General features: G+C 61.4%; 46 protein-coding genes and 1 rRNA gene. 23 read left to right on the top strand and 24 right to left on the bottom strand.

The genetic code is table 11. The features are described 5' to 3' along the window. Positions 1 to 202 (bottom strand): 16S ribosomal RNA (locus ACRQEG_RS06365); the annotation flags it as partial. Positions 203 to 857: 655 nt separating this feature from the next. On the opposite strand from ACRQEG_RS06365, the gene ACRQEG_RS06360 reads away from it, so the two are divergent. Continuing rightward, complete coding sequence (locus ACRQEG_RS06360; protein WP_320753039.1) at positions 858 to 2,312, top strand: MFS transporter; 1,455 nt, start codon at positions 858 to 860, stop codon at positions 2,310 to 2,312. A gap of 130 nt (positions 2,313 to 2,442) precedes the next feature. Here the strand turns inward: ACRQEG_RS06360 and fucO are convergent, their stop codons facing one another. Beyond that, positions 2,443 to 3,594 carry a lactaldehyde reductase gene (fucO, locus tag ACRQEG_RS06355; RefSeq protein WP_435716130.1) on the bottom strand — a complete coding sequence of 384 codons (1,152 nt, stop codon included), beginning with the start codon at positions 3,592 to 3,594 and terminating at the stop codon, positions 2,443 to 2,445. A 423-nt stretch (positions 3,595 to 4,017) separates the two neighbouring features. Between fucO and rhmD the strand changes: the two genes are divergently transcribed. From rhmD to ACRQEG_RS06335, 4 genes are all read left to right on the top strand, one after another. After that, positions 4,018 to 5,226, top strand: coding sequence for an L-rhamnonate dehydratase (gene rhmD / locus ACRQEG_RS06350; protein WP_016442323.1), 1,209 nt, complete (start codon positions 4,018 to 4,020; stop codon positions 5,224 to 5,226). A 117-nt stretch (positions 5,227 to 5,343) separates the two neighbouring features. Next, a complete protein-coding gene (locus ACRQEG_RS06345; RefSeq protein ID WP_435733821.1) occupies positions 5,344 to 6,699 on the top strand; it encodes an MFS transporter in 1,356 nt (451 codons plus the stop codon). Then, complete coding sequence (locus tag ACRQEG_RS06340) at positions 6,674 to 7,444, top strand: HpcH/HpaI aldolase family protein (RefSeq protein WP_435716085.1); 771 nt, start codon at positions 6,674 to 6,676, stop codon at positions 7,442 to 7,444. The genes ACRQEG_RS06345 and ACRQEG_RS06340 overlap by 26 nt, the downstream gene beginning before the upstream one ends. Before the next feature lie 64 nt (positions 7,445 to 7,508). Beyond that, positions 7,509 to 8,273: an IclR family transcriptional regulator gene (locus ACRQEG_RS06335; RefSeq protein ID WP_435716083.1), complete on the top strand. Its 765-nt coding sequence runs from the start codon at positions 7,509 to 7,511 to the stop codon at positions 8,271 to 8,273. Positions 8,274 to 8,368: 95 nt separating this feature from the next. Here the strand turns inward: ACRQEG_RS06335 and ACRQEG_RS06330 are convergent, their stop codons facing one another. Next, positions 8,369 to 9,220, bottom strand: a complete 852-nt coding sequence (locus ACRQEG_RS06330; RefSeq protein ID WP_435716081.1) for an aldo/keto reductase — start codon at positions 9,218 to 9,220, stop codon at positions 8,369 to 8,371. A gap of 258 nt (positions 9,221 to 9,478) precedes the next feature. Between ACRQEG_RS06330 and ACRQEG_RS06325 the strand changes: the two genes are divergently transcribed. Further along, positions 9,479 to 10,159, top strand: a complete 681-nt coding sequence (locus ACRQEG_RS06325; protein WP_435733820.1) for a hypothetical protein — start codon at positions 9,479 to 9,481, stop codon at positions 10,157 to 10,159. On the opposite strand, the gene ACRQEG_RS06320 is transcribed toward ACRQEG_RS06325, so the two are convergent. The 4 genes from ACRQEG_RS06320 to ACRQEG_RS06305 all read right to left on the bottom strand — a co-directional run bounded on the left by ACRQEG_RS06320 (position 10,065) and on the right by ACRQEG_RS06305 (position 16,662). Further along, on the bottom strand, positions 10,065 to 11,036 hold the full coding sequence (locus tag ACRQEG_RS06320; protein ID WP_435716077.1) for a hypothetical protein: 972 nt from the start codon (positions 11,034 to 11,036) through the stop codon (positions 10,065 to 10,067). The genes ACRQEG_RS06325 and ACRQEG_RS06320 overlap by 95 nt on opposite strands. A 359-nt stretch (positions 11,037 to 11,395) precedes the next feature. After that, the gene (ppdK, locus tag ACRQEG_RS06315; RefSeq protein WP_435716075.1) at positions 11,396 to 14,131 is read right to left on the bottom strand and encodes a pyruvate, phosphate dikinase; all 2,736 of its coding nucleotides are present in this window, start codon (positions 14,129 to 14,131) and stop codon (positions 11,396 to 11,398) included. Positions 14,132 to 14,236: 105 nt separating this feature from the next. Then, positions 14,237 to 15,916: a formate--tetrahydrofolate ligase gene (locus tag ACRQEG_RS06310; protein WP_320755976.1), complete on the bottom strand. Its 1,680-nt coding sequence runs from the start codon at positions 15,914 to 15,916 to the stop codon at positions 14,237 to 14,239. A 32-nt stretch (positions 15,917 to 15,948) separates the two neighbouring features. Continuing rightward, positions 15,949 to 16,662 carry a sugar O-acetyltransferase gene (locus ACRQEG_RS06305; protein ID WP_320755977.1) on the bottom strand — a complete coding sequence of 238 codons (714 nt, stop codon included), beginning with the start codon at positions 16,660 to 16,662 and terminating at the stop codon, positions 15,949 to 15,951. A gap of 257 nt (positions 16,663 to 16,919) precedes the next feature. Between ACRQEG_RS06305 and ACRQEG_RS06300 the strand changes: the two genes are divergently transcribed. The 3 genes from ACRQEG_RS06300 (at position 16,920) to ACRQEG_RS06290 (ending at position 18,516) form a co-directional block, all read left to right on the top strand. Further along, positions 16,920 to 17,378 carry an NAD(P)-dependent oxidoreductase gene (locus ACRQEG_RS06300; RefSeq protein WP_320753049.1) on the top strand — a complete coding sequence of 153 codons (459 nt, stop codon included), beginning with the start codon at positions 16,920 to 16,922 and terminating at the stop codon, positions 17,376 to 17,378. A gap of 192 nt (positions 17,379 to 17,570) precedes the next feature. Then, the gene (locus ACRQEG_RS06295) at positions 17,571 to 18,029 is read left to right on the top strand and encodes a flavodoxin (RefSeq protein WP_320753050.1); all 459 of its coding nucleotides are present in this window, start codon (positions 17,571 to 17,573) and stop codon (positions 18,027 to 18,029) included. Then, positions 18,019 to 18,516: a hypothetical protein gene (locus ACRQEG_RS06290; RefSeq protein ID WP_320753051.1), complete on the top strand. Its 498-nt coding sequence runs from the start codon at positions 18,019 to 18,021 to the stop codon at positions 18,514 to 18,516. The genes ACRQEG_RS06295 and ACRQEG_RS06290 overlap by 11 nt, the downstream gene beginning before the upstream one ends. A gap of 151 nt (positions 18,517 to 18,667) precedes the next feature. Here ACRQEG_RS06290 and ACRQEG_RS06285 read toward each other — a convergent pair whose 3' ends face one another. Beyond that, positions 18,668 to 20,107 (bottom strand): MFS transporter, encoded by a 1,440-nt coding sequence (locus ACRQEG_RS06285; protein ID WP_320753052.1) that lies wholly within the window; start codon positions 20,105 to 20,107, stop codon positions 18,668 to 18,670. A gap of 250 nt (positions 20,108 to 20,357) precedes the next feature. Here ACRQEG_RS06285 and ACRQEG_RS06280 point away from each other — a divergent pair, with 250 nt between their 5' ends. Together ACRQEG_RS06280 and ACRQEG_RS06275 are read left to right on the top strand one after the other, a co-directional pair. Continuing rightward, complete coding sequence (locus ACRQEG_RS06280; RefSeq protein ID WP_320755978.1) at positions 20,358 to 21,266, top strand: helix-turn-helix transcriptional regulator; 909 nt, start codon at positions 20,358 to 20,360, stop codon at positions 21,264 to 21,266. A 128-nt stretch (positions 21,267 to 21,394) separates the two neighbouring features. Beyond that, positions 21,395 to 22,972: an alpha/beta hydrolase domain-containing protein gene (locus ACRQEG_RS06275; protein ID WP_320753054.1), complete on the top strand. Its 1,578-nt coding sequence runs from the start codon at positions 21,395 to 21,397 to the stop codon at positions 22,970 to 22,972. 49 nt (positions 22,973 to 23,021) lie between these two features. Here ACRQEG_RS06275 and ACRQEG_RS06270 read toward each other — a convergent pair whose 3' ends face one another. Further along, entirely contained in the window at positions 23,022 to 24,419 is a 1,398-nt protein-coding gene (locus ACRQEG_RS06270) for an MFS transporter (protein ID WP_320753055.1), read from the bottom strand. 124 nt (positions 24,420 to 24,543) lie between these two features. On the opposite strand from ACRQEG_RS06270, the gene ACRQEG_RS06265 reads away from it, so the two are divergent. Then, complete coding sequence (locus tag ACRQEG_RS06265; protein WP_320753056.1) at positions 24,544 to 25,215, top strand: ArsR/SmtB family transcription factor; 672 nt, start codon at positions 24,544 to 24,546, stop codon at positions 25,213 to 25,215. Here ACRQEG_RS06265 and ACRQEG_RS06260 read toward each other — a convergent pair. Next, positions 25,212 to 25,886, bottom strand: a complete 675-nt coding sequence (locus ACRQEG_RS06260) for a GntR family transcriptional regulator (RefSeq protein WP_320753057.1) — start codon at positions 25,884 to 25,886, stop codon at positions 25,212 to 25,214. The genes ACRQEG_RS06265 and ACRQEG_RS06260 overlap by 4 nt on opposite strands. Before the next feature lie 135 nt (positions 25,887 to 26,021). On the opposite strand from ACRQEG_RS06260, the gene ACRQEG_RS06255 reads away from it, so the two are divergent. The 4 genes from ACRQEG_RS06255 (at position 26,022) to ACRQEG_RS06240 (ending at position 30,297) form a co-directional block, all read left to right on the top strand. Then, positions 26,022 to 27,761 (top strand): alpha/beta hydrolase, encoded by a 1,740-nt coding sequence (locus ACRQEG_RS06255; RefSeq protein ID WP_320753058.1) that lies wholly within the window; start codon positions 26,022 to 26,024, stop codon positions 27,759 to 27,761. Further along, positions 27,754 to 29,160 (top strand): sugar porter family MFS transporter, encoded by a 1,407-nt coding sequence (locus ACRQEG_RS06250; protein WP_320753059.1) that lies wholly within the window; start codon positions 27,754 to 27,756, stop codon positions 29,158 to 29,160. The genes ACRQEG_RS06255 and ACRQEG_RS06250 overlap by 8 nt, the downstream gene beginning before the upstream one ends. Positions 29,161 to 29,622: 462 nt before the next feature. Beyond that, positions 29,623 to 29,964 (top strand): nucleotidyltransferase family protein, encoded by a 342-nt coding sequence (locus tag ACRQEG_RS06245; RefSeq protein WP_320753060.1) that lies wholly within the window; start codon positions 29,623 to 29,625, stop codon positions 29,962 to 29,964. A 30-nt stretch (positions 29,965 to 29,994) separates the two neighbouring features. Further along, entirely contained in the window at positions 29,995 to 30,297 is a 303-nt protein-coding gene (locus ACRQEG_RS06240; RefSeq protein ID WP_435706764.1) for a HepT-like ribonuclease domain-containing protein, read from the top strand. Positions 30,298 to 30,512: 215 nt separating this feature from the next. Here ACRQEG_RS06240 and ACRQEG_RS06235 read toward each other — a convergent pair whose 3' ends face one another. Continuing rightward, positions 30,513 to 31,289: an IclR family transcriptional regulator gene (locus ACRQEG_RS06235; protein WP_320753061.1), complete on the bottom strand. Its 777-nt coding sequence runs from the start codon at positions 31,287 to 31,289 to the stop codon at positions 30,513 to 30,515. Between the two features lie 136 nt (positions 31,290 to 31,425). On the opposite strand from ACRQEG_RS06235, the gene ACRQEG_RS06230 reads away from it, so the two are divergent. From ACRQEG_RS06230 to ACRQEG_RS06220, 3 genes are read left to right on the top strand one after another with little or no spacing between them, the layout of a single operon-like run. After that, positions 31,426 to 32,835 carry a GntP family permease gene (locus ACRQEG_RS06230; protein ID WP_407706606.1) on the top strand — a complete coding sequence of 470 codons (1,410 nt, stop codon included), beginning with the start codon at positions 31,426 to 31,428 and terminating at the stop codon, positions 32,833 to 32,835. An 18-nt stretch (positions 32,836 to 32,853) separates the two neighbouring features. After that, positions 32,854 to 33,807: a dihydrodipicolinate synthase family protein gene (locus tag ACRQEG_RS06225; protein WP_320753062.1), complete on the top strand. Its 954-nt coding sequence runs from the start codon at positions 32,854 to 32,856 to the stop codon at positions 33,805 to 33,807. A gap of 21 nt (positions 33,808 to 33,828) precedes the next feature. Further along, complete coding sequence (locus tag ACRQEG_RS06220; RefSeq protein WP_320755979.1) at positions 33,829 to 35,817, top strand: YjhG/YagF family D-xylonate dehydratase; 1,989 nt, start codon at positions 33,829 to 33,831, stop codon at positions 35,815 to 35,817. A gap of 184 nt (positions 35,818 to 36,001) precedes the next feature. On the opposite strand, the gene ACRQEG_RS06215 is transcribed toward ACRQEG_RS06220, so the two are convergent. The 9 genes from ACRQEG_RS06215 to ACRQEG_RS06175 all read right to left on the bottom strand — a co-directional run bounded on the left by ACRQEG_RS06215 (position 36,002) and on the right by ACRQEG_RS06175 (position 46,727). Next, positions 36,002 to 36,865 carry an HAD family hydrolase gene (locus ACRQEG_RS06215; RefSeq protein ID WP_320753064.1) on the bottom strand — a complete coding sequence of 288 codons (864 nt, stop codon included), beginning with the start codon at positions 36,863 to 36,865 and terminating at the stop codon, positions 36,002 to 36,004. 55 nt (positions 36,866 to 36,920) lie between these two features. Further along, entirely contained in the window at positions 36,921 to 37,433 is a 513-nt protein-coding gene (locus ACRQEG_RS06210) for a hypothetical protein (RefSeq protein WP_320753065.1), read from the bottom strand. A 49-nt stretch (positions 37,434 to 37,482) separates the two neighbouring features. Beyond that, positions 37,483 to 39,072, bottom strand: coding sequence for a hypothetical protein (locus ACRQEG_RS06205; protein ID WP_320753066.1), 1,590 nt, complete (start codon positions 39,070 to 39,072; stop codon positions 37,483 to 37,485). A gap of 62 nt (positions 39,073 to 39,134) precedes the next feature. Further along, on the bottom strand, positions 39,135 to 39,857 hold the full coding sequence (locus tag ACRQEG_RS06200; protein ID WP_320753067.1) for a sugar O-acetyltransferase: 723 nt from the start codon (positions 39,855 to 39,857) through the stop codon (positions 39,135 to 39,137). Positions 39,858 to 39,974: 117 nt separating this feature from the next. Further along, positions 39,975 to 41,234 carry a multiple monosaccharide ABC transporter permease gene (gene mmsB, locus ACRQEG_RS06195; protein ID WP_320753068.1) on the bottom strand — a complete coding sequence of 420 codons (1,260 nt, stop codon included), beginning with the start codon at positions 41,232 to 41,234 and terminating at the stop codon, positions 39,975 to 39,977. Further along, on the bottom strand, positions 41,231 to 42,784 hold the full coding sequence (gene mmsA / locus ACRQEG_RS06190) for a multiple monosaccharide ABC transporter ATP-binding protein (RefSeq protein ID WP_320753069.1): 1,554 nt from the start codon (positions 42,782 to 42,784) through the stop codon (positions 41,231 to 41,233). The genes mmsB and mmsA overlap by 4 nt, the downstream gene beginning before the upstream one ends. A gap of 9 nt (positions 42,785 to 42,793) precedes the next feature. Continuing rightward, positions 42,794 to 43,912, bottom strand: coding sequence for a multiple monosaccharide ABC transporter substrate-binding protein (gene chvE, locus ACRQEG_RS06185; RefSeq protein WP_320753070.1), 1,119 nt, complete (start codon positions 43,910 to 43,912; stop codon positions 42,794 to 42,796). Between the two features lie 279 nt (positions 43,913 to 44,191). Next, complete coding sequence (gene xylA / locus ACRQEG_RS06180; protein ID WP_320753071.1) at positions 44,192 to 45,355, bottom strand: xylose isomerase; 1,164 nt, start codon at positions 45,353 to 45,355, stop codon at positions 44,192 to 44,194. A gap of 214 nt (positions 45,356 to 45,569) precedes the next feature. After that, positions 45,570 to 46,727: an ROK family transcriptional regulator gene (locus tag ACRQEG_RS06175; protein WP_320753072.1), complete on the bottom strand. Its 1,158-nt coding sequence runs from the start codon at positions 46,725 to 46,727 to the stop codon at positions 45,570 to 45,572. A gap of 341 nt (positions 46,728 to 47,068) precedes the next feature. Between ACRQEG_RS06175 and xylB the strand changes: the two genes are divergently transcribed. From xylB to ACRQEG_RS06155, 4 genes are all read left to right on the top strand, one after another. Next, positions 47,069 to 48,514 (top strand): xylulokinase, encoded by a 1,446-nt coding sequence (xylB, locus tag ACRQEG_RS06170; protein ID WP_320753073.1) that lies wholly within the window; start codon positions 47,069 to 47,071, stop codon positions 48,512 to 48,514. 56 nt (positions 48,515 to 48,570) lie between these two features. Next, a complete protein-coding gene (locus tag ACRQEG_RS06165) occupies positions 48,571 to 49,626 on the top strand; it encodes an aldose 1-epimerase (RefSeq protein ID WP_320753074.1) in 1,056 nt (351 codons plus the stop codon). A gap of 92 nt (positions 49,627 to 49,718) precedes the next feature. After that, positions 49,719 to 50,393 carry a DUF6318 family protein gene (locus tag ACRQEG_RS06160; protein WP_435706343.1) on the top strand — a complete coding sequence of 225 codons (675 nt, stop codon included), beginning with the start codon at positions 49,719 to 49,721 and terminating at the stop codon, positions 50,391 to 50,393. Next, positions 50,393 to 51,316 (top strand): hypothetical protein, encoded by a 924-nt coding sequence (locus ACRQEG_RS06155; RefSeq protein ID WP_320757224.1) that lies wholly within the window; start codon positions 50,393 to 50,395, stop codon positions 51,314 to 51,316. Before ACRQEG_RS06160 ends, ACRQEG_RS06155 begins: the two co-directional genes overlap by 1 nt. 112 nt (positions 51,317 to 51,428) lie before the next feature. On the opposite strand, the gene ACRQEG_RS06150 is transcribed toward ACRQEG_RS06155, so the two are convergent. The 4 genes from ACRQEG_RS06150 to ACRQEG_RS06135 form a co-directional block, all read right to left on the bottom strand. Next, positions 51,429 to 54,032, bottom strand: coding sequence for an ATP-dependent Clp protease ATP-binding subunit (locus ACRQEG_RS06150; RefSeq protein ID WP_435733819.1), 2,604 nt, complete (start codon positions 54,030 to 54,032; stop codon positions 51,429 to 51,431). Positions 54,033 to 54,242: 210 nt separating this feature from the next. After that, positions 54,243 to 54,710 (bottom strand): D-aminoacyl-tRNA deacylase, encoded by a 468-nt coding sequence (dtd, locus tag ACRQEG_RS06145; RefSeq protein ID WP_320753076.1) that lies wholly within the window; start codon positions 54,708 to 54,710, stop codon positions 54,243 to 54,245. A gap of 62 nt (positions 54,711 to 54,772) precedes the next feature. Next, the gene (locus ACRQEG_RS06140; protein WP_126135454.1) at positions 54,773 to 55,114 is read right to left on the bottom strand and encodes a DUF2516 family protein; all 342 of its coding nucleotides are present in this window, start codon (positions 55,112 to 55,114) and stop codon (positions 54,773 to 54,775) included. 41 nt (positions 55,115 to 55,155) lie between these two features. Next, the coding region (locus ACRQEG_RS06135; RefSeq protein WP_435733818.1) for a hypothetical protein at positions 55,156 to 55,728 on the bottom strand (573 nt) is incomplete at its 5' end.

Raw genomic sequence — 55,728 nt, 5'->3', positions numbered from 1 at the left:
CCCCCATGCGAGAGCGCCAGAATATTCGGTATTAGACCCCGTTTCCAAGGCTTATCCCAAAAAGGAGGGCAGGTTACTCACGTATTACTCACCCGTTCGCCACTAATCCACCCACAACAAGTTGCAGGCATCATCGTTCGACTTGCATGTGTTAAGCACGCCGCCAGCGTTCGTCCTGAGCCAGGATCAAACTCTCCACAAAAAACCAGAGAGCAAGAAAAACAACTAGCTCCAAAAACAAAAAATAAAAAACAAGAACAACACACCACCAACAAACAAACCAAACACCACATAAAAACACGGCACCTAGTAACCATCCGCTGGAGTGCTAACTGTCCTCGCACACACCCACACAACCAACCAGGAAACCAACAACAACATCAGTCAACCCCGGAATGGCTATGTGAACAAAAAATATTTCACGTAAAAATATTAGTCAGACACGCTATTAAGCATCCAAACACCACACCCACACCCCACACCAACCAATAACCATTGACTGGTTAGTCCAGGGAGAATCATCCACGCTCAAGAAGAGCAACCCCGTTAGCCTACCACCACCCAGCCCGGTAAACAAACCGAACCATCGTGGCCTAAGCCACTCACGAGGATTTCCGTGCCGCTCTGAGCTCTTACCGGGCTCTCGGCGACGGATAACAAGCTTACAAGCCCAACCCGCCAGACGCAAACCAAACCAACGAGACACCCACCACACCTGGCTGAATAAGCGGAAAACACCCGGAAAACCACGCCCACACACACGCCTGCACACCCCTCAAGCACCGCCCCGCCGAACCCCGCGGCGCGGCACATGAGGCGCGCGGGCAAGAAGCTGCGGCGTCGTCGATAATAGAGAAGTGAGTGCACGAAAAGCTCCGGCTACTGCCGGTAACCCTCAGCAAAGCGACCCGAAGCGGCCGTCCCCCGATCCCACAACAAACCATCCGCACAGAGGAACCACGCTTCAGCCGGGCACGCAGCTCGGCCTGCTTGTCACCCTCGTCATTGCCGTGCTGTCCTATCAGCTCAACACCACGATGGTGACTCCTGCGCTTCCCGATATCGGGCGGAGTTTTGCGGTGAGCGAGGGAACGCTTGCCCTCGTCTCGAGCCTTTTCTTCCTCGCCGGTGCGGTTGCCGGGATTCTCCTTACCCGTTGGAGTGATTTTATTGGCCGCACCCGCATGCTCCTGGCGGTTCTTGTGATCCTGCTGGCGGGAACACTGGTATGCGCACTCGCGCCGAACTTCCCTATTTTCGTGGCGGGGCGCGTCCTCCAAGGTATCTCCGGGGCGGTCTTCCAACTCGCGTATATGATCCTGAGCGAATCAGTATCGCCGGTAGTTCTAGGCACCATGCTCGGCATCATCAGCGCCGCTAACGGAGGCGTGGGTGGCCTGGACGGATGGCTCGGCGGAATACTCACCGACCGCTTCGGATTTCAGGCAATTTTCTTCGTTATTGCAGGTCTCACCTCGGTGGCAATTTTCCTGACGGTTCGGCTACTCACTACCCCGGAGCGGCCCGCCGCAAGCGGAAAAATGGATTGGTGGGGCGGCGCACTTCTCTCCCTCAGCCTTATTTCCCTGACCTACTACGTCACTATTGGCGGCGTCCGCGGGTGGTTGGCCCCGGCTAGCCTCTTACTTTTCGGTGTGGCCGCGCTATTTTTCTTCGTTTTTTGCATGGTTGAGCATCGGGTTCCCTCGCCGCTTTTCGCCCTGCGTCATCTGGCATCACGCCACTGCTGGCCACTTATTGCTATCACCCTGCTATCCCTTGCTTCGGTTTTTACGGTCATTAATTTCACGGTCGCGCTTTTTGCCCAGAATTCCGACGTGGGCTATGGGCTGGAAGCTGGCCGGGCCGCGCTCCTCTACCTCACCCCGCCCGCACTTATTGGGCTGGTTGCCGCCCCGCTTTCCGGGTGGCTGGCGGGGAAAATCGGCTGGCTCACCGTGCTGCGCACCGGGCTCTTCCTCTCCCTGTGCGCGATTGGCGGGATCTGGATCTTCCTCGATCACCAACGGGTTGTTTTCGCCCTCATCGCGCTTCTTGGAATCACCTATAACGGCATGATTCTCACAACTGTCAACGGGCTTGGCGTTATCCTCGCTCCGCCCGAAGCACCCGGCTCGCTCCCCGGTCTCAACGGCGCAGCTTTCGGCGTTGGTGCGAGCCTGGGTATCGGACTGGTTGCGCCCCTCGTGGGAACGTGGGATGGCTACCGCGGGGCGCTGGCGGTTTCGGCGGGCATCGCCGCGCTAGCTTTGCTGTGCGCATGGGTCCTGAAAATGCGCACCGATTCATAACGACGACGCAGCTATCTGGCCACCGCGCACCCGTGCGCCACGAGCTCCAGTACAAAAGTGGCCGGCACCTGAGCCAGGCACCGGCCACCTCCGCCGCTTGAGCGCATGAGCTAAGCGAACACCTCAGTTTTTAGAGCAGCGAGGCGTAGAGCGCGCGGATTTCTTCCTTGGTGGCCTTGCGGGGGTTGCCCGGGGTGCACACGTCGTTGAAGGCATCCTCGGCCAGGGCGTCGAGGCCGGATTCGTCCACGCCCACCGCGGAGATCGTGGTGGGATTACCCAGGTCCTCAACCAGCTGCTTGACCGCGTCCACCGCGTAGGTACGCGCTTCTTCTAGCGCGACGTCGTACGAATCCTTCATGCCGAAGGCATGCGCAATATCGCGGTACTTTTCACCGGTGTACTCGGCGTTGAACTTCATGACAGCCGGCAGCAGGATACCGTTGGCCACGCCGTGCGGCGCGTCGTAACGCCCACCGAGCGGGTGCGCCATGCCGTGCACCAGGCCCAGGCCCACATTGGAGTAGCCCATGCCCGCGATGTAGGAGGCATAACCCATTTGCTCCACGGCGTCGGTATCGCCATCGGCAGCCTTGCGCAGGTTCTTCGCGATCATCTGGATCGCCTTGAGGTGAACCGCGTCCGAAAGCTCCCAGGCACCCGGGGTGATGTAACCTTCGATGGCGTGGGTGAGGGCATCGAGCCCGGTCGCCACCTTGAGGGAGCGCGGCATGCCGTCCATGAGATCCGGATCCACAATGGCGAGCACCGGAATATCGTGTTCGTCCACGCACACAAACTTGCGGTGCTTCTCCGTATCGGTAATCACGTAGTTAATGGTGGTTTCCGAAGCGGTACCGGCGGTGGTGGGGATACCGATAATCGGCACGGAGGGGTTCTTGGTGTCCGCCACGCCCTCGAGGGAAAGAACATCGGAGAATTCGGGGTTCGCACCGATAATGCCGATGGCCTTCGCGGTGTCCTGCGGGGACCCGCCGCCCAGGCCGATAAGCACATCCGCGCCGGATTCCTTGAGCGCCTGCACGCCGGCCTTCACATTTTCGACGGGCGGGTTCGGAACAACGTCGTCGAAAATCTCGTAAGCAAAATCGGCCTCATCCAAACGCTTCGTCACTAGGCCCACGGTCCCGGCCTGACGCACACCCTTATCGGTGATGATGAGGACTTTCTTGAAGCCGCGGCGATGCAGCTCGGGGACCAGCTGGTCGAGCGCACCGCGCCCGAAGTACGAGGTTTGGTTGAGGATCATGCGATTAACCATGACAACTCCTTATGTCGAATATTCGTAGCAACTGCGCCACTTTCCTGACATGGAACATTGTTCCATTTTTTTGACCCCCGCCCTATGACGTAAGGCCCGGCACGGATTGATCGCCGGGGCCGTGGCGATATTTTCCCGCCCAATCCGCGAGCTGCCGGGCCGGGAAGGCTTTACTCTCCCCGGCTTTCATTTTAGACTGGCCGTGTCAGAATCCCAACTATTAATATTCCGTCCCACTAAATGGGATTGGATGCGTTGCGGTGGAGATGCGCGCGGCACGTTTTCGCGCACGCGGAACAGCCGCACGGTATCGCGTACGGAACGACTGCTTGCGGTCACGCACGCGGAACGACGGCGCAGCTACCCCGCAGCAACCTCTCAACAATCACATAGCACTCACACATAGACGCAAAGGAGCATCTCATGTCATTGCCAACCATCAAGCACGTGCGCGCCTTCTTCATGGGCGGCGCCACCGCCAAGAATAAGGGCCAGGGCGGCGGCGACTATCACGACCAGGGCGGCGGGCACTGGATCGATGACCATATCGCCACCCCGATGTCCAAGTACAAGGAATACGAACAATCACGCCAGTCCTTCGGGATCAATGTGCTGGGCACCTTGGTGGTGGAAGTGGAGGCCAGCGATGGCACCACCGGCTTCGCCATCTCCACGGCCGGCGAAATCGGCTGCTTCATCGTGGAAAACCACCTCAGCCGCTTTATCGAAGGCAAGCGGGTGGATGACATCAAGCTCATCCACGACCAGATGATCAACTCCACCCACTACTACTCCGGTGGCGGCGGCGTGGTTATGAATACCATCTCCTGCGTGGACCTGGCCCTGTGGGATCTATTCGGGAAGGTGCTCGGCCAGCCGGTGTACTCGCTGCTGGGCGGCGCGGTTCGCGATGAAATCAAGTTCTACGCCACCGGTTCGCGCCCGGATCTGGCCAAGGAGATGGGCTTCATCGGCGGGAAGATGCCCACCCAGTGGGGCCCGCACGACGGCGATGCCGGCATTCGCCGCGAGGTGGAGCGCATCAAGGATATGCGCGAGAAGGTGGGCCCGGACTTCTGGCTCATGTGGGATTGCTGGATGAGTCAGGACGTCAATTACGCCGTCAAGCTCGCCCACGCTTGCGCTCCCTATAACCTCAAGTGGATCGAGGAATCCTTCCCCGCCGCGCAATACGATAATTACGCCGAGCTCAAGCGCCAGGTCCCGGCCGGCGTGATGGTCTCCACCGGCGAACACCACGGCAACCTTGCCGCTTTCCGCACCCTCTCCGAAACCGGCATCGATATTATGCAGCCGGACGTGGGCTGGTGCGGCGGCATCACCACCCTCCTCGAAATCGCGGCCATCGCGAAGTCGCGCGGCCAGCTGGTGGTTCCGCACGGCTCCTCCGTGTACTCGCACCACGCCGTTATTACCTTCACGAATACGCCGTTTAGCGAGTTCCTTATGACCAGCCCGAAGGCGGATACCATCCGCCCGCAATTCGACCCCATCCTTCTGGGCGAGCCGGTCCCCGAAAATGGCCGCATTTCCAAGGAGACCCTGACGAAGCCCGGATTCGGCGTCGAACTCAATCGCGATATCGCGCTGGAACGCCCCTATACGCACTAAATCCGGCCACCGGTCACGCCATCCGCGCCGGTCACGCGACCGGCGCGGGTGCCGCACTCTTCGCGCAGCCGCTAGTCACGCGGACTCGCGCATCCACGCATACGAAAAGGAGAAATTATGACAGCCTCTTCGCCATCTCCAGGATCGCCCGCGGCTAAGTCCGGGGCCTCCGCCGCCCGCGAAGCAACCCTGAATATCGCGGTGCGCAAGGCGCGTCGTCGCCTTGTTCCCTTCATGATGTTGCTCTACGTGCTCGCCTTCCTGGACCGTTCCAATATCGGATACGCCCAGCAGGAATACATGCTAGATACCGGCATCGGTGAAGCCACCTTCGCGCTCGGCGCGGGGATTTTCTTCGTGCTCTACGCCTTCCTCGGCGCTCCCGCGAATCTCATGATGCGCAAAATCGGGGCGCAGAAATGGATCGGTTCCATCGCGGTGGCCTGGGGTCTGGTATCGGCCTGCATGGCCTTTGCTGATACCCCGGCGAAATTCCTCACCATTCGCCTGCTCCTGGGCGTGGTGGAAGCCGGCTTCTTCCCCGGCATGATCTACCTCGCCTCCATTTTCTTCCCCGCGAAACCGCGCGCTTATGTGATGGGCCTCTTCTACCTCGGTGCACCCCTCGCGCTGGCACTCGGCTCGCCATTATCCGGTGCGCTCTTGCAGATGCACGGCTTCCTCGGCTTCCCGGGGTGGTTCTGGATGTTCCTCATTGAGGGCCTGCTCGCCGCGGTTGTTGGGTGCCTCGCTTTCTTCTATTTCGACGACGGACCGCGCTCTGCCAAGTTCCTGACTCCCGAAGAGCGGATCGTCCTGGCCGAAGCGGTGGAAGGTGAAGATTCCGGTTCCGGGGTGAAGTCCACCCTCAAGGATGCCTTCACGAATGCTCGGGTATGGACGCTCGCCATGGCTTACTTCGCCATCCAGGTGGCGGTGTACGGCGTCGTCTTCTATATCCCCACGCAGGTGGCGCGCTTGCTGGGCGAATCGGTGGGCTTCAAGGTGTCCCTCGTCGTCGCCATTCCGTGGGTGGTCTCCCTTATCGGCACGTGGTGGTTCTCCAAGAACGCCACCACCCCGGATCGGCAGCGGATCTGGTCGGCCGGGCTGCTGCTAGCCGCCGGGCTGGCCCTCGGGCTTTCGGCGCACGCCACCCCGATTCTCGCGATTGCGGCGCTGTGCATCGTGGCCACCGGCGTGATTGCCTGCCAGCCGCTCTTCTGGACGATGCCCACGAATCTGCTGGCCGGGGCCGCTCTGGCCGCGGGTATTGGTTTCATCAATACCTGGGGTGCGGTTGGTGGTTTTGTGGCACCGAATCTGAGAGTATGGTTCAACGAAATCTTTGATACCCACCAGTCGAGCGTGGCGGGACTCTGGGCGGTTGCAGCGGTGGCAATCCTCGGTTCCTTCATTATCGTCGCTCTCAAGAATCGAAAGGACGTTGGTATTGAAAGCGACGTTGCCTAAAAACCAGTTCAAAGCAGAGTTTGCGGCCTCCCCGCAGCGGGCGCGCCGTGGAATTTGGATGACGATGGCTTCGGCTACCTCGGCGGAAATCTGCGCCGGTTCGGGTGCTGATTGGCTGTTATTCGACGGCGAACACGCCCCTTACACGGTGGTGTCCCTGCTGGATCAGCTGCGGGCCGCCTCCGGATATCCCATGCCCCTCATTGTGCGGCCGGTGGAAACCACTGCGGCGCATATTAAACAGGTGTTGGATCTGGGAGCGCAGAACCTGTTGCTGCCCATGGTGGATACCCCGGAGCAGGCCCGCGCGGCGATGCGGGCGGTGCGCTATGCCCCGCGCGGGATCCGCGGGGTGGGGGCATCGGTGGCGCGCGCCGGGAATTGGGGCCGCTACACCTCCTATATGGAGGAAGCCGAAGCGGAGCTTTTCGTAATGCTGCAAATCGAATCCCGGGAGGCGCTCTCCCACCTGGATGAGCTGCTTGAGGTGGAGGGGCCGGATGGTTTCTTCATCGGGCCGGCTGATCTGGGCGCCTCGCTGGGCAATCCGCCCGCGGAGGAGTTGCACGCGATTGTGTGCGATGCGCTCGGGAAAATCCGGGCGGCCGGACTGGTGGCCGGTTCCCTGGCCTTCGATGATGCGGTAGCCGAACAGTATATTGCCGCGGGAGCGAATTTCATCGCGACCACGGCGGATTCCACTCTGCTGGTGGAGGCACTCGCCGCGAAATTCCCGGAGCGGTAATTACCCCTCCGACCCGTCTCCGGTACCAGGTTCCCAACTATTGGGAACCTGGTACCGTTTGTATATGACATCCGAAGATATCCCTGGCACGCAGACACTCCGCCACGGTCTTCTTGTTCTCCGTGCCGTCGCCACAGGGGCTCGGAATCTCAGCGAGGTCACCACGGCAACCGGCCTGAGCCGCTCGAAGGCGCACCGGCTCCTCCAGGCCCTGCGCCAGGAACGCTTCCTGCGCACCGATGAAACCGGCACGTATTTCCTCGGGGCTTCCCTCATTGAGCTGGGTTTTCAGGCCCTCGATAATATTTCTTTGGTCGGCATTGCTTCCCCGCTGCTCTCCCAGCTTTCCGAGGAGACCCTCGATACCGTGCACCTGGGCACCGAGCTGGAAGGCGAAGCCCTCTACCTCCTCAAATTCCCCGGGCACCGCGGTATTGAGGTGCGTTCCCAGGTGGGCACCCGCCGCCCCATCACCCGCACCGGGCTGGGCCGTTCCCTCATTCTTGACAGCCCCGAGCGCTGGGAGGGCCTCTACCGGGCGGATCGCGAGCGGGTGCGGGATACTCCCCCGCCGGAAACCCTGGAGGAATTCACCGCCGCGATGGAAAAATACTCCCGCAATGGCTATTCGGAGGATTGGGAGATTAGCGAGCCCGGGATTCGCTGCGTGGCCGCGCCGATCCGCAATGCGTCGGGGAATATTGCGGCCTCGATTAGCGTCTCCAGCGCGGTTATTTATATGGGGAAGGCGCGGATGCGCGAACTAGCGGCGGCGGTTACGGCAACCGCCGCGGAGATTTCCCGCCAGATCGGTTACGGAGCGGTGTAGCTGCGGGCTACCGTGCGTGGCTTTTTAGCACGACGACGCCGCGTCCCCGCGGCGCGCGGGCGCGCCGCGGCGCCGTCGTACCACCTGGAGTGAGGCTATTCCACATCGAGGGGAACTCGGAAGCGCGGGGCCGGGAAGGCGGCGTCCAGGCGCGCGAGTTGGTCGGCGCTCAGTTTGAGGCGCGCGGCCTCCAAGTTTTCCCGCATGTGTGCGAGTTTTCCGGTGCGCGGAATCGCGATGACCTCGCCCTGCGCCATCACCCAGGCGAGCAGCACCCGGAAGGGGCTCACGCCCAGTTCGCGGGCGACCTCGATGAGGGCCGGGTTTGTGACCAGGCCGTTGCGGAGGGTCCCGGCTTGGGCGAGCGGGCAGTATGCGATGAGCGCCACGCCGCGCCGTTCCATGAGGCCGCGCAGCTCCACTTCGATCCCGCGCGAGCCGAGGTGGTAGAGCACCTCGTTGGCCTGGCAGTTTTCACCGCCGGGCACCGCGGCCAGCTCCTGCATATCTTCCACGTCGAAATTGGAGACGCCCCAGCTGCGGATTTTCCCGCTGCCGCGCAGGCGCTCGAGTTCCGCCACGGTTTCGGCCAGCGGGGTGCCGCCGCGCCAGTGGTAGAGGTACATATCCACGTAGTCGGTGCCGAGGCGCTCGAGGCTGGCGTCGAGCGCAGCCTCCATGCGGTGGCGCGAGGCGTTGGAGGGCAGCACTTTGGTGATGAGGTAGAGCGATTCGCGCGGGAAGGGCGTGATTGCTTCGCCCACGAGTTCTTCGGAGCGCCCGCTGCCGTACATTTCCGCGGTGTCGATGAGCCGCGCACCGCCTTCGATTCCGCAGCGCAGTGCCGCGATTTCTTCCTGCCGGCTCGCGGGGTTATCGCCGAGGAACCAGGTGCCCAGCCCGAGGGCCGGCACGGTATCGCCATTGGCCAAGGTGATGTTGTGCATGGATATCGTTCCTCTCGTGGTTGTTCTACGCTCCAGCGTGCCACGAGGCAGCCCGAGCCGCAAAGTAACCAGCTGATCCGAGCCACCCGGGCCACCCGAGCCACCCGGGCCGTTCAAGCCGTTCGAGCCGTTCGAGCCGCAAAATGTACCTCAGGAACATTAAAGCCGTGAAAAACTGTCAGCCACGTACACTTTGCACATGCGTCGAGCGAAGGGATAGCCATGGTTCGTGTTTCTCCGGATCCGGATTGGACGCCGGTGCCTTTCCGCCAGTCATGGAGCGGGCACCTCATTGTCGGCACGCTGACCGCGATAGGTATTGTGATTGCGCTGGCGCTGAGCCGGTTCTTCCTCCCTCATCAGGTGAATTTTTTCGCTCTGCTGCTCATTGTTGCGCTGAGCACTGTGGCTGTTGAATTCTTTTCGGCGCACGTCGACCGCTGGGATCAACGCCGCTGGCACCACCCGAGCCCTGGCGGATGGATCCCTCCGCTGAGCCGGATTGTATTCTTCGCAGGAGTCTATTTCCTTGTCACGCTCGCACTGACGTGGAACTCCCGGCAGGCACTCATCTGCGCTGGTGTGGCTACCGGGGTCGCGATCATTGAGGTGTTCGGAGTGCGGGAATGGAAAACAGGCTTGACCACAGCGGAGGAAAGAGAAGCCACCCTGAAAGCAAAGAAAGCGCTTGAGGAAATAGCGATAGAGGCGCGCATTGAGCGCCGGGAGAAAGCTCGCCGCAAGGATGCGGAGCGCCGCAAGCGGCTCGGTTTACCGGAGGATACCAGTCCGATCATCACGGTAAAGCCGGGTGGTTTTGAATTCAGGCCGCACCGCGTGAACTTTATTCCGCCGCGCGCCGAGCCCGATGCCGCGGGGCAGCCCAATGGTCAGCCTGATGATCGCTGCGATGGACGCCCTCAGGAGGGGCGGGATTAGCAGCGCGGTGCGCCGAGCTGTGCACGGATGTAGCGGCTGCCGCGGAGGCATGCGCGGCGCGGCGGCCGCGAATTTCCTGCCAAATATTGCGGCTGCGTGCGGCGCTTTCGGTACCCGGCTGGGCGGCACGGCTCCCCCGCCGCCGCGGCCGCTCCGCAGCAGCTGCCGGCGCTTCGGGTGTTTCGGCTGAAGGCTCAGCTTCGGCGGCGGATTCCGTCTCGACAGCTTCAGCCGCTTCAGCCTTTTCGGATGCCACCACTTCAGGCGCTTCACCCGCTTCCGCCACCACATCCAGCACCGGCACCCCGGCGGCGGGCCCGAGCGCGGTGGCACGCTGGAGGCGAACTTCGTCCACAGAAAGCAAGATTCCAGCAGCCCGCTCCAGGATGGTCACCTGCCAGACTTGCACCCCGGCTCCGGCCAGAGCCCGCACGGCATCAGTAATATCCGGATCGATAGCAAAAGCGAAGATGCTCAGGCGCGGGGCCGGTTCCGGGATGGGCGGATTGACAGCTGTGAACTCCTGCCAGGCGGAGGAAAAATCGTGAGGCCCGCCCGGGAAAAGCCGAGTAATTTCGCGCCTGTCTAAAGTGGCGTGCTGGGCGGAACGGGCGAGGGCCGCGAGGAGCGCTGCGCCGTCGAGAATATCAATAATATCGACGCTAATAATGTTCCCGGTGGCATCCAAGGCAACCAGAGAAGCGGTGCCGCACTCCCCTTCCGGGCGCGTCCACGCTACCTGGAAGGCCGGGAAATCGAGGAACTCCGCAATCTGGGCGCGCAGCGCTTCGGCAACGGAGGCGCGGGTTCCTTCTGGAAGATCCGCGGGAGGCGCCGCGCGATGAAATTGCCCGCCACGTAATGAGAAAACGCCCACGAGATACCATCTCCGATACTGCTTACCGCACCAACCTGCCTACCCAAGCCTATCCTAGGCGAGGTACCTGAGAATTGACTGCACCGCGCTTTATTGCACGACGGCGCCCGCGGCTCCGGGTGCTTGCGCCACCGTGCCCGAACGGCCCCGGTGGCCCGGTATGGCTACGCCACCAGATGCCGAGCGGCCGGGCGGAATCCAGCTCCGTGAAGAGCTCGGTTCCCGCCCGGCCGCTGTGCAGTGCTAGGCGTGCTTAGCTAACGTTTGCGTGCCTCGCTAACGGTTACGCAACTAGCCGTGCTTAGCTAGCATGTGCGTGCCTAGCTAACGTCCACGCAGCTACGTGCAAGACGCAAGTGCTACGCCGTCGCGCCGGCTCCGGACTCATGCCCCTTGGCCATAACGGCCGCGCGCCCGGCTTCCAGGCGTGCCACCGGCACCCGGAACGGGGAGCAGGACACGTAATCCAAACCGACGGAGTCGAAGAAGTGCACCGAGGCGGGATCACCGCCGTGCTCACCGCAGATACCCACGGTGAGGTTCGGGTTGCCCTTCCGGCCACGTTCGGTACCCATGCGCACCAGCTCGCCCACGCCTTCGCGGTCGATGGTCTCGAAGGGCGAGGTGTCAAAGATCCCTTCCGCCATATAGGTCGGAATGAATTCGTGTTCGACGTCGTCCCGCGAGAAGCCCCACGTGGTCTGGGTCAGGTCATTGGTGCCGAAGGAGAAGAATTCGGAATCCTCGGCGATCTTCTCCGCGATAATCGCCGCGCGCGGCAGCTCGATCATATTGCCGATCGCGATGTCCAGGTCGTAGCCGGATTCGCGTTCCACATCGGCGATGATCTTGCGGGCGCGGTCCGCCACCAGGCGGAATTCCTTATCCGAACCGATGAGCGGGATCATGATTTCCGGATGCGGATCCAGGCCGCGCTTGCGGCAGGCCACCGCAGCTTCGGCCACCGCTCGCACCTGCAGATCCACGAAACCGGGGATCTGGATGGACAGGCGCACCCCGCGCAGGCCCAGCATCGGGTTATCTTCGTGGCGTTCGGTTGCCGCCCGCAGCAGGGTGCGGGTGTGTTCGGGCACCTGCTGGCCGCGGGCTTCCATGGTGGCTACCTCAACCGCGAGCTTCGTCATATCCGGGAGGAATTCGTGCAGCGGCGGGTCGATGAGGCGCACCACCACCGGCAGCCCGTCCATCGCCTCGAAAATACCTTCGAAGTCACCGCGCTGGAGCGGCATGAGCGCGCCCAGGGCCGCTTCCTGCAATTCCGGGGTGGCCGCGAGGATCACGTGCTCGATAAGTTCGCGCCGCTCCCCTAAGAACATATGCTCGGTGCGGCACAGGCCGATCCCCTGCGCCCCGAATTCGCGAGCGCGCGCGGCATCTTCCGGATTATCGGCGTTCGCCCGCACGTGCATGCGCGCGGACTTATCCGCTTGGGTGAGGATGCGATCCACGGAACGCACCAGTTCGCAGGTATCCACATCATCACCGGCAGCTTCCAGCGCGGCTTCCAGGCCCTGGGAAACGTAGATCATAACCGGGGAATCTTCCACCGGCACCGCCCCGAAGAACACTTCGCCGGTGGTGCCGTCAATGGAGATCACATCCCCGGCGCGCAGCGTCTGCCCGGTGGACTTGATGAAGACCGTGCCGGCCTTTTCTTCCACAAGCAGGTCCTCCGCGCCCACCACGCAGGTGCGCCCCATCCCGCGGGCCACCACCGCGGCGTGCGAGGTTTTTCCGCCGCGCGCGGTGAGCACGCCGGCGGCCACCACCATGCCGGGCAGGTCATCCGGGTTGGTTTCGCGGCGCACCAGAATCACCTTGGCGCCTTCCGCGGCGCGCGCCTCCGCCTGCTCGTTGCTGAACACCACTTCACCCACGGCCGCACCCGGGGAGGCCGCCATGGCCTTCGTGATGAGGGTGCGCTGCGCATCACGCTGGAACTGCGGGAAGAGCAGAGAAGTGAGCTGTTCGCCGGTAGTACGGGTGATGGCTTCTTCCGCGCTGATGAGCCCTTCGTCCACCAGCTGGGTGGCGACCCGGAAGGCCGCGGCGGCGGTGCGCTTCCCCACGCGGGTTTGCAGCATCCACAGCTTGCCTTCCTGGATGGTGAATTCGATATCGCACAGGTCCCGGTAGTGGTTTTCCAGGCGCTTCATGATGTCCATCAGCTCGGTGTAGGAAACCGGGTCCAGCTGCTCAAGGTCCTTGAGGGAGAGGGTATTGCGGATACCGGCCACCACATCCTCACCCTGGGCATTGACCAGGTAATCGCCGTACACCCCGGAATGCCCGGTGGAAGGATCGCGGGTGAAGGCCACCCCGGTTCCGGACTTCTCCCCCATATTGCCGAAGACCATCGTGCAAATATTGACGGCGGTGCCCAGGTCATCCGGGATGTGTTCGCGCCGCCGGTAGATGCGGGCGCGTTCGGTGTTCCAGGAGCGGAACACCGCGGTGATTGCGAGGTTCATTTGCCGGCGCGGGTTCTGCGGGAAGGGGTACCCGGTGGCGCGCCGCACGATTCCCTTGAATTGTTCGACCAGCTCTTGCAGGTCCGCCGTCGTCATATCAAGATCGCCGCTGTAGCCTTTTGCCTTTTGGAGGGCGTGCAGGGCGTCTGAGAATAGATCCCCGTCAATATCGAGCACGGTCCGGGCGAACATTTGGATGAGGCGCCGGTAGGAATCCCAGGCGAAACGTTCGTTGCCCGATTGCGCCGCCAGGCCCTTCACGGATTCATCATTGAGGCCAATATTGAGCACGGTTTCCATCATGCCGGGCATGGAGAACTTCGCGCCCGAACGCACCGAGAGCAGCAGCGGATCCTCCGGATCGCCAAGTTTCTTGCCCATCTGCTCTTCCACGGCTTCCAGGTGGCGCGTCACCTCCGCTTCGAGTTCTTCAGGTTCCTGCCCGTTACTCAGGTAGTAGCGGCAGGCTTCGGTGGTGATGGTGAAACCGGGTGGGACAGGCAAATCCATGTGGACCATCTCAGCCAGGTTGGCTCCCTTGCCGCCGAGCAGGTCCTTCATGTCCTTGTTGCCCTCGGTAAATGCGTATACGAACTTGGTCATATCGTCCTCCGTGGGGATTCACACGCGCATAAGTGCGCGGAGCGGCCCCGTCGCCGCTCACGTGTCCAGGGTAACACTTTGGGGCGGCGTGATCGAGAGGGATTTTTAGTGAATACCGCGCACGTTTCCGGCCGCGTCCACGTCAATGGCCAGGGCGGATGGTTCTGTGGGCAGGCCCGGCATCAGCATGACGCTCCCGGCCATCACAACCACGAACCGGCCGCCCGCGGAGAGATGCACGTCCCGTACCGGCACGTCGAAATCGCTGGGGGCGCCCAGGCGTTTCGGGTCGGTGGTGAAGGAGGCCGGGGTTTTCGCGATGCATACCGGATAGCTGCCATAGCCGCGTTCTTCCAGGTCACGCAGTTGCTCGCGGGCTTCTTGCGCGAAGGTCACGCTCGCACCCCCGTAGACGCGCCGCACCACCGCGGTGATTTTCTCAGCAAGGCTCGCGTGATCCGGGTACGTGAACGTGGTGCGGGAGGGCGTTTCGAGGGCGCGCAGGACCGCTTGGGCCAGTGGCGCCGCGCCTTCCCCACCGCGCGCGAAATGTTCAGACACGGCCACGGGCACGCCCAGATCTTCGAATTGCGCGCGCACCTTTGCGATATCGGCTTCGGTATCCGTATCAAAACGATTAAGGGCGACGACGACGGACTGCCCCCACACCGCCCGCAAATTATGGATATGCCGGGCGGCATTGGCGATACCCCCGTGATAGCGCAGGGCGCGCAAGGTAACCACGAAAACGACTGCGTCGGGGCGCAGCCCGGAGGTTCGGCACATAATGTCAATGAACTTTTCGGCGCCCAGATCGGCCCCGAAGCCGGCTTCGGTCACCGCGATCTCCCCCATCGCGAGCGCAGCGCGGGTAGCCATCACGGAATTGCAGCCGTGGGCAATATTGGCGAAAGGCCCACCGTGCACGAGCGCCGGGGTGCCTTCCTGAGTGGCGACCAGGTTCGGGGAAAAAGCATCGGCGAGGAGGGCGAGCATGGCGCCGGTGGCTCCCACATCCTTGGCGGTGACGTGCTTGCCCGCGCGGGTGCGGGCCACTTCCATGTCGTTGAGGCGTTCGCGCAAGTCTGAGAAGGAGGAAGCCAGGCAGAAAGCTGCCATGACTTCGCTGGCAGGCACAATATCGAAGCCGGTAGCACGAGTGGCGTGCGCGCCGGGATTAGAGTGGGTACCCGCGCCCGGGCCGGCACTATCCAGGCGCCCGCTGGGGCTGAGGAGGATAGCGCGCAGCGCCCGGTCATTCATATCGATCACGCGGCGCACGCTCACCGTGGCCGGATCAATATCGTGGGTATCGAAATACACCGCGTTATCCGTCATGGCGGCCAGCAGGTTGTGGGCGGCTGCGATAGCGGCGAAATCCCCGTTGAAATGCAGGTTAATGGAGGCTGCCGGGGTGAGGGTGGCGCGGCCCCCGCCAATGGCCCCGCCTTTGAGCCCGAAGACGGGCCCGAGCGAGGGCTCACGCAGGGCCAGCACCGCGCCTTTGCCGAGGTAGCGCAGGCCGTCCGCCAGGCCGATGGAGGTGGTGGTTTTCCCTTCCCCGGCCGGAGTGGGTGACATGGCGGTCACCAGCACGAGGCGGCCGGGTTGCGCGGCGTTGGTTCCGGGTTCGACGGAGCCGGTTTCGGGGTGGCCCAGCTGCGCACCGAGGCGTTCTACCCAGCGGTAATCGATCTTCGCCCGATCCCGACCGAAGGGGATGACGGCATCTGCAGGCACACCGGCCGCCAGAGCCATATCAACAAGGGGAAGTTCGATAGACATACGCTGTAGTTTATACCGCCGCGGCCGATCACCTAGGCAAGCGGGCCCATGTCAGCAACGTAAGCGTCGAGAAGCGCTTGGCCGCGGGCGTCGTCGTCGTTATTAAAATATCGGAGCACGCGGGCCGGAACTCCAACCACAATGCAGTTCGCGGGGACGTCGCGCATGACGACGGCGCCGGCGCCCACAATGGAGTTTTCGCCAATGGTGACACCCGGACCGATGGTGGCCGAGGCGCCGATCCACACATTATCGCCGATGGTGATGGCGGTGCCGAATTCGAGGTCGGTTTCGGCGCGCAGGCGCGGGGGAACCGGGTGACCGGCGGTGGTGATGGTGACGCGCGGGCCGATGAGGACGCGGCGGCCCAGGGTGATGGGGGCGACGTCAAGCAAAATTGCGCCGGAGTTGATGAAGACTTCGGGGCCGATGTGGACGTTTGCGCCGTAATCACAGTGAACGGGCGGGACCACGGTGGCGCTCGGGTCGAAGGAACCGAAGAAACGCGCGGCGATGGCGCGGATCGTTTCGTTATCGGAGGGGTTAGTGGCATTGAGCTCGTGCTGGACGGTGAGGCCCTCGCGGCGGACTTGGGCGAGGTAGGGATCGTCCGCGATATACATTTTTCCGGCGACCATGCGTTCCCAGGTGGGTGAGGGTTGGGACGCCGATTGCGGCGCGGCGGGCACGGGCTGTGCTGCGGCGCCGGGCACGGATTCCGGCGCGGGCTGATTCGATTTGGTCATGGGTTCATTCTGGCACATCTGAGCTACCATCTAAGGTGAACTTCTGTTCACCCTTCGGAAGGGATGCGGTGGTGCGTTTCCCAGGCTTTCTACCCCGGCGGTGGCCGGCTGGACATCGTGGCCCAGCTAGCATGCTGCCGCTTCGCCCCGTGACGGGCTCCCAACTGCGCGGCCGGGCGTCCGCCACCGCAACCGCATTGATAAGACCTCACCAGCAGCGGGCCGTTCAGCCGGCCCCACATCAGAAAGGATGAATTATGCGCATTGCAATTATTGGAGCTAATGGCGCGGCCGGAAAACTCCTCACCCAGGAAGCGGTTGCGCGCGGACACGAGGTCATGGCCGTGACGCGCTCGGAAAACGAAACGGAAGCTCCGGTCTCGCTCCGCCGAGATATTTTCGATATTGAACGCGGAGATATTGCCGGCGTCGATGCCATGGTAGATGCCCTCACGCCCAACGCGGATGCCGGGGAGGATTTCCCCGAACGTGCCGCGCGGCATCTCATTGAGTTGGTTTCCGGACTGCCGACCCGGCTCATCGTGCTCGATAACGGGGACGCGAAGGTCCCGACCGCTTTGGAGGGTGCCCACATCGCCAAATGGACATATATTTCCCCGGAGATCACCTCCGCCGATCTGGCCGCAGCCGTGATTGAGGAACTCGAGCGAGGCCCGCTGACCGCGCATATCCGCCAGCATCTGGTGGTGAGTTAGAAGTAGAGGAGTCAAAGTGAGGAGCGCCGGCAGGTGTAACACCCGAACGGGAACACACCCGAAGCAGAGCGCTTCCACGCAATGATAACCAAGGGCCGCGCCTGGGACTCCAGGGGCGGCCCTATTGGGCGAGCTCGCCAAGGCGTAGATTTTAAATGGCTCATGTCACAACGATGAACGGCAGGAGGAACGATGATTATTTACTTCTCTGAAACTGGCACTACTGAGAAAGCAGCAGAACGCTTGCAGGGCGTTGTTGACGGCGATGTGGTGCGAATAGCAGCAGCTCGGCCGTATACAGATGCGGATTTAGATTGGCGGGTCGAAGATAGCCGGGCGAACCTGGAACAGCACGGAAAGCTCCCGGCCCCGGAACTTGAGGAACCGGTCGAATTGGGCGGCGCAACGGAAGTGTTCCTTGGCTTCCCGATCTGGTGGGGTATCCCGCCGAAAGTGGTGGATAGCTTCGTGAACTCGCATGATTTGGGGAAGGCACGGGTGCACCCCTTCTGCACCTCCGGGAGTTCGCCGATGGACGAGGCGGAGGAGTACCTACGCTCCACCTTCCCGCAGATTGTGTGGGCACCAGGATTGCGTTTCCACGACAACCTGACCGAAGAAGATATCCGCGCCTGGGCCGATGCGCAGTAAGGTCACGGGCGCGACCACTGCACTTATCGGAATCCTTGGCACGCTTGCTACCCTCGCGGCATGCTCCCAGGAATCGCATCCCTCTTTCGATGAATTGGCGGCTTGCACCGGAAGTGTCACGCTCTCGCAGCTCAACCTTCCCGGGCCCTACGGGGTTTCCTGGACGGTTGAGTTTGCGGAGGGGGACACCGCTACCTTGACGTATAGCGTTCCTGGACAAGGCGCGGGTCTGACAGAGGTATATCGGGAAGCTTTCCCGGTTGATCCGCAGCTGCGAAAGGAGATGTGTATGCAGGCCACGGTTACGAAAGAAGCCGAGACCCTACCGGGCGGAGCTACCGTCAGCTGGGATCTCCCTCCGGCCGGCTCGGGACACACCAATGACGTGGAAGCAACTGCATTGATGGAACCGGTCATGCTTATGGTCACCCAGGAACGCCTGTGGGCCGCGAACAAAGCGTATGAGGAATACGCACACAATCGCTAGTGGGCGCGGGGCGGCAGGCGCGGCGTCGTCGTTCTAAATAAGCGACGGCACGGGAACCGCATGCCGCCACGGCGCGAACCACAACCGAAAAGCAGGTACCACCGCCCAATCTTCGAACCGGACGGTGGTACCTGCTCTCACACCAAGCGAATTAGGCTTCTTCTCTTACTTCTTCTTCCAGATCAGCGGTAATAACCTTGCCCATGGTTTCCGGCGTGGACAGGCAGGACAGGATACCCAAGCCCATCATGATGGTCGTGAAGGTCAGTACCGGCAACCAACCGAAGCTACCCGGACGCACGATAATAGCGGCGATCATCGGCGTGAAGCCCACGATGATATTGCCCAGCTGAGTCGACACTGCGTAACCCGTCATGCGCAGGCGGGTCGGGAACATCTCGCTGTACATCGGCGCTTGCACAACATTTCCACCGGCCAAGGTCAAGCCGATAATAAAGAGCAACACGACGAGCAGCGGCACATTCTTGAGCTGAATTGCCCAGAAGATCGCCGGGAACAGCACCACGAGGCTAAACATTGACATGAGGTACACCGGCCGACGCCCGATCTTATCCGAGAGCGCAGCCCACACCGGCTGAATAGGAACACCAATACCCATCGAGAGGGTGGCTAGCGCCAACAGGGTTGAACGCTCCCATCCCCAGTAAGTAGTTCCGTAATTAAGCATGTAATTCGTGAGCAAAGCGCCGGTAATCGCGTACTGCCCCATGGCCATAACGCGAATGACTTGGCGCCAGTGATTCTTGAACAGGTCACCGAGACTCCCCTTATTGGTGGTCTCCCCAGTTTGTCCGGCCGTGCGGTGCGCGAGTTTACCTTCCTCGCGGGCGAGCGCCTCGTATACTTCACGCGGCTCATCGGCCTTCACACGTACCCACAGCGCGTACAGCACCAGCGGGATAGCAACAAAGTAAGGGATACGCCAACCCCCACCGAGAAGGAAAGCCTCATCTTTGGAGACCGGGATAAAGGCAGCGATACCGAGCAGCATCCCGATGAGGAGCCCGTGCATGGTAAAAGCAACGAGGCGACCGCGTTTCTCCGGCGGGGCAAGCTCGGAGGTCATTGCAGTAGATCCGGCCTGTTCACCACCTGCGGAGAAGCCCTGGATCAGCCGCATAATGATCAAGATGACACCGGCGGTTGCGCCGACCGAATCATACGAAGGCAAGAAACCGATCACTAAGGTAGCGAAGCCCATCAAGCCAAGGGTAAGAAGGAGCGTTTTCTTCCGGCCCCAGGCATCGCCGAGGTGGCCGAGCACGATGGCGCCGAGGGGCCGAGCAAGATATGCAACACCGAATGAGGCGAGCGAGGCAATATTGGCCAGGGTTGGATCATCCCCACCGCCGAAGAAAACGGAGGGGAAGATAACCGCGGATGCGGTTCCGTACAGCCCGAAGTCGTAGTATTCGGCAACCGCGCCCCAAAAACCAGATTTCGCGGCTTTCTTCGCGGATTTCTCCAGGCTCACTCCCCCACCCGTCGCCGCGTTGGCTGCTTTCGATACGTCATTGTTATCCGACGGCGGTATCGGTCTGGTACCCGTTACCGTGTGTGGGTCCGTCATTGGTTATCCTTTCACGCAACGGAGCTGCTTCGCATCCGTTATATGCGGTTATTCCTGAGCGTTCCCTTACGCCCATGCGATAGCGTAATGAGCTGCCGGCACGGTGAAGAGCGGTGAAGCGGGTGAATAAGGGCCTCTCCTTTCCTACTTTCGGACGAGTAGACTAATCCGTGCTCACAGGGTGACTACCCTAGATTCACCCGGTGGATGGTGATGCGGAATGCGAACGAATCTACAATTCTCACAGCGTTTGACAGATGCCATACAGGCGCTCCACGCAGCCACGGACCGCCGCACCATTGCGCGTTATATTGTTGCTTTGCTTGCGGATGTAGCGCCGAATGCGGATTATATTTATTTTTACGCTTTCCTCCCGCGGCACAACGTTTTCGCGGTTCTGGGGGTCTACGGATTCCCCCATTACAATTCCACGCTCGTGGTTGAGGCGAATTCGCCTTTCGGGAGGACCCTCGGGCGCCGCGAACAGTACTGGGCCCGTACTCCCACCGAGGTAGCTGAACTGTACTCTTTCCCCGCGGATTCTTCCCTGGCATACGAGCGGATGAGCCCATTACAACGCTTTGCCGCAGCGGCCACCCACGCATCCGCGGTTATCCAACCCTGCATCATCGGGCAGGAATTGCAGGGCACTCTCTGGCTGGAATCACACTCGCGCGCGGGGGCTTTCTCCGCAACAGATCGCTCACGTATATCCCAGCTCTCCACGCTTGTGGCATTACTTTTACGCGCCGCGCCCCGGGCAACTATTCTCAACTCCGAAGGTTTAGCGGAGGTATGGGAAGTGCTGCCCTCGAATCCTGCACCGGTAACACCTGGTTTCCCGGGCGCCCCGGGTTCGCCGGCAACCACGGGCGTGACGGCAGCGCCAGCCGCTGAGATACCCGCGGCGAGCGCCGCACCCGGAAACGCACGGGCCCGCGCTAACTCACAACGCGGCCCCGCCCTGACTCCCCGCGAAAGGGATGTCCTCACCCAGATCGCCCAAGGACACACCAATTCGGACGCGGCCGCGACCTTGCACGTTTCGATCAATACGGTGCGCAGCCACCGCCGTAGCCTCATGCGTAAACTCGGTGCCCACAATGCGGTGGAACTCCTTGACGCAGCGGCTCATGCCGGAAGTGTGCCGAGCGCCTAGCGGGATGAGCGGGACTAGTCCCCGGGCGGGGTTCCGGAGGTGTTTTCACCCCCGCTGCCCTCGGCCGGGTGCAGGGAAGGCACCTAGGCTGACGATTAACCGCAGTCGGAGAGTATTTCGAGGGAGAAATGATGAACGTACTAACACTGCCCGTACCGGTTCCCGAGACCGCAGGCCCGATCCCCGTAACCGATACCAGCCACCCATTTTCCAGTATGCGTTTCGCGCGCGAACCGTTAGATTTGGCCGCATACGGATATGTGGAGGAGGAATATTTCCTTTCCGGCACCGCGAATGTATACGCTTTTGCGCCAGAGCCGGATACATACGGTACAGGCCGTGGTGGCCGCGGGGGAAAGGCCGACGGCGCTCAGCCGGCGGCGCGCGTCGTCGTAGAAAAAGAGGGAATCCCGTATTGCACCCGTGTGCTCGTGCGGCGCCCGGAAGAGAAGAGCTCAGGGACGGCCTGGGTCTCCATTTCGAATGCCTCGCAAGGGTATGACATCGAAGATGATTGGCGGCGGGCATGGGACTATCTCATGACCAAGCGACACACCTACGTGTCCGTGACGGCCAAGCCCATCCAGATTTCCGCTTTGCAGACTTTCGATCCGGAGCGTTACGGGAAGCTCAGCTGGGGCGGAAAGCCGCGCCAGATTGATGCCGCGGATCCGGGCTGGAATCCGTTTATGCAACTTGACGAGTGCGAAGAAGGCCTAGCTTGGGATGTGATCGCCCAGGTTTCCGCGTGGCTACGCTCGCCGCACAGCCCGGTAAATGTGGGGCATATTTTCCTCATGGGTCAGTCCCAATCCTCGGTATACGCCAACACGTACCTCACGTATTTCCATAATGCGTTGCGACTCGCTGGCGGTGCACATCCCTTTGACGGCTATGCACCGGGGGTTGGATCGGTGTATGTCAAAGCCATTAACCAGCACGGGACCGGGGTTCCACCCCGTATTCTGCGCACATTGACTCTGGGTGGAACCGGGACTGGCGAGAAGCGCCACGGAGCTTTCGTCTTCTATCTGGTGGAGCCCGCACAACTTGATGCGCCGGTGGTTAGCACATCTTCGGAGGCAGACGTGACCCTCTTCGGGGCAAGCCCTGAGTGCCTCCGCCTGGGAGACGGACCGCTGCGCCGGCATTGGCACGTGCGGCGCTCCCAACATTCAGATGCCCGTTCGCGCGTCATTCCACAAAATTCGGAAGTGGTGCAGGCAAAACGGCGCCCGCGCGAGATGGATGCGACATTCCTGGCGGCACTGAGCGTGCTGCCCATTGAACCTATTATTACCGGCTCCATGGCCGCCGTGGAGAAATGGGCTGCGGAGGGGGTGCCGGCTGCGCCTTCTACCTGGTTCGCTGCCGATGGTGACCGGTGGGTGAAAGATCGCTCCGGGCTGCTTTCGGGCGGGATCGAATTGGGTCTCCTGGCGCATCCGATTGCGGACTTCCTCCCCGGAGCGCCGGAGAATCCTGTGTATGGCCTCATGACTGTGCACTCGCGCGAGTCGATTCTGGGGCGTTTCGCTTCTTTCGAGGACTACCAGGCAGCCTGCGATGAGGCCGATGACGCGCTGGAAGCGGCAGGTTACCTTGAGCCTGTGGGCCGCCGTTTGCTTCACGCCGTGGAGCGCGAGCTGTGGGAACGCGCGGTGGATGGCGCACCGGCTCCCCTGAGTTCACCGCAAGGTCAGTAACAACGCACGAGTTGCCGAGGCGGGAGGCGTGGCGGCGTCGCCCTTAATCTCACGGGCGCAAGGAACCGGATTCTTCCAGGTAGCTCTCCCACTGCGGCGAGGCCGGGATGCGCCGGACCTGCGCAGAGGCCAGCATGGCGAAGGCCGCGAGCGCGGTGGGAAGGGCGAAGGCACTCTGGGTGAGTTCCCAGCCCAGAGTGCCGATGCCCCAGCCGGCCAGCGCGGGTGCGAAGGCCGCCGCGCCAGAGGAGAAGAACTGGCTGACCGAACCCACGCGACCCATGAGCTCGTTGGGCGTCATAAGGGTGACCAGGCCCATGACCGCCGCATTGACGGCGGGGATAATCAAGCCCATTAATGCGTACACCGCGCCAATCCACCCCAGCCCGGGAAGGAAGGGCACAAGGGCGACGACGCCGGCGCACATGAGGAATCCCGCCACGATCAGCACTCCGGAGGGCACCCTGGCAACCACTTTGGCTGCAACCACCGCCCCGGCGAGTGCCCCACAACCGAGCGCAGTAGCGAGCAGGCCAATGAGCGCCGGCTCCACCCCGCGGTCGGCAAGGCCGAGGGTTACGCTCATCATCATGCCAGCCCAACCCAGGTTGAGCAGGCAGGCGCAGATAAGGAACACCCGCACCGCAGTGCGGTCCCATATCCAGCGCAGGGATTCGTTGAACTCTGCGAGCGCGCGCGAGAGGCGGCCGGTACGGATAGAGCTCGCAGAGTTTTCTGAGTTCTCAGGGCACCCGGCTCTGCCGGAGCACTCATCTCCGCCGGAACGCCCGGGCCGGTAATCCCCGCGCATACGTAGTGTGGCCACCATGCTCGCCAGCTGCCCGATGATTTGCGCGAGAGCGGGAACGTAGAGGTGGATAGCCAATAGTGCCCCGCCGGCCGGGCCGGTGGCGAGGGTGACCGCGGCGTCGCGCCCTTGATTCGCAGCCACGGCATTGGGCAGTAAAGGCCCGGGCACCACCTGTTTGAGCATGGAATTGGAGGCCGGGGAGAGCAACGAATTACGCAGGCGATCCAGAAAAGCGAGGGCCGCAAGGTTGGCCACGTTCGCGGTGCCGGTGAGGAGCAGTGCTACCAGCGCCAGCTGCGCGAGCACACCCAGTCCGGAGGAAACCAGGCGCAGGGTACGCCGGTTGTGACGGTCAGCCAGAACTCCCCCGGGAAGGATACCCAGCAGGGTGCCCGCGCCTTGGAAGAATCCCACGGTTCCGGCATGTACCGGGGAGCCGGTAACCGCCAGGCAGACCAATGGGAAAGCGAACATTGCAATGCCCGCGCCCAGGTCCTGGAGGAGATCGCCGGTAAACCAGGCCCGGTATTCACGGGATGCCCAGATGGTGGAAGGTTCACGCTCCGGGGCAGGCGCCCGATCTTGGTCAGCCACCTGATCGGTTACTGTAGCTGGCGCATCTGCCGTGTTTGACATGTATTCTCCTTGTTGTTTTTGGCCATTTCCCTGGCTTCCACCTCCCACTATAATTACGCAACATATATTGCGCAATAGTTGTTGCGAATATGGGAGGGCTGAACACTCCGGCTACAATGAACCTATGGTTTCATCTGACGGCACCCCCGAATCGAGCAGCACCGCACCGGGGGCCACCACTACAGAAACGGCAGCTCGCCTCAACCGCGAACAACTGCGGGCACTTTCCCACCCGGTTCGTTTAAGTTTACTTCACACCCTGAGCCGCCTAGGCTATGCGCGCGCTGCAGACCTGGCCGAAGAACTGGACTTACCCGCCAATTCCATGAGCTACCACCTGCGGATTCTGGCCCGTGGCGGGCTGATTCGCGAGGATCCCACCCGCGCGCGCGATAAGCGTGATCGGGTATGGACACTCACATCTCCGCGCATGGCGACCGATTCTAGCCTGCCCAATCCGGAATATTCCAAAAGCGTGACTGCGGCTGGCACCGCGATTCTGGAATGGGCCACCTCGCTGTGGCTGGCGGCGATGACGGCTCGCACCGATCACCCGGAGGAACGGCCACTATTCACCAGTTTGCACCCGGCGGAAGTCCTTCTCACTCGCAAGCAAGCCGCCGATCTTTCCAAGAAAATGTACGAGCTCGTGGAAGAATATCGAGTGGATAACGAGGCGGCAGCCCATCGGGAGGGCGACAAGACAGGCGCGTCCGGAGAGTCCACCGCGAAAGATGCCACTCCTTTTGTGACACTCCAGGCGATTATCCCGCGCAGCGCCCACAAGGGTTCTTAGCGAACCGCAAGCCGCAACTCACCCGCGAAAATCCCACGAGTGCGCAACAGCGGCCTACCGCTTTCATCCCCACTCTGCCAGGAGACGCAGAGCACCCCACTGCCCGGTTCCACCTCGAGCATTTCAGCATCGTCCGTACTGGCGATGCCGTGCGCGAGTGTGAGCTGTGTTGTTACCAAGCGGTACCCATAAGCATTTTCGAGACAATCGCGCACCGGACGGCTGAGATCCTCAGAAAGTAAATCGGGAAAATGCTTGGCATCAATATGGGTTTCTTCGACGCCGCGCACACCAGGCCCGGTACGCAGCTGTCGGATAAGATAGACAAATTCGCCAGAATCCAAGCCAAAAGCTGCGCGCTGCGCAGCGCTGGCACGCTGCAAGGCGCAGCCGATAAGCTCCGTATCAAGACTGGTGCGCAGGTGTTCCTCGAGGCTGGGCAACGGCTCACGCCCTCGCTCCGGGCGCGGCACCGCCACGAAGGTCCCCTTCCCCGGAATGCCAACAGTGCGCCCCTCCTGCGCGAGCAGTGTCAGGGCGCGGCGCACCGTCATAGGCGCCACGTCCATTTTGCGCGATAGTTCCAATTCACTATCGAGTTTCGCACCGGGTTGCAGCGTCTCGATGGTCGCGAGGAGACTTTCGTACACGGCTGCATATTTCGGCTTCATGCTCTTTATTATTACCTAGATCTCATCACGAAAGGCAGCTGCACCCTAGACGACCTAGGGTGATGTTTATTACCCTAGGGTTATTCGGTTCGGTACTCGTCCGGCCGTGCGGACATCTTCTAGCAAAGGAGCGCAATGAGGCATTCCGCGTTATCGTATTCAGTTTCTGGGGCTCCCATCGAGGGCACTATCGTCGCTTTTCACGGGGTGACCGATTGTGCCGCCTCGCTACACAGCCTCGCCGCGCATTACGGGCGCGATTATCGAGTAGTGCTCTGCGATCTCCTCGGCCACGGACTCTCGGCCCGTTTCGCCAAGGATGACCTGGCCGATCCCTTTTCCGCCCTGGTTGCCAGCGCAACCGATGTGGTGGTGCGGGCCGCGGCCAGTACGCCCGCGCGCCAGGTCCTCCTCATGGGGCATTCCCTAGGCGGCGCAGTTGCCGCACATATTGCCGCCGCGCATCCCGCGCTTATCGCCGGGCTGGTGCTCGAAGATCCGGCTCTCCTCACCCCGGAGCAGGCCCGCACCTACCGCGAGGCTGCCGAGGATCTTGGCAAAACTCAGCAGCGGGTGCGCGAATACCTCCCCGAGGCCATCGCTTCGCTGCGCGAGTCCTACACCACGTGGACACCCTCTGAATATGCCGGCTGGGCGCAGGGTAAGACCGAGGTTGATCTTGATTTCATTGCCACCGGCGTGGTGGGTCGCCCCGGCCGCGAGGTGCTCGGCCAGCTGCATATGCCAACCCTCCTTGTTACCGGCGACGGTGATGACGTGCTTTTCGGAGCCGCCGGCATCGAGGCCCTGACGGAGCATCACAACCCGCACCTGCGCGGGGTGCTCATCCCGCAGTCCACGCATACGGTGCGCCGCGACCAGGACAGCGCTTTCTACGCCGCGGTGGATCCCTTCCTGGCCGAATGCGCAAAAGCGCAGACTCGCCCGCAACCGTACTTGGATCCGCAGCTCACACCTTTGCTAGCGGGCGTCCCCGAGCAGACCACCTGGGATACCGCGGCAATGCGCGCGGAGGGCGAGGCGCTACTGGGAGCAGAGCCGGAGCTACCCGCGAATATTCGCCGCGAGGTCGTTATGGAAAACGGCCTCGAGTTGCGTATTTTCCACCCCGATAGCACGACGACGCCGCAGCCCCGCGTGGTCCTGTCCTTGCACGGTGGCGGTTACGTGGCGGGCCGTGCCCGCTATGACGACGCCCGCAACGCAGAAATCGCGCAGCTGGCCGGGGCCACCGTGGTAGTTCCCGATTACCGACTGGCTCCCGAGCATCCTTTCCCAGCGGCGGTAGAAGACTGCCGGGCTGCGCTCGCTTATATTACGCGCGTTTTCCCGGGTGTACCCGTGCTGATTTTCGGTGATTCGGCCGGGGCCGGCTTGGCCGATCAGGTGCTGCGCTTCGCGCAGCCAGAGGAACTGGCCGGCTTGTGCGGCGTCGTCGCCCTAGAACCGTGCGTGAGCCCGCGCCTCGATACACTTTCCTACCGAACTTATCGTGATGGACCGGTGTGGACACGCGAGGCCGCGGCCGCGGCGTGGAACGCGTACGTTGGTGATTCCGGGTACCGGGCCGAGCCGATTTCCGCAGGTAGCGGACCATATTCCGGCTTGCCCATGCTGCTTGTAGTCAATCCGGTGGACCCGCTGCGCGACGAGGGGCTGGACTGGGCGCGCGATCTTATGGATGCCGGCGCGGCCGTGGAGCTTCATATGTATCCGGGGACGTTCCATGGCATGCTCAGCGCCCCTGGCACCGATGCCTGGGTGAAAGTCTGTGCGAATATAAGCAATTTTATGGCGGCCGCTTTCGCCGGGCCGCTTCCCACCTCCACAAAAGAAAGGCAGAACAATGAGTAAGGCGACTTCTTCGCGGCTCCTTCAGGTAGCCATCGCCGCCGCGCTCGGAGGTTTCCTCTTCGGGTTCGACGTCGCCGTCATTAACGGCGCGATTGGGTCGGTATCAGGGAACGTGACCGGGTTCGACCTCAGCTCCCTCATGACGGGAGTGGTGGTATCGGTGGTGAGCCTCGGCGCAGCCATCGGCGCCTGGTTCGCCGGGCAATTCTCCAATAAATACGGCCGCATTAAGGTCATGGTTACAGCCGCTATCCTGCTGGCTATTTCAGCTCTTATGTCCGGACTGTCCTTTAGCGCTTGGCAGTTGGTGGGCTGGCGACTGCTTGGCGGGCTGGGCGTGGGCATTAGCGCCGTCGTCGCTCCCGCCTATATCGCAGAGATCGCACCCGCGGATAAACGCGGGCGGCTCGGAACCCTGCAACAGCTGGCCATCGGCATTGGTATTTTCGGGGCCTTTATCTCCAATTTCATCCTCGTGAAAATTGCTGGCTCGGCGGACGATATTCTGTGGTTCGGGCTAGAAACCTGGCGCTGGATGTTCATGAGCGAATTGGTGCCAGCACTGATTTACGGACTGCTAGCGCTACGCCTACCCGAATCGCCTCGTTACCTGGTTTCCGTGGGGCGTGAGACGGAAGCGGTTGCTATTCTGACCTCTACCGGAGCGGATGCGAATCCGGCCGAACGCGTCGAAGAAATCAAACGGAGCCTGCGCGGGCACCAACCGCGGCTGCGCGATCTGCGCAATAGCAAGTACTTCCTGCACCCGGTAGTCTGGGTGGCACTCGCCTTCGCCTTCCTCATCCAGATGGCCGGTATTAATAACATTTTGCTGTATGCAACCCAGCTATGGGAGACGGTGGGCTACACCGGAAACCTCGCGGTATTCATCCCCGTTGTCACTTCGATGATCGGTATCTGCATGACCGTAGTGGGCATGCTCTTGATTGACCGCGTGGGGCGCCGGCCACTGCTCCTGTGGGGCGCTATCGGTATGTTCGTCACGATGATCACCTCGGCTATTGCTTTCATGCAGGGCACGGTCGACGCCAGCGGTGCACTCGAACTTCCCGGAGCGTGGGCGGCTATTGCACTGGTGAGCGTGCACCTCGTTTACATTATTTTCTGCGGAACCTGGGGCGTGGTGCTCTGGGTCTTCCTCGGGGAGATTTTCCCGAACCTCATCCGCACCGCGGGACTCGGTTTGGCAACGGCGGGCAACTGGATTGGCGGTACTCTGGTGACGCTGCTCTTCCCGGTATTCGCGCAGCATCTCGGCTTGGCCGGTACCTACTTCTCCTACGCGGTTGTGGGCGCGATGCTCATCTGGCTGGTGGTGCGCTACATTCCCGAGACCAAGGGCCGCGAACTCGAGGAGATGGAATTTAGTACGCGGTAGCTAGGCTGCTGCGGCTGTGCTGTGGCGTCTTCCGGGCACCGCGTATTCCGGGCGGAGCACTATTCAAGCGGCACAAAATCCGGGCGGCGGCGATGGCGAATCCTCGAGGTTCGCTATCGCCGCCGTTAGTTTTCCTCGGGCGAAGCGGGTACTCCCGTTTGCACCGCGCGGTCTTTTATCTGAGATATCCAATGTTTCCAGTCATTTATCCGTGCGTCAGCTGTTAGCGACGGCCGAAACGTAGCCCAAAATCAACAGTCGAAAAGCAGCCCTTATTTCGAATGAGCTCGACAGAGTAGTAACTATCCGCAATCTCCGGATAGTTCGATTGGAACGCGCAGCTCTTCTCAACGCAGTTCAGACTATGACTCAGATTCAGAGAACCTACCTCTCTGCGCAGAACACTTATCAGTGAACGGCGAATGGACAGTACGTTTACAGATACAGAAGTACCATGAATATATGGCTATCACCGCTTTGCCTAGTTCAGAGCAAGTTCCATCACTCCAGCGGCTTCAGTTCGCTGAGGAGGCAATTCGCGATGTCATTAAACTTCATAAAGGCACCGGGCGGTTCTGGGTTTTCGGTTCGGTTGCTCGCGGTGAGGCAACCATCGAATCGGACTATGATCTCCTGGTCGAATTTTTGCCCGATGCTAGCTACTTTGACCTTGTCACATTAGAAATGAAGCTAAGCGAGCTACTTGAAACCCCAGTCGACATCATGTCGATTCGTTCGAGGGGTTACGCCGCAGATCATGCACGATCCCAGGCTATCGAGATCAAGCATGGCTTCCCCTACTGATCCGCGCATCGTGGCCGAAGCCCTCAACGAATTGGCAGATACAGTAAATACATCATTGGCCACGGAAAAGACACTTTCCTTGCACGTTCAGCTGAGTCAGAGCTGCTGTACCTTGCATCGTGTCAAGTTGTAATTCGACTTCATGCCATGATTGAGGACCTTCCCAAAGAACTGACAATTTCATGGTCTGATTTGCCTTTAGAACAGGTACGTGGGATGCGTAACCGACTTGCGCACGGCTACCTCGATATTGATGAACAGATGCTCTGGGAAACCCTAGCAAACGACACACTCCCCTTAATCACAGCCATACTTGCTCGAATCGAAGAGTAATTTGCCCGTAAGCAGCATAGAAAACTCCGGAGCTTTCTCTTCCAGCAAGTAGCCACAACAAAGGCTATGGACACCGAAGGGCAATTATTGGAATTTTTCCAATAGTTCGAAAAGAAGACATCAGGAAGGTCACGCCGCTAACCCAGCATACTCCCGCTATTGCACTTCAAACTAGAATCTGGGCCGGTCTGGACCTATGTCCAAGATCGCTTTTACTACAACCCCACAATCGCGCGAATTTCCTCCACGTGCGCTTCCAGATCCGCGAGTGGCGTGCGGTAGGTCAGCGCGCTGACTGAGATTGCCCCGTCCGGAACCGCGGTTGAGGAGAAGAAGTACGGAACGGCCAGGCAGTTAATACCGGTCTCATTTTCCTGGCGATCCACCGCGTAGCCCTGCTCCCTAATTTCGAGGAGTTCCCGATACAGTTCTCCCGGGTCGGTCACCGTATATTCGGTACGGGCCGGGAATCCCACACGCCGCTCCAGCTCACGCACATCCTCCAGACTTCGTACCCGGTAGGCAAAAAGAAGCTTCCCCACCGCGGTGGAATGGATGGGATTTTCTCCACCGATGCGCGATGTCAGTTTCACGGGCCCGAGGATGGGATCCTTTTTCGCCCGGTAGATAACGCGGTCCGCTTCCAGAGTGGCATAGTGGGCAGTCTCCCCGAAGCGCTCCACCAGTCGCTCCAAAACGGGGCCAACCCGCTCATCATTACTCCACGCTTCGAGATTACGTAACGCTAGGCGCACATAATTATCTCCAAGGACGTACGTCCCATCGGGGCGCTGATCGGCCAATCCCGCCCGCCGCAAAGCTGCCAAACCCCGATGAACAGTGGGTTTTGGGGAGTCTACCGCCCGCGCGAGCTCCTCGAGCGAAGCCCCGCGCACCCGCTCCCCCAAAGCCACTAAAATGGCGAGAACTCGGTCAGAACCCACCAATTTCTTGCTTTGCTCACCCATATCGCCCCTATCAGCTAAACTCATAACTGTTCCACTTATCGAATTGCGTTCCATTTATTGGAACTGCCCAGTGCGGGGCACGCCGCGGAAAGCGACGGTATTTCGGCTTGGAACACCACGCAATCCGGCATCGTCGCTTGTGTAGATTTGAGAGGTCATCATGACATCCCTTCTTGCTATGCCGCTAGGAACATTACCAGCGGTCTTCCCCATGGAGGCGGAAACCGCCTCCGCTCACCCGGGCATTCTTGTGGCCGCGGCCCTCCTGGGCATTGCCACCATCGTTGTTCTTATCACCGTTTGCAAGATCCACCCCTTCCTTTCCCTCATGTTCGGATCGGTGGTCATGGCTCTTGTTGCCGGCGTTCCCCTCCTCGACGTTTTCGATTCTTTCACCAAGGGCCTGGGCAGCACAGTCGGCTCCGTCGGCGTCCTCATCGTGCTCGGCTCCATGATTGGCGCGCTCCTCATTAAATCCGGAGGCGCGGATACCATCGTCGATTCCATCATCGGGCGCACCAGCACCTCGAAACTCCCCTGGGCTATGGCACTGATTGCGTTCATTATCGGAATCCCGCTCTTCTTCGAGGTCGGCGTGGTTCTGCTTATTCCGGTCGTCCTCATGGTCGCCCGCAAGTCCCATGTTAACGTGTTGCTCATTGGCGTGCCCGCCCTGGCCGGCCTTGTTTGCCTGCACGGCTTCGTTCCCCCGCACCCCGGGCCGCTTATCGCCATTGACGCGCTGGGTGCGAACCTCGGTCTCACCTTGGGCATCGGTCTCATTATCGCCATTCCGGCCGTTATTATCGGCGGACCGCTCGTGGCGCCCATGATGGCCCGCGCTATCCCCGATCTGCAGCCGAAGGAACTCATTTCCACCGATGAACCGGTTCCGGCCGAACACCGGCCCGGATTCTTCGCGTCCATCATGATCGTGCTGCTGCCGGTCATCCTCATGATGCTGCGCTCCGTCATCGAAATGACATCACTGAACGTTCCCGTTCTCACCACGGCGCTGCTTTTCCTGGGCGAACCGGTTGTCGCCCTGCTTTCCTCCGTCATTTACGGTGCCTTTGCGCTGGGGATGCGCGGCGGGCGCGGCCTACAAGGCGTTTCCGATATTATCGGTTCCTCGCTCCCGCCCATCGCCGGCATCCTCCTCATCGTGGGCGCTGGTGGCGGCTTCAAGCAGACACTCGTTGATTCGGGTATCGCGGACGTGATCGGCAACTGGCTTTCCGGCCTGCCGCTTTCCCCGCTCCTGGCTGCCTGGCTCGTGGCGGTCTTCATCCGCCTGGCTACCGGATCCGCCACCGTCGCCACGATTACCGCAGCCGGTCTGGTGGCACACCTGGCCGAAGGCATGGAACCGATTTCGTTGGCCCTCATGGTCCTCGCGATCGGCGCCGGCTCCCTCTTCATGTCCCATGTGAACGATGCTGGTTTCTGGCTGGTCAAGGAATACTTCGGTATGACGGTCGGCCAAACCTTCAAGACCTGGTCCGCCCTCACCACGATTATTTCCATCGTCGGAATCGTCATGGTTGAGATCATTCACCTCTTTGTCTAGGAAAGGAGCTCCCCCACCATGGAAAACCCGCAATTCATTTGCCCCACGGTCACGGCTTTCGATAACAACCTCAATATCGACGCCGCAACCAACCGGCAGCTGTGGGACCGGCTCATCACGGGCGGCGTTGATGGCATTCTTGTTGCCGGCTCCATCGGAGAGTTCTTCGCCCTCGCTTATGAGCAGAAACTTGAGCTGATCAAGCTTGCCGCGCAGCACATTAATGGCCGGGTGGAGCTGCTGGCCGGCACCGGGATGAACTCCCTTCCGGAAACCATCAAGCTGTCCAACGCGGCACTGGAAGCGGGAGCGGACGCCGTCGCCCTTATTACCCCGTATTACTTCACCCTGGGTGAGGAAGCGCTCTTTGATTACTACGCGGCCTGCGCGCAGGCAATTAACGGGAAGATTCTGCTTTACAATTTCCCGGCTCGAACCGGGAATGATATTGGCCCGGAGCTGCTGCGGCGCCTGGTGGATGAGTTCCCGAATATCGTCGGCATTAAGGACACCGTCACAGAGCTGTCCCATACCCGCGCGCTCATCCAGGCGGTGCGCCCGCGGCATCCCGATTTCCGTTTTCTGGCCGGTTTCGATGAGAACTTCTACTACACGCTTCTCAGCGGTGGAAACGGAGCTATTTCCGGCCTGGCGAATGTTTACCCGGAGGTGACGGCTGCCTGGGTACGCGCGGCGCGCGAAGGCAATGCGGCCACACTGGAACGCATGCAGGAGCTCATGAACCACCTGGCAAATATTTACACTATCGCCCCGGTTTTCGTGCCCGTCATCAAGGAAGCGATCCGCCAGCGCGGCGTCGCCCTTTCCACCGTGTGCCGTGCCACCCCGACCGGATTGACCGCGGCGGAAAAGGATGCGGTCACGGCGCTGCTTGCCCGCGCCGATGAACTGATCGCCGCGACTGACCTCCCGTCCACCGGAATTCCCGCACTCCCGTCCACCGATCTCTAAAACACAGCAGAGGAGACAACTATGCGCCTCGAAGATATTTACGAGGAACAGCCACCGGAATTTTATGAAACACGCACTCACGCGGAGGGCCCCAGCGGCAAGCTCCCGCTCACGGAAGATTTCTTACGCAATGCGCCCTCGGGTTATATTTTCTCGATGACGCAGGGCCGCGGCATGGGCTGGGAAGCCGATGATCTTGCTAACGACGACATCATGATGATTTCCACCCTCGGCGGTCTGCGTGATGCGGACGGCAACCCGACGGCCCTCGGTCTGCACACCGGACACTTTGAGCTCGGCATGCTGCTGGACGAAGCGGCCAAGGAGTTCAAGCGCCTTGATCATATTCCGTACGCGACTTTTGTTTCTGATCCGTGCGATGGGCGCTCCCAGGGCACCACCGGAATGTTCGACTCACTTCCGTATCGGAACGACGCCGCAATGGTCTTCCGCCGCCAGATCCGATCACTCCCCACGCGTACCGCGGTGCTGGGTGTTGCCTCATGTGACAAGGGTTTGCCGGCTCTCATGATGGCCCTCGTTTCTCAGCATGACACCCCGACTATCCTGGTTCCGGGCGGTGCCACCCTCAAGGCTTATGACCACGAGGATCTGGGGACCGTCCAGACGGTGGGTATTCGCTTTGCTGCCGGGGAGATGACCCTGGAAGAAGCTATGATCGAAGGCTGCCGGGCTTGCGCTTCGGGCGGGGGTGGTTGCCAGTTCCTCGGTACCGCGGCCACCTCGCAGGTGGTGGGTGAAGCCCTCGGGCTCGCGCTCCCCCATTCTGCGCTGTGCCCTTCGGGTGAAGATATTTGGAAGAACCTGGGTACTGCTTCGGCCCGGGCGCTACTCGGTTTGAAGCGTGATGGCATTACCACCCGGGATGTCATCACCGATAAGTCCATTGAAAATGCCATGGTGCTACACGCCGCTTTCGGCGGGTCTACCAATCTGCTGCTCCACCTCACGGCTATCGCTTACGAAGCGGGCTGCAAGGTACCCACTGTTGATGATTGGGAGCGCATTAATAAGAAGGTTCCGCGCCTGGTATCCGTGATGCCTATTGGCCCGGTACATTTCCCCACCGGGGTGGCTTACCTGGCCGGCGGAGTTCCGGAAACGATGCTGCACCTGCGTGATCTGGGATTGCTCCATCTGGATGCTCTGACAGTAACAGGGAAAACCGTAGGGGAGAACCTCGAGTGGTGGGAGAATTCCGACCGGCGCGCCCGCGTGCAGGAGCGCTTGCTGCGCGTCAATAAGATCCCCAAGGACGACGTGATTATGGATCCGGAGAAGGCCCACCGTAACGGTCTAACCTCCACCGTCACTTTCCCGAAGGGCAATATTGCGCCGGAAGGGTCGGTTGTAAAATCCACCGCCATTGATCCGAGCGTGGTAGGCGAGGATGGAGTATTCCGCCAGACCGGACCGGCCCGCATTTTCGTGCACGAAAAGGACGCTATGGCCGCGCTCAAGGATGGCAAGATCCAGGCCGGCGATGTCATGGTCATTGCGGGCATCGGCCCCTCGGGTACGGGGATGGAAGAAACCTACCAGCTCACGTCCGCACTCAAGAAGCTCCCCTACGGGAAGCACGTTTCCCTCATTACGGACGCGCGTTTCTCGGGCGTGTCCACCGGCGCATGCTTCGGGCACGTGGGCCCGGAAGCTCTGGCCGGTGGCCCCATCGGCAAGCTCCAGGAAGGCGATCTCATCGAGATTGTGGTGGATACCGTCAACCTGGAAGGTTCGCTCAACTTCATCGGACGGCCCGGTGAGGAGGTTAGCTGGGAAGAAGGAGCCACGGTTCTTGCCGAGCGGCCCTCGAACCCGGACCTGGCCCCGGACGAGGATCTCCCTGATGACACCCGACTCTGGGCAGCACTCCAGGATGCCTCGGGTGGGATTTGGCGCGGTTGCGTCTACGACGTCGACCGTATCGTTGAAACCTTGCAGGCAGGGCGCGCGGCACTCAAGGAGGCAGGGGTGGCCTGGGCTCAATAACCGCAAGAAATCGGGCCTAGTTCCGCAATCGGAAACAAAGCTCCACAACCCGTCAGCACCGAGCTGACGCACCGCGGGCGGCTTGATCGCACTCATCAAGCCGCCCGCACTTGTATCAGCACTTTTATTATCGCTTTTCGGGTGTCCCGTAAACTCACCGGTCAGCACCCTGCACGCATGTCCCTCAGCGTCCCTCGCGCGCCTCCGCGATCCGGTTGCATAGCGCGGCCACGGCATCCTCGTCATTGGAACCGATCTCATAAGCCGAAATATCCTTGACCGCCGCCACCGAATTGGACGGGCAGATCGCCACCCCCACTTCGCGCAGCCAGGACAGGTCATTCGCGGAATCGCCAATACCGGCGGTGCGAGCAACCGGAACGCCAAGCCCTTCGAGGATGGTGCGCAGCGCCACCCATTTATCGGTAGCCGGGCTGGTCACCTCGATGGTGCCATCATAGGAGCGCGCCGCATTGGGGAATTCCGCCGCAAGATCGGCGCGGATACGCTCGTATTCGGCATCACTGGCGAAAAGCGCTGCCTTGAGGCGGTCCTCGCGCGGTAGTTCCTCCAGGTCCGCCACAACGGGCTGCTCGCCTTCATTGCGCTCGGCAAGCACCCGCACCGCTTCACCGTCTTCCTTGGCGAAGAGGTGGTCACGGCCGAAAATAACCAGCTGGAGGTCGTGCTTGCGGCAAAAGTCGAGGATGCGCGCGTAGAGTGCGTCGTCCATAGCTTCGTACGACGCCGCATCCGCCACACCATGCGCATAATCTCGCACGGAGGCCACCGCCATGGCGCCGCTGGCCGCGATAAGCGGTCCGTCAATATTGGCACGCTCGTAAATCCCCACGGTCGCCGGGTATACCCGGCCGGTCGCCACGATAATAGCGACGCCGGTGGCATGCAGCCGGGCCAGCGCCGCGATCGTGGCATCGGAAACGTGTTTGTCATTGCGTGCCAGGGTACCGTCCAAATCGAGGGCCAGCGCGTCAATGGTGAGAAGGTCTGCGGGAAGCTCAGCTTCCAGGTCCAGATGAATAGCCATATCTCCACGGTACGCTACTCGCGCGCGCTCCGGGTGGGCCGCGCGCTCCGGGAACTCACCGGTGACTAATCGTTTCCTTCCCGTCCTTCCCGTGAATTTCCACCAGCTGCGCGGTGGCTGACTGACCATCCGCGGCCACCTCGGTGATGTCAATCGTCAGGGCCAGCTCACCCCAGGCCGGATCGGGGCTGGCCGGCTTGGGGGTCTCACCCGGCCGGGTCACCACCGCCGGATCCACGGTTTGCAAGCCGAGCTCTTGGGGCGAATAGCTTTCCAGGCCGGCGATAGTCACCCGAGCTCCCCCGCATTGGGGCGGGTGGCTCTCCATGAATACATCGCACATGGTGGCCACCCCGCCGCTGATAATCACCCCGCCGCGCACTTTCACTTCCCCGAGTCCGTGCGCAATAGCCTCAGACGGGAACTGTGCGGTATCCCCGGGCCCGCCGGGGAGGGGCGTGGCCGGTGGCGGCGTCGTCGTATCACCGCTGCAGCCGCCCAGGCCCGCTACGCCACAGAGCGCAGCCACCACGCCCGCGGCAACCGCCATCATGTTCTTGCCCCGCATGTCACGCCTTTCGTTTCTGGGCCCGTGCCCCGCGCGAATCCACCCGCGCCTACTGGTAGCTCACAAAAGCCGGGGTCGGCTCCACCTGGGTGTAGGTTTCCTCCGGCGTGAGCATAGGTTTGTCCTCATCGTAGAAGTTCTTCCAGCCCCATGCCACACCCGCGGGCGCGTGGCTGTGTAAGGTGCGCCAGGTGTCCTGCTTGGCGGCCTGGCTGCCCTGGCCGTCGGCGTGGATCACCAGCGCGACTTCGGCGCGGGACTGGTCGAGCTGATCGACGTCGCGCAGCATCTGCACCTGGAACTGGTGCAGGATCACGACTTTCTGGGGTAACTGATTCTCCCGCACAAAATCGGCGAGCCACCTCACTGTCTCATTGACCTCGGCGATCTCCACGTGGCCGATGCGCTCCAGCGGGAAATCATCCGGGCCCAGGCGCCATTCCGGATCCAGCGCGATGCCCACATTCGGGTAGCGCAACAGCTTCTCATAGCGTTTGACCTGCTCGGGGAAGCTGGAACGCCCGGGCTGGAAATCGAGAACCACGTACTGTCCGTGGCGCGCGGCCGCCTCAATATAGGGGATGAAAATATCCGGATCCCATTCGTGTGAATAATTGCCATCGTCGCCGGCCTGCCCGGCCGCCACCGTCACGATGAGCTCCAGCGCGGGGATGACCGTGTCCTCTGTGAGCGCGCGATAAGGCTGGGCATGCGCTTCGGCCCGCGCCGCGGTTTCCTCCACGCCCTGCTCGCCGAGCACCCCGAGCGCGGCCGTGACCGGCGAACCATAGAGCGCCACGTAGCGCTTACCGTCCAGCACCAGCTGCCCGCCGCCGGGCAGTTCCGTTCCGGTGCGAGCCGCGGCCAACTGCCAGGAAAGATTCGGAAGGTCGATGCCGAAGCTGGCCACCGCCGCCTCGCTTCCCGCGAGCGCCTGGATAGTTGCACTGCTTGCGCGCGGATCAGGATCGGATGCGACGACGGCGCCACCTGCCGCGCGCACCGTGGCCAGGGTCGCGGGATTCGCGCCGTCGGTCACGACAGGGAATGACGCGGTGGGGGTGGCCGGCAGGTAGTGGAAATCCGCGGGCGTGGGGTGGGTTGGTTGAGGAGTATCGGTGGACTGCACGGAGTCCTGGCCCTCCGCGGGAGGGTACTCCTCAGCCTCGCCACCAAGCCAGGCCGGTGCCGCGGTTCCGACCAGGAGAGTACGAGTGACTCCGAGCCGCTCAAATTCCGCGGCGAGGGCGCTCCCAGCAATCGAGGCTTCGGGCTGAGTTTCCACATTTTCCACCGGGAAAACCGGCACGCCCAAGGATTCGGCTAGCTTGCCGGCCTCCTCCACGAAGCCCGGGCCGCTCACTACCGCGAGCTGGGCACTGGCGAAAAGCGCAGCGGAGGCGGCAAGAGCTCCTTCCATATCCGCGGCGGGGAGGACCAGGTCCGCCGCCGGCGCGCGGTGCACGGCGATGGGACCGCGCTCCTCGGCGCTCGGCTCGCCGCTACATGAACTGAGGCTGAGAGCTAGCACAACGGCCAGCCCGGTGAGCAGGCCAAATGCGGCCGGGTGCGGGCGGCGGGCGGTGTGCGAATCCGTGAATGGCGTGGTGGTGCTGGGTCGACGGTGACGGTGCGGCACAAAACTTCCTTCCTTCGGCGCCTTTACAGGGTAGCGATAATGCGCCGCCCGCGCATCCCCGCCTACTCCGAACGTGGCTCCTCGCCTACTTCCGATTGGTAATCGGCAAGGAGGGCTGCCGCGAAGGCGGCGTCGTCGGAATTAATGGAACGGAGCACGCGGGCCGGAACTCCACCCACAACGCTCCCCGGCGGGACGTCACGCAGTACCACGGCGCCGGCGCCCACCACGGAATTTTCACCAATGGTCACGCCACCGGCGATGGAGGCACCCATGCCGATCCAGACGTTGTTTTCGATGGTGATGGGCCGGCCGTATTCGAGACGGGTGGCGCGCAGAGCTGGGTCGATGGGATGCGAAGCGCAGGACATGGTGACGTGCGGGGCAATGAGGACCCCGGCGCCGATGCGCACCGGGCACAGGTCCAGGATCACCGCGCCGGTGTTGATAAAGGACCCCTCCCCCAGGCTGATATTCACTCCGTAATCGCAGGTGAAGGGGCGCACGATCTGGGAGCCGGCCCCGAAGCTGCCCAGGAGCTCACCCAGGATTTCGGTTGCTCGGGGACTGCCCCAGGCAGCCTCGGCGTTGAATTCTTCCAGCAACGCGATGGCGCGTTCGCGCACCCGGGCTTGCGTCGGCCCCCAGCGGTAGAGCCGACCTTCCACCATCCGCCGCCATTGCACGTCCGCGACTTCATCCGGAATCGGGCAGCGGGAGCGTTCGGGCAGCTCAGCGATGTGCGGGCGGGCAATATGGCGCGGCTTGGCGTTCATTTCGGGCATTTTTCTTCCTTAAGTTTGAGGCGCGGGAAAGATGGAAAAGTAGTACGACGACGCCCGTGCGGGGCGAGTAGCGAGCTACCCGCCCCGCACGACCCCGGAGGAGTGCAATTCCGGAGATTATTTCTTGCGATTAGCAACCATATCGAAAGCGACGGCAAGAATAACCACGAGGCCCTTAATGGACTGCTGCCAGGCAGAATCAACGTTGAGAATGGAGAGGCCCATATTGAGCACGCCCATAATAAAGGCACCGATAATAGCGCCGGAGAGCCGCCCACGCCCACCGGTGACCGCCACCCCGCCGATAAAGGCCGCGGCGATGGCATCCAGTTCGTAGCCGTTTCCGGCGGTGGCCACGGCCGCACCCGCGCGCGACGTCGTCACAATACCCGCGAGCGCGGACAGCACGCCCATATTGACGAAGACGAGGAAGTCCACCCGTTTGGTGTTGACACCGGAAAGCTTCGCGGCTTCCAGGTTGCCGCCCACGGCGTAGACGTGCCGGCCGAAAACGGTGCGGTTCATGACGAAGGCGTAAATCATCACGAGCACGCCGATAATAACGAGCACAATCGGGGTGCCGCCGGCCGAGAGCGAGAGCACGTAGGCAACCGCCATAATGCCGACCGCGAGGATGAGATTGCGGATCCAGAAGCTCGCCGCGGATTCGAGCGGGGCTCCCCCGCGCGCCCGGGCCCGACGCTTGCGCAGCGCGCTGACCAGCATACCCGCCACGGCCAGCAGACCGATGAGGAGAGTGAGCACATCACAATCGCGCAGGAAGCTCGGGGTGAAGAAACCGAGCCAATTGGGTAGCGAGCCATTCGCGATGGAGACGAAACCACCGGGCAGGCCGGAAATAGTACGTTCCACCAATACAATGGCCAGGCCGCGGAAAATGAGCATGCCGCCCAACGTCACGATGAAGGCGGGGATGCCCACGTAGGCAACCCAGAAGCCCTGCCAGCAGCCGATAAGCGCGCCGATAATAAGCCCGGCCACCACCGCGACCGGCCAGGACCAGCCCATAGAATCCATCATGAGTGCCACAACACCACCCACGAAAGCCACCACCGAGCCGACCGAGAGGTCAATATGCCGAGCAATAATGACGATCGTCATACCGATGGTCAAAATAAGCACGTAGGCATTCTGCTGGATCAGGGAGGCCACGTTATTCGGGGCGAGGAGCAGGCCCTTCGTGAGAACCTGGAAAAGCAAAATAATAATAACGAGGGCCAGCAAAATGCCATACTGGCGTAGGTTAATACCGCCCACTTTGGCGCCGGCGCGGTTGGCGGTGGCCGGATCCTCGGATTTCTTGGGTGCACGCACCGCGGGAACAGCGCGTGTGGTTACCTCAGGTTTCTCGCTCATGCTGCCTGTCCTTCCATACGATCACCGGCCATGTAGCTCATGAGCTTTTCCTGGCTCGCGTCTTCGCGCGCGAAGCAGCCCGTGACTTTTCCGGCGTTGAGTGTGTAAATGCGGTCGCAGATTCCCAACAATTCGGGAAGCTCGGAGGAAATCACCAGAACACCCTTGCCCTGGTCCGCTAATTCGTTAATGATTTGGTAGATTTCATATTTCGCGCCGACGTCAATACCGCGCGTCGGTTCATCCAAAATGAGGAGCTCCGGATCGGTGTACATCCACTTGGAGAGCACCACCTTCTGCTGGTTTCCACCCGAAAGTGAGGAAACCAGTGCCCGGTTCGAGGAGGTTTTAATCCGCATTGATTTTCGGTAACCATCCACCACCCGGGTTTCTTCATGTTCATCGATCACACCACCCCGTACGAGTTTGCGCAGCGCAGCGGAGGTGACATTGAGTTGCACATCCTGGATGAGGTTGAGCCCCAAGCTCTTGCGGTCTTCGGGAACGTAGGCAATACCCGCCTTAATAGCCTTGCCCACGGTGGAGGTATCGACTTCCTGGCCGTGCATACGCACCGTCCCGGAGATCTTGGTCCCGTAGGAATGCCCGAAGAGGCTCATGGCTAGTTCGGTGCGCCCGGCTCCCATGAGTCCGGCAATACCCACGATCTCCCCGGCCCGCACGTTAATAGCGGCGCCGTCCACCACTTTCCGCCCGGTATCGAGGGGATGGTAGGCGGTCCAGTCTTCCACCTCCAGGAGCATCTCCCCCACGTTCGGGGTGTGCTCCGGGTAGCGGTTGGTCAGCTCGCGGCCCACCATATGGCGGATAATTTCCGCTTCACTAATGGCACCTTCACCCTTCATGGGCCAGGTTCCCACCGTGTGACCGTCGCGAATAATCGTGACGTTATCGGCAATGTCCGCGATCTCGTTGAGCTTATGGGAAATAATGATCTGGGAAACGCCCTGCGCCTGGAGCTGGCGCATGAGGTTGAGCAGGTGTTCGGAATCGTCATCATTGAGAGCCGCGGTGGGCTCATCAAGAATGAGCAGCTTGACGTTCTTGGACAGCGCTTTAGCGATTTCTACCAGCTGTTGTTTGCCCACGCCCAGATCCACCACTTCGGTGGTGGGGTCGACGTCGAGGCCCACTTTGGCCAGCAGGATCGCGGCGCGATCATTTGTTTTATTCCAGTCGATAGCCCCGAAACGGGTGATCTCGGAACCGAGGAAAATATTTTCCGCCACCGAGAGGAAGGGCGAGAGCGCCAGCTCCTGGTGGATAATCACGATTCCGGAACGTTCTGAATCCTTAATGGTGGAGAACGTGACCGGCTCATGATCGTAAATAATCTCTCCCTCGTACGTTCCGTGCGGCCACACGCCAGAGAGCACCTTCATGAGAGTGGATTTCCCGGCGCCGTTCTCCCCGCAAATCGCGTGGATTTCCCCGCGTTTGACATTGAGAGTCACGTCGTCGAGAGCGCGCACACCGGAAAAGTCCTTGACGATTCCGCGCATCTCCAAAATATTCTCATCTGAATACATGGTGTCCCCCTACTCGAGGCCGATCTCGATAGCCGAGTAGTATCCGGAATCCACCAGCTTTTCACGGGCGTTCTCCGCGTTAATAACCACCGGTTCGAGCAGGTAGGTGGGAACAACCATCATGCCGTTTTCATAGGTTTCGGTGTCGTTGACGGTCACCTCTTCACCCTTGACGATCTGGTCTACCATGAGGGCGGCCTGATCGGCGAGCTTGCGGGTATCCTTCCACACGGTCATGGACTGGCGGCCCTTGACGATATTCGTAACATTGGCCTGGTCCGCGTCCTGCCCGGTAAGAACCGGCCAGGTGTCCTGCGTATAGCCATCCGCGTCGAGTGCCTGGGTGATACCCAGCGCCAGTGCGTCATTGGGGGCGAGCACCGCATCCACCCGCGTGCCGCCACGGTAGAAGGAATTAAGGCGTGTTTCCATTTCGGCTTGTGCGGTGGGTGCCATCCACGCCTGAATACCGATGGACTGCCAATCGGCCACATTCGCGGGCGCTTTACCCGAGGGAACCTTGAGCTGCCCCTTATCGAGGTAAGGCTTGAGCTGATCCCAAGCACCTTCGAAGAAGTAGCGCGCGTTATTATCGTCCGGGGAACCGGAGAAAGGCTCGAAATTGAAGGGGCCCTTGCCCTGGTCCAGGCCGAGTTCCTTGACGATATATTCGCCCTGCATCTGCCCCACGCGGTAATTATCGAAAGTCACGTAGTAGGAAACCGCATCGGTATCACGGATGAGGCGGTCATAAGCAATGACCTTAATACCGGCCTGCTTGGCCTGGGCGAGCACCGGCGCGAGGGCCGAACCGTCAATCGACGCCACAATAATGACCGCCGGGCCTTCGTTAATCATATTTTGTATCTGGGAGATCTGCTGCTCCACCTTATTATCGGCGTACTGCATCGAAGTCTTATATCCCATATCCTGCAATTGCTTTTGCAGGTAGTCACCGTCACGCGACCAGCGTTCCAGGGACTTGGAAGGCATGGAAATGCCGATGGTGCCACCACCGCTGCGACCGTAGTACTCATCGCTTCGCGTGGCGGAGCACCCGGCTGCGGTGGCAAGCACGAGGAACATCCCCGTGATCATCGCGGTTATTTTCTTCAGGGAAATCTTCACCGGAGCCTCCTTGCTCTGTGTGAGAAGTGTTGGGGAACGACGGCGCAGCTCACGCTATCGTCAATTCGAAAGCGCCTGTATATATGTCCGCGGTGGATTCAGGCGCGGACGGCGCGCGGGCCCGGCAGGCACGGCACACCGGAGTAGGCGTGGACAATCTGCGCGGTGAGCCCGGCGTGAGGTGGGGGGAGCTGCGGATCGCACCTCACCCCCACCAACCGGGGCACAGTTACAGCCGGGAGATGAGCTTATATTTGGCAGCTCACCTCCCTGCGGAGCTTAGCCAATAAGGTGGCGCATGGCCTGCTGGTAGAGCTCAACGTAGTGGTATTCGCGCGCGGCGAGGGCTGCGACGTCGAACTTCTCCGCCCGCACATCATCCAGGCTCTCACCTTCGGCCACGGTCGGTTCGGCCAGTTCGGGAACCGAGGCAGCTTCCATGATTTCCTGGGTGCGTGGGTCGGCACGGAAGGCCTTCGCTTTCTCCGCGAGCATGAGGTACATTTCCATATTCGCGGCCGCGGATTCCCACACGCCTTCCATACCTTCGGTGCGCGAGGGCTTGTAATCGAAGTGAATGGGGCCCTCGTAGCGCGGGCCGCCATTGGAAAAGCCGTTGACCAACAAATCCACCGTGAAGAAGGCGGAGGCCAGATCGCCATGGCCGAAGCACTTGTCCTGGTCATAGCGGGGGCCGGCCTGACCGTTGAGGTCGATATGGAAGAGCTTGCCAGCATTGAGTGCCTGGGCCAGCCCGTGGGTGTAATTGAGGCCGGCCATCTGCTCGTGCCCGGTTTCCGGGTTAAGGCCGACGATATCGCCATTATCCAGCTCGGCAATAATACCGAGGGCATGGCCGATGGTAGGCAGGAAAATATCACCGCGCGGTTCGTTCGGCTTGGGTTCCAGGCCAATCTTGAGATCGTAGCCCTTCTCCTTAATGTAGCCGGCTACCGTGTCCAGGCCTTCCTTGTAGCGTTCGAACGCGGCATTGAGATCCTTGGAGGAATCGTATTCGGTGCCCTCGCGCCCGCCCCACATCACGAAGGTGGTGGCTCCAACTTCCGCGGCCAGATCCACGTTGCGCAGGATCTTCTGGAGCCCGAAGCGCCGGATCGAACGGTCGTTATTGGTGAAGCCGCCGTCCTTGAAGATGGGGTGGGAGAAGGTGTTCGTGGTGACCATTTCGATGGTCAGGCCATTGGCATCGGCCGCTTCCTTGACCTTGCCAACCCGCTCGGCACGCTCAGCGTCGCTGGCGTCGAAAGCGAAAACGTCATTGTCGTGGAAGGTGATGCCCCAGGCGCCCAGTTCGGCAAGCTTTTCCGTATAGACCCACGGATCGAGGGCCGGGCGGGAATCCCCGCCGAAGGGATCGGTTCCGGTCCACCCCACGGTCCACAGACCGAAGGAGAACTTATCTTCTTTTGTAGGCTTTCTCATCGTATGCACTCCTTTATGCTGATGAACAACTACTTTGTTCACTTCCAAAACTAATTCAGGGAGCATACGGTGTCAATAGCTATAAGGTAAATCTCACCCGGAAAATTTCGTAGCACACCTTGGCTCCCGATTAGTTTTATGCACAAACAAAGTGGGTGCACACTACCGCGGACGGGATAGTGAGGCGAGCGCGGCCCGGGCAAACGCGGACTCTTTAGGAGAGAACCTGTTCCAACCAGGAGTTGGGATCACTGAGGAAAATCTCAAAATGCTGGAGACAGATCCCAATGGCCGCGGCGGTATTCCCGCGTTCATCAACAAGCAATTCGATATCCTTCCAGCGCGATGCCAGCACCCGGTATTTAAGTTCGGAGCGCAGAATCATCTCCAGGCGCGGGTAGAGAAGGGCGAAGTTGCCCCCGAAGACCACCGTATCGAGATCAAGGAGGTTGAGCGCATTCGCGAGAGCCGATCCGAGGGATACAGCGGCCAGATCAACAGCATCTCTCACACCAGCATCCCCGGCGTCGAACCTTTCTATGAGTTCACCCACGCCCGCTTCTCGCGGCAATCCGGCGTTCCGCAAAAGCGCATCTTGACCCACGTACTGCTCCAAGCACCCATTAGATCCGCAACCGCAGCGCGGCCCGGAGCGTTCCACGCACATGTGGCCAAATTCCCCGGCCCAGCCGTGCGTTCCTTCAAATACCGATCCCCCGGCAACGACGGCGGCGCCGATACCCACCTCGCCGGAAACATAAATAAAATCGCGGGTGGCCGAGAGAGCCCCGGGACGCTGGTAGAGCACCCCGTACGCGGCAGCATCCGCTTCGTTGACAACGATCACCCGGCCGAGAGCCCCGATTGTAGTACTCAGCTGACCCGCTATATCAACATCAGCCCAGCCGAGATTCGGGGCGGTCACCACGACGCCGCGGCTGCGATCCACCAAGCCGGGAACACACAACCCCGCCCCCAGAACGGTGGTGCTGCGCGGTCGGGACCAGCGCCCCAGCATCTCACCAAGCATCTCACAGATGAGCTGCGGGGAGGCCTGGCGGGAATCGCGCTGATCCACCGCGGTAAAAAGGATATTGCCGGCCAGGTCCATGACCACGACAGAAAGGTAGGCGAGGTTCACTTCCATGCCGATCATCACCATGGTCCGCCCCTTCGCGATCAGGGGATTAGCGGGCCGACCCACGTGCGGGCGCACCGGGGGCAGCTCCTCAATGAGATTGACCTCCAAGAGGTAATCGACAAGGCGGGACACGGTAGCCCGGGTGAGACCGGTACGGGTGGCGAGCTGGGCGCGCGAGGGCGGTTCCGGACTATCCAAAACGGACGCCAGCACCGTTTTGGTGTTTTCCACCCTCAAACTCTGCGGTGTTTTCCCAGTTTTGGTCACGCCCCCAACCTCTCTGCCTGCTCAACCTTTACACACTCGCCCCTCGTGCATCTCATTTATCATAGTGGAGCCGCGCCGATGATTGCGGGGCCCGTGCAGGCGCGGGGCAGAGCCACACCACCGAATGCGGGCCGGAGCATAACAGAAACCCTTGACACTCCCCCACCCCCGCATTAGTTTTACTTAAGAACAAATACACGGAGTGGTGCACGCCGGGCGAATTATCCGGCGCTATCTCACCCCTTTCCTCCGTGCCAGCCCGGGGCGCGACACCGCTGTCACGCCGCTCACTACTAGGAGAGAATATGCCACTCGTCGCCGGAGTCGATAGCTCCACCCAATCCACCAAAGTCCTCATTATCGATACCGAAACCGCGCAGATTGTACGGCAGGGCAAGGCCCCCCACCCGAACGGAACCGAAGTTGATCCGCATTCCTGGCTTGACGCGCTGCGCAGCGCGATCGCCGAGGCCGGCGGGCTCAACGATATTTCCGGCATCGCCGTGGGTGGCCAGCAGCACGGCCTGGTAGCCCTGGACGAGCGCGGGGAAATTATTCGCCCCGCGCTATTGTGGAACGACACCAAATCCGCACCCGCAGCCGAAGCACTCACGGAAGAATTTGGGCGGGAGTTTTGGGCGCGGGCAACAGGCTCCGTCCCGGTTGCCTCCCTCACCGTCACAAAGCTGCGTTACCTCGCCGATGCCGAGCCGGAGAATGCCGCGCGAATTCGGGCAATCTGCCTGCCTCACGATTGGCTAACCTGGAAGCTTTCCGGCTCCACCGATCTGCGCGATCTTGCCACTGACCGCTCGGATGCCTCCGGTACCGGGTACGTGGATTGCACCACCGACAAGTACCGCTACGATATCCTCGCCGCGGCTTTGCGAATTCCGGAATCCGCCGCGCGCGCGATTATCCTGCCGCGCATCGCCGGGCCTTTCGAGAGGGTGGGTACTCTTGGTGCGCCATGGCTGAGCAGCGGGAGTGCTGCCCGCGCGATTCCTATTGGCCCGGGCGCCGGGGATAATGCGGGTGCCGCGCTCGGTTTGGGCCTGCGCGGAGGGCAAGCGTCACTCTCCATCGGAACCTCCGGGGTGATCGCTACGGTCTCCGATCATCCGGTTCAGGATGCCAGCTCGGGTGTCACCGGTTTTTCCGATGCAAACGGGCAGTGGCTGCCACTCGCCTGCACCCTCAACGGCTCCCTCATTCAGGACTATTTCCGTAGCATTCTCGATGTTTCTTTTGAGGAGCTCGGTGAGCTGGCCGAAACCGCCGCGCCAGGCGCGGGTGGCATTACCCTGATCCCCTATTTCCTGGGCGAGCGCACCCCGAATCTTCCCTCCGCCCGCGCCCACCTGGGCGGTTTGACAGCCGCGAATTTCACCCGTGCGAATCTGGCCCGCGCCGCCTACGAAGGCCTGGCCTGCCTCATGCGCGGTGCCCTCGAGGCACTGCGGGCCGGGGGCATTACTATCGATAACGCCATGCTCATTGGTGGGGGTGCCCAATCGCGAGTGCTCGTGCAGATTCTCGCGGACGTACTTGAGATTCCTCTCGCACTACCCGAGCCGGGTGAATATGTGGCTAAGGGCGCGGCCTACCAAGCGGCTCGAGTGGCGGGCCTCGACTGCCCCGCAGCGGCCTGGGCTCCACGCATCACCGCCCGTTTTACTCCCCGCCCCGGAAACCCGGCCTGGCCCGCCTACCAGACTTTGGCGCGTACCCTGGAGAACGTGGGAAGCTAAGGAAGGCACCCGCAGCTGCGGCGTCGTCGTATCCGGGACTACGAGAAAGAAGAACCATGATCGTCACCACTGAACGCGTGTGCGCGGGCCGCACCGTTACGCTGCGCGCGGCCACTCGCGGCGCTACCCTGCTCAGCTATCGCCTCGGCGATACCGAGATCATCGACGGCTACCGTGACCCCGCTGAGCTGCGTGAGCTCAACGGTTTCCGCAGTGCCGTGCTGGTGCCGTGGTCCAATCGCATCCGCGCGGGGCGCTACGCCGCCGCGCTCTATCGTGGTGACGACGCCGCCGTGCGCGCTCGCCTCCACGTCGAGGTTCCAGTAAACGGCGTTCACAATGTGCCGGCGCCGCTTCCCGATACGGAACCGGGCCTGCACGGTCTGGTCACCACCCGGGAATTCGAGGTAATCCGCGCGGATAACGGTGCCCTTGAGTTCGCTACCCGCGTGGCTGCGAACAGTGTTTACCCTTTCGAGCTTGCCGTAAACATTGTTTACAGCATTGGTGCTGACGGTTCCTTGCACGTACGTCTGCGCGCCGAGAATCTCAGCGAGGTAGCGGCCCCGGTCGCTCTCGGCTGGCATCCGTATTTCCGGCTCGCCGGTCCGCTGGCGGAGGCACGCCTGAGCCTAGACTGCCGCGCGCGTATCGCCACCGATACCACGCTTATTCCGTACGACGGCGCCGGCGCTTTCGCGCCGTGTGAGCCGCTCGCGGACTCCCCCATCGACCCTGCCACGGATTGGGCCTACGCGCAGCTTGCCGATGACGCCGGGCCGGATGCGGGTGCGGCCGGGGCTGGCGGAGGGGCGGACGGTAGTGCGGACGGAAACGGTGGCGCCGGGACTAGCTGGAATGTGGCGCGCCTACACACCGGGGATCGCGAAGTAGCCCTGTGGGCACGCCTGGGGAGTTGGTCTTCCAAGAACTTCCATATTTTTGCTGGCTCCGGGCTGGCGCGCGATGCCGGTCGCGCGGTGGCCATAGAGCCGTGCCAGGCACTCCCCAATGCTTTCAATCGGGCCGAAGGCAGTGCGATGCTACTCGAGCCGGGAGCGTGCCGTGAGCTCGAAGCGCGGGTTGTGGTGACGGCGGCGGGTACCGCGTAGCTGAGCCGGCACAAGCTGTGGATGACACGCCGCTACGAGTCCTCCTGTGGATAGGCTCTGGGCGGGTGCAAGGCGGCTGTTAACGTGGCGCCATGAACGTACTCATAACCGGGCGCCGTGCCGGAATTCTTGCCAGCCTCTGTTTCCTTCTCAGCAGCTGTGGGGCGGGGGCAGGCGCGCCTCCCCCTGGGCTCTCCCCCGGTGACTTTTCCGGAATGCCAGCCGCTAGCTCCGCCCCACCCGCTGCGAACTCACCTTCGTCTACCATCAGTTCTGGCTCTGTCGCGCCCTCGGTTCCCCCATCCTCTCCCCTCACCTGGCCGGTCCAGATTCCAGTGCCCGCACCACCCGCCCAGATGTCCGAAGATTCCGTAGCGGGAGCCATCGCGGCCGGGCAATATCTTTTCACCCTCCTCGATTACGCAACTATCACCGGCGATATCGCGCCCCTCTCCCCGCTGGCCGGGGAACAATGCGATTGGTGCCAACACCAGATCGCTAAACGTGAAGAAACTGATTTCCGGCCCCGGCAAGCCACCGTTTTTAGTTTTAGCGATGCGCGGGGGCGCTGGAATGATTCCATAGCCGCTTATACCGTGCAGTTCTCCGTTTCCCATCCACCCAATCCAGTGATGAACCGCAAGGGCGCCGAAAAAACAGATCGTGCCGAAGAATTCTTTGTGACCATGCGGATTTTCCGCTCGGGCGGTAACTGGATCGTCGATGCGGTGGGGATGAACGACGACATTTTGGATGGAGGCGTGTGATGAGGCCATACACCAACCCCAGGTTCAGGCCGCGCTGGTTCCTGCGCGCCTTCATCGTAGGCGTGGTCATAGTAATATGTCTTGGTTCGTGCACGGTGAGCGCTCCGGCCCTCGCCCGCGAATATGCGGATACCGAGGAGCGTATTTACTCCGCCCGCACCGATGCCGGCGGAGTGACCGTGGAAGGTCAGGTTAGTTACACCAGGCGTTCTCCCGGCGAGCCAGCCGGAGTGTCATCAAGCTCAGGTGCCCTTGCCAGCGGGAGCGCCGGACTCTCCAGCGGGCCTTATGGCCTGCCGTGGTCGCGCAGTGCACTAGTAGCCGCGGTGCGTGATGCTTCTCTACCGGGCCATGTACGCGGCGCGGCAGGAATTCTCAGTTGGATACTGGGTAATGGCACTCCGCCGGCCGGCACTCAAGCGGGAGCGCCTCCCACCGCCGCGCAGCTGGAGAGGCTTATCCATACGGAAAGTATCCGGATTGCGGTAGCGAGCACCGAGGCGTGGATGGAACCGGCGCGCGGCTGGGTGGCGATCAACTACCCCGTTCGCCTGCATTATTCCGCTCCGGCTCAACGGCATCCGGTTGTAGTGCTCGGCGCGGAGGTTGTTATTGATCTGATTCCCGTGCGGGCAACTTGGGAGGTGCCCGGCGCGGAAAGCACGGCCGCAAGAAACTCCGGAAACGTCGCGCCCAGCGGCTCGCTCCCCGCTCACTCAGCACAGCTCATCCCGGCCCGCCAGCCCTTTACGGAAGTCATCTACCGCCAGGCCAATAAGGAGGTGAAAGCCACGCTCGTCATGGAGTGGGAGGTGCACTACACCGTTGCCGGGCAGCGCCGCACGGTATCGGAGTTGCTCACTACCCGCTCCGAAACAGCCCCGGTGATAACGCGAGAGCTCGAAGCGCACCTGATTGGTTAGCTTCGAGCTCTCGGTATCAGCTAGTCCTTGCTCGCGGCCTTAGCCGGTGCCTGAGCGTGGCCGCCCCTAGTGTGAGGCTTTAGCTCGCGGCCCTGCTTGGGACGCAGCAATCCTAGTTCGCTGCGGCCAGGCCACCTCCGGAAGTCGGCGCGCCGGCACCGGCTACCGACCCGCCGCTGGGGCGAGTATTCACCCCGGAAGCCAGGCCTTCCATTTGCGCCGGTTCTTCGGCTTCGATCACACCATCCGGTAGCGGCTGGTCGGGCGACTGGCCGGTGAAGGTGAAGGACATCGGAATATTTTCCTTGTCCACATCCACCACGATGATGTCCCCCTTGGCGAATTCGCCATAGAGCAGCTTCTCGGAGAGCACATCTTCCACGTCACGCTGGATGGCGCGGCGCAGCGGGCGTGCCCCGAGCACCGGATCGTAACCACGATCCGCCAAGAGTTCCTTCGCATCCTTTGTCAGGGCGATCGACAGGTTCTGATCCCGCAGGCGCTTATCCAGCTTGCCGATCATCAGATCCACAATCTGGAGGATTTCCGGGCGGACAAGCTGCGGGAAGACGATAATGTCATCCACGCGGTTGAGGAATTCGGGCCGGAAGTTGTTCTTGAGTTCTTCCGCAACCTTCGTCTTCATGCGCTCGTAGGAAGACGTGGTATCGGCATCGAACTGGAAACCAGTTTGCACACCCTTCGCGATATCCTTCGTACCCAAATTGGTAGTCATGATGATGATGGTGTTCTTAAAGTCCACCACCCGACCTTGCGAGTCCGTGAGGCGCCCTTCTTCCAAGATTTGGAGAAGAGAATTGAAGAGATCCGCGTGGGCCTTCTCAATTTCGTCAAAGAGCACCACGGAGAAAGGCTTGCGCCGCACTTTCTCGGTGAGCTGGCCGCCTTCTTCATAACCCACATATCCCGGAGGAGCACCAAAGAGCCGCGAAACGGTGTGCTTCTCCGAATATTCGGACATGTCCAAAGTGATCAGCGCGGATTCATCCCCGAAAAGGAATTCCGCGAGCGCCTTGGCGAGCTCGGTTTTACCCACACCGGTAGGCCCGGCGAAAATGAAAGAGCCACCGGGGCGGTTCGGGTCCTTGAGTCCCGCGCGGGTACGGCGAATTGCCTGGGAAAGCGCAGTCACGGCTTCATGCTGGCCGATAACCCGCTTATGCAGCTCGTCTTCCATACGCAGCAACTTCGCGGACTCCGCTTCGGTGAGCTTGAAGACCGGGATACCGGTAGACATGGAGAGCACCTCGGTGATGAGATCTTCATCCACCACCGAGACGACATCCATATCCCCGTCCTTCCAAGCCTGCTCACGGGCATCGCGTTCTTCACCGAGCTTCTGCTCTTCATCACGCAGGCCAGCGGCCTTCTCAAAGTCCTGGGCGTCAATAGCCGCTTCCTTAGCGCGGCGCGTGGAAGCGATCTTATCGTCCAGCTCGCGCAGCTCCGGCGGCGCGGTCATCTTACGGATGGCCAGGCGCGCCCCCGCTTCGTCGATGAGGTCAATGGCCTTATCGGGAAGGAAGCGATCGTTAATATACCGATCCGCCAGGGTGGCGGCCGCCTCCAGGGCGTCGTCGGTAATAGTCACGCGGTGGTAGGACTCGTACCGGTCCCGCAAACCACGCAAAATATCAATGGTTTGTTCCACGGTGGGTTGTTCCACCTGGATGGGCTGGAAGCGGCGCTCAAGCGCGGCATCCTTTTCAATGTACTTACGGTATTCATCGAGGGTGGTTGCCCCGATGACCTGGAGTTCCCCGCGGGCCAGCATCGGCTTGAGCAGCGAGGCGGCATCCAGGGCGCCTTCCGCGGCACCCGCACCCACCAGGGTGTGGATTTCATCAATGAACAGAATAATATCCCCGCGGGTATTGACTTCCTTGAGGATCTTCTTCATGCGTTCCTCGAAGTCGCCGCGGTAGCGCGAACCAGCCACGAGGGAACCCATATCCAGGGAATACAGCTGCTTATCCTTGAGGGTTTCCGGCACGTTACCCGCGGCGATGGACTGGGCCAGGCCTTCGACCACCGCGGTTTTACCCACGCCGGGTTCCCCGATCAGCACCGGGTTATTCTTGGTGCGCCGGGAGAGGACCTGCATAACCCGCTCGGTTCCGGTATGCCGGCCGATCACGGGATCAAGCTTGTGATCGCGCGCGGCGGCCGTGAGGTTACGCCCGTACTGATCCAGAATCGTGGAGCCGGCCTTGGTGCCTTCACGCGGGCCCCCGCCCACCCCAACGGCTTCCTTACCTTGGAAACCGGAGATGAGCTGGCTGACCTGGTTGCGCACGGTGGGCATATCCGCACCGAGCTTAATGAGGACCTGTGCGGCAACACCATCCGCTTCGCGGGTGAGACCGAGGAGGAGATGTTCGGTTCCGATATAGGAGTGGCCCATCTGCAGCCCCTCACGCATCGCGAACTCAATGACCTTCTTGGCGCGCGGCGTGAAGGGAATATGACCCGAGGGTGGTTCCTGGCCTTCGCCGATAATATCGATGACCTGCGTCCGGACGGACTCAAGCGTCACCCCCAGGGCTTCCAAGGCCTTTGCGGCCACCCCTTCGCCCTCGCGAATGAGGCCGAGCAAGATATGTTCGGTCCCCAGGTAGTTGTGCTTGAGGTTCCGTGCCTCTTCCTGCGCGAGCACGATGACTCGCCGGGCGCGGTCAGTGAACCTTTCGAACATAACTCTCCTTGCACTTGCAATCTTCTAAAAGAGTAACGGCCCGCGGCCCGGGAGCCGTCCCCTGTTCGCCAGTGGCATGAGTGTGTGGCTCACATTTTGCTGAGGGAAAAAGCCGAATTAGCGCGGAAATCGCTGTTCTTGATGAGATTTCTGAGCTTATTTCACTATCCCTAGGCCTTTAGACCTAGGATTGTGGGGGGCTGCGGCGAGTTAGGCGCTGGCCGGTTCCACCTCAACCAGGAGCGTAAAGGGGCCGTCATTAACGAGCTCCACATCCATCATGGCCCCGAATTGCCCGGTGGCTACCTCCAGCCCGTAGGTCTCCCGCAATTCGCGCACCACCGCCTCATAGAGCGGATCGGCAATTTCCCCGGGGGCAGCTTTGGACCATGAGGGCTTGCGGCCCTTGCGCACATCCGCGTACAGAGTGAATTGCGAAACGAGCAGCACGGGAGCCTGCGCTTCTTCCGCGCTGCGCCGATTATTCGGCTCATCAGTGCCATCCGCGGCGCGCAGTACTTTCAGCTGCGCGATTTTCCGTGCGATTTTCTCCACTTCCGGGGCGCCATCCCCGTGAGTAACGCCCAGGAGCACGCACAGTCCCGTGCCGATCTGCGAAATCACGCTGCCGTCCACCGTGACGGATGCGCGCGTGACGCGCTGAATAACTGCTCGCATTCTTCCTCCTTCGTGGTGCGTGTAGTACGACGACGCAGCTCAGGCCCTGCGCTTACCCCGCTTTACCAGGACCCTTTCCCGCGCCCGCGCGAACTGCGGCGCGGCCCCATCCGCTGTTCTTCGGGACCCAGATAGTAGAGCGCACCGTAAGCCGCCCCGAGCATGAGGAACGGCTGGAAAGGTAGGCGAATGGGTGTGAAAAGCACGATTCCCGTGACGAGAGCGCAACCCAGCAGCACCCCGCTCCAGAATTTCTTATCCTTGCGGGCATAGCGAAAATCCGCATCCGGGCGGCGCAGGCAAGCCACTAGCGCCCACACCATAAACGCGAGAATCGCCAGCTGGATCACAAAAAATATCCCGTTGCAGATATCTGTGACGAGCCGCAAGGTTGTTAGGTTCATAGTTCTCCGTCCTCGTGGTGAGCGTGGTGCTCGCCCTCATTCTAGTCACGGCCTCCGACACTTTTTTCGCCGGTGTCACGAATGGTCACCACAACGGGAGCGCGAGTAGGCAGAGGAATAGGTTCGACGCCGCAGCGGAATTCTCCTACCAGCACCGCGCCCAGCGCCGCTGGTTCCCTGATGAGCGCGAGGGCAAGCGGCCCTTCTTCCCAATGCCGCACCGCCGATAGCACCAGGCCCACAACCGCCCCATCAGGCTGATTCGTTTCCGCTTCGCCCGCCGCATTCCCGCTCGCCCCGCTCGCACTCACGGCATCGGATCGCTCCGCAAGTACCGGTGTGCCGGCCTCAGGCAAGTCGGCCGCGTCCGGGCCTTCCAAATATAAGCAGGCCAGGCTCCGCCCGGCACCGCCGAACTGGCGGGTGCTCCTTTCTCCGGATTCGCGAGTGCCTACTTCCCGGGATGCGCAGGTGCCCGCTACCCCAGGTCCGTATATCTCAGTCAGGCCCGCCCCGGCGCGCGCCGCCCGGAACGGATCCGCTTCCAGGGGCGCAAAGGCGGGCTGCTGGCCCTCATGGTCATTCAGATGTTCCCGCAGCTGCTGGCATTCGTA

Source organism: Actinotignum stranguriae (genome assembly GCF_051265215.1).
Lineage (GTDB): Bacteria > Actinomycetota > Actinomycetes > Actinomycetales > Actinomycetaceae > Actinotignum > Actinotignum schaalii_C.
This window is presented reverse-complemented; position numbering and strand designations above follow the sequence as displayed.

Bases quoted from the DNA above. Each gene is read 5' to 3' on its own strand.
- ACRQEG_RS06155 (WP_320757224.1), top strand. From the start codon at position 50,393: ATGAGGCCATACACCAACCCCAGGTTCAGGCCGCGCTGGTTCCTGCGC.
- ACRQEG_RS06345 (WP_435733821.1), top strand. From the start codon at position 5,344: ATGACAGCCTCTTCGCCATCTCCAGGATCGCCCGCGGCTAAGTCCGGG.
- ACRQEG_RS06290 (WP_320753051.1), top strand. From the start codon at position 18,019: ATGCGCAGTAAGGTCACGGGCGCGACCACTGCACTTATCGGAATCCTT.
- ACRQEG_RS06160 (WP_435706343.1), top strand. From the start codon at position 49,719: ATGAACGTACTCATAACCGGGCGCCGTGCCGGAATTCTTGCCAGCCTC.
- xylB (WP_320753073.1), top strand. From the start codon at position 47,069: ATGCCACTCGTCGCCGGAGTCGATAGCTCCACCCAATCCACCAAAGTC.
- ACRQEG_RS06330 (WP_435716081.1), bottom strand. From the start codon at position 9,220: ATGCACAACATCACCTTGGCCAATGGCGATACCGTGCCGGCCCTCGGG.
- ACRQEG_RS06235 (WP_320753061.1), bottom strand. From the start codon at position 31,289: ATGAGTTTAGCTGATAGGGGCGATATGGGTGAGCAAAGCAAGAAATTG.
- ACRQEG_RS06230 (WP_407706606.1), top strand. From the start codon at position 31,426: ATGACATCCCTTCTTGCTATGCCGCTAGGAACATTACCAGCGGTCTTC.
- dtd (WP_320753076.1), bottom strand. From the start codon at position 54,710: ATGCGAGCAGTTATTCAGCGCGTCACGCGCGCATCCGTCACGGTGGAC.
- ACRQEG_RS06265 (WP_320753056.1), top strand. From the start codon at position 24,544: ATGGTTTCATCTGACGGCACCCCCGAATCGAGCAGCACCGCACCGGGG.
- mmsB (WP_320753068.1), bottom strand. From the start codon at position 41,234: ATGAGCGAGAAACCTGAGGTAACCACACGCGCTGTTCCCGCGGTGCGT.
- ACRQEG_RS06255 (WP_320753058.1), top strand. From the start codon at position 26,022: ATGAGGCATTCCGCGTTATCGTATTCAGTTTCTGGGGCTCCCATCGAG.
- ACRQEG_RS06220 (WP_320755979.1), top strand. From the start codon at position 33,829: ATGCGCCTCGAAGATATTTACGAGGAACAGCCACCGGAATTTTATGAA.
- ACRQEG_RS06275 (WP_320753054.1), top strand. From the start codon at position 21,395: ATGATGAACGTACTAACACTGCCCGTACCGGTTCCCGAGACCGCAGGC.
- ACRQEG_RS06165 (WP_320753074.1), top strand. From the start codon at position 48,571: ATGATCGTCACCACTGAACGCGTGTGCGCGGGCCGCACCGTTACGCTG.
- ACRQEG_RS06250 (WP_320753059.1), top strand. From the start codon at position 27,754: ATGAGTAAGGCGACTTCTTCGCGGCTCCTTCAGGTAGCCATCGCCGCC.
- ACRQEG_RS06300 (WP_320753049.1), top strand. From the start codon at position 16,920: ATGCGCATTGCAATTATTGGAGCTAATGGCGCGGCCGGAAAACTCCTC.
- ACRQEG_RS06200 (WP_320753067.1), bottom strand. From the start codon at position 39,857: ATGCCCGAAATGAACGCCAAGCCGCGCCATATTGCCCGCCCGCACATC.
- mmsA (WP_320753069.1), bottom strand. From the start codon at position 42,784: ATGTATTCAGATGAGAATATTTTGGAGATGCGCGGAATCGTCAAGGAC.
- ACRQEG_RS06225 (WP_320753062.1), top strand. From the start codon at position 32,854: ATGGAAAACCCGCAATTCATTTGCCCCACGGTCACGGCTTTCGATAAC.
- ACRQEG_RS06210 (WP_320753065.1), bottom strand. From the start codon at position 37,433: ATGCGGGGCAAGAACATGATGGCGGTTGCCGCGGGCGTGGTGGCTGCG.
- ACRQEG_RS06245 (WP_320753060.1), top strand. From the start codon at position 29,623: ATGGCTATCACCGCTTTGCCTAGTTCAGAGCAAGTTCCATCACTCCAG.
- ACRQEG_RS06295 (WP_320753050.1), top strand. From the start codon at position 17,571: ATGATTATTTACTTCTCTGAAACTGGCACTACTGAGAAAGCAGCAGAA.
- ACRQEG_RS06285 (WP_320753052.1), bottom strand. From the start codon at position 20,107: ATGACGGACCCACACACGGTAACGGGTACCAGACCGATACCGCCGTCG.
- ACRQEG_RS06140 (WP_126135454.1), bottom strand. From the start codon at position 55,114: ATGAACCTAACAACCTTGCGGCTCGTCACAGATATCTGCAACGGGATA.
- ACRQEG_RS06335 (WP_435716083.1), top strand. From the start codon at position 7,509: ATGACATCCGAAGATATCCCTGGCACGCAGACACTCCGCCACGGTCTT.
- xylA (WP_320753071.1), bottom strand. From the start codon at position 45,355: ATGAGAAAGCCTACAAAAGAAGATAAGTTCTCCTTCGGTCTGTGGACC.
- ACRQEG_RS06215 (WP_320753064.1), bottom strand. From the start codon at position 36,865: ATGGCTATTCATCTGGACCTGGAAGCTGAGCTTCCCGCAGACCTTCTC.
- ACRQEG_RS06150 (WP_435733819.1), bottom strand. From the start codon at position 54,032: ATGTTCGAAAGGTTCACTGACCGCGCCCGGCGAGTCATCGTGCTCGCG.
- ACRQEG_RS06310 (WP_320755976.1), bottom strand. From the start codon at position 15,916: ATGTCTATCGAACTTCCCCTTGTTGATATGGCTCTGGCGGCCGGTGTG.
- ACRQEG_RS06305 (WP_320755977.1), bottom strand. From the start codon at position 16,662: ATGACCAAATCGAATCAGCCCGCGCCGGAATCCGTGCCCGGCGCCGCA.
- fucO (WP_435716130.1), bottom strand. From the start codon at position 3,594: ATGGTTAATCGCATGATCCTCAACCAAACCTCGTACTTCGGGCGCGGT.
- ppdK (WP_435716075.1), bottom strand. From the start codon at position 14,131: ATGACCAAGTTCGTATACGCATTTACCGAGGGCAACAAGGACATGAAG.
- ACRQEG_RS06270 (WP_320753055.1), bottom strand. From the start codon at position 24,419: ATGTCAAACACGGCAGATGCGCCAGCTACAGTAACCGATCAGGTGGCT.
- rhmD (WP_016442323.1), top strand. From the start codon at position 4,018: ATGTCATTGCCAACCATCAAGCACGTGCGCGCCTTCTTCATGGGCGGC.
- ACRQEG_RS06260 (WP_320753057.1), bottom strand. From the start codon at position 25,886: ATGAAGCCGAAATATGCAGCCGTGTACGAAAGTCTCCTCGCGACCATC.